Genomic DNA, 57,671 nt, shown 5'->3' with positions numbered 1-57,671 from the left:
CGTTTAGATAGTCCTAGCTTGCTTGCTCTCTCAAACGAGTACCTGGAAGCGACTCTGCTGGCACATTTGGCGATCTTCGTAGCCAACGGCGATGAGTCTCCTAGCGCAGCAGAGCAGCAGTGTTTGCAGAAGCACCTAGCAGATTGGGTGACGCTGGAAGCGCCAGAGCGATCGCGCCTAGATGCCCATGTTCAGGTTTTGCTCAGTGAACAGCCGACTTTGCGAGGCCTCAAGGCAAGAGTGGAGCGCACGGAACCCAAACAGCGGGGAGCGATCGCGCAATTTGCCCTGCGAGTGGCGGCTGCCGACGGACAGCTTAGCCCTAAAGAAGTGCAGCTTTTAGAAAAAGTCTATTTGCTGCTAGAGCTAGATCCACAGACGCTCTATAGCGACATTCATGGATTCAGCACCGCTGTCAAACCTGCGGTGAGCCATGATCCCGTGACTGTGCGGCAGGCGGCTGCAACGGTGGGGCACTCCATTCCACCAAAGCCCAAGAAGGGTGAGCCAGCGGCTTTTGCTTTAGATATGGCGCTGGTGCAGTCGAAGCTGGTGGAGTCTCAGGAAATTTCTGAGCTGCTGGCAGAAATCTTTGTCGATGAAGGAGAGGTTTTATCCAGTGAAGCTGCTGGAAAATCTTCTTCTGGAAAAGTCGCTTCTGGTAAAGCCGCTTCTGGCACCAAGGCACAGAAGAAGCGTAAAGCAGCTCCAGAGATTGCGGGTTTAGATGCCTCCCATTCGGCTCTGCTGATGGCGCTTGCCCAGCAGCCAGTTTGGCAACGAGAACAGCTAGAGTCGATCGCCGCCCAATATCATCTCATGCTGGATGGCGCATTGGAGGTGATTAACGAGGCGGCATTCGATCGCAGTGACGAGCCTGTAACCGAAGGGCATGATTCAATAGAGGTCAATACAGATGTGCTACGGGAGATGCTGTCATGACGAACGGTCTGAAAGCAAAAGATAGAGACACGGTAATTCAGTCGCTACAAGCTGGCGTGGTGCCTCGTCGGGGACAGCAGCTGATTCAGGTGGGGCGAGTCGAAGAAACTAAGGCAATGATCCGCGATCTCGATCGCATGGCAGAAGGCGGGTCGGCGATTCGCTTTGTGATTGGGGAATATGGATCGGGTAAGACTTTCTTTTTGTCGCTGGTGCGATCGATTGCCCTAGAGAAAAAGCTTGTGACCGCCCATGCCGACCTGACCCCCGATCGCCGTTTGCATGCCACCGCAGGACAGGCGCGATCGCTCTATGCCGAGTTAATGCAAAATTTGGCAACGCGCACTAAGCCAGAAGGCGGAGCCTTGCCCAGCATTGTCGAGCGATTTGTGACTTCAGCGGTGAGTGAAGGACGCGATCGAGAGATTGATCCAGAAATCGTCATTCGAGAGCGTCTAGCGCACCTGTCGGAGATGATGGGCGGATATGATTTTGCTGAGGTGATTGCCGCATATTGGAAGGGTCATGATACCGGAGATGAGACGCTGAAGGCGAATGCGATTCGCTGGTTGCGGGGAGAGTTTACCACTAAGACCGATGCACGACAAGCGCTAGGAGTAAGAACGATCGTTGATGATGCGAACGTATATGACCAGCTTAAGCTCATCACTCAGCTTGTGAAACTTGCTGGATACTCTGGTTTTCTCGTTTGCTTGGATGAATTGGTGAATCTCTATAAACTTGCTAACACGCAAGCTCGGAAAAGCAACTATGAACAGATCTTGCGTATCCTCAATGACTGCCTTCAGGGATCGTCGGTGGGGCTAGGCTTTATCATGGGAGGGACGCCAGATTTTCTGATGGATACCCGGCGTGGACTTTACAGCTATGCGGCATTGCAGTCTCGTTTGGCAGAAAACAGCTTTGCGGTGAACGGGCTTGTGGACTATAACAATCCGGTGCTGCGGCTAGGCAACCTGAGTCCCGAAGATCTGTTTGTGCTGCTGAGCAAAATTCGCCATGTGTTTGCCTATGGCGATCCGGCGCAGTATCTCTTGCCCGATGAAGGCATTCAGGCGTTTATGACCCACTGTGCCCAACGCATCGGTGAAGCTTATTTTCGCACGCCTCGCAACACCATTAAAGCCTTTATTGATCTGCTGTCTGTGTTGGAACAAAACAAGCAGGTTTCCTGGAAAGATCTGGTGACTCAAATCAACATTAGCCGTGAAACCAATCCAGATGTCTTGTCTGTACAAATTGCGCGATCGGAACAGACGAACGGCAGCTTAGATTCTGCTGCCACAGTCGATGAAGATGATCTCGCTTCATTCAGGCTTTGATTGGCATGGCGATCGGTTGACGGTAGCAATGCACCCCGAACTATTACATGCCAGATTATTACATGAAAGCCCAATTCCCCAGAGTTGAACGGAATACTGCCAAGAGACAATTAATGAATCTTTGAAGGGTGACAGATCCTTCAAAGATTCATTGAAAAGACACTAGAACCTACACCAGAAAATTTCTGGCGCTGAGGCTAGCAGAACGAATTCCCTCTAGCGAAGTTAGGGCTTGAAAACCACCCACTGCACTGCCATTAAAATCAACTCGGACGATCGTGCTAGCCGCACTGCTCCCTGATGCCAACCTCACATATCTCCTAAAGCGATCGCCCCCATACCCTGGTCTGCCCAAGATGCGAGTCAGATCAATCTGGTCGATTGCCGTATTGCTGCGTCGCCCCAGCTGAAAGTCAGTGATCACGTCTACTCCCCCTCTTTGAGTCGCTCTGTAGACAAAGCGATCGCGTCCTGTGCCGCCCGTGAGGGTGTCAGCCCCGCCACCGCCCACAATGAAATCGCCCTGTGTCCCGCCGCTGATTCGGTCATTTTGAGTTCCACCAACCAGGCGATCGCGTCCACGCCCGCCTTGCAGCACATCTGCGCCGCCGCTGCCCGTAAGAATGTCGCCGCTAATGCCGCCGATCAGAGTGTCTTGACCGCGCCCGCCATTGAGCCGATCGCGCCCGCTGTTGCCACTGAGTCTGTCGTTGTCTCTCTCACCATTCAGGAGATCGTTGCCCTGTCCGCCATTCAGGAGATCATTGCCGTTGCCGCTAAATAGGCGATCGTTGCCTAGCCCACCGTCCAATGTGTCTCGCCCATTGTTGCCCCTCAGAACATCATCACCGCGATCGCCCGTCACCCGGTCATTTCCGGCTGCGCCATTGAGAAAATCTCTCCCCAGACCGCCGCTCACCCGATCGGCTCCAATGCCGCCGTTGGCGCGATCGCCACCAGTGCCGCCCTGTAGCGTATCTGAGCCGCCCTCACCCGATAGACGATCGTTGCCGCGTCCGCCGCTGATGCGATCGTTGCAATTTCTGCCGTTCAAGACATCGTTTCCGGCAAAGCCAATCAGTGTGTCAGCGTTGGCGGTGCCATTGATGCTGTTTCCGCCACTATTTCCCTTAAGCGTTCGTCCCGGTCTGCAAATCGCTGCCGCAGCGGAGGCGTTGAGGGTAATCGTGGAATTGGTACGAGTGCCGCCATTGTCGATCGCCCCATAGGTAAATCTTGTACCCGAAAAACCAGCACCCGCCTGGAAAAAGAGCTGCTCAATTTGAGTGGGGGTTAGCACCTGTCCAACGGTGATGCGAGTACCGCCCTGGTTGGGATTGCCTAGAAACAGCCTGCCTTGAGCCGCAGGAGGCAGACTGGCAATGGTGTAGGACGTGATTGAACCATCTGGATCGCTCCCAGCTAGCCCGGTAAGATTCGTGGTTTCACCCGGATCTATGTCGGGCACTGTTGGAGTCGGCAAAGTTGGCGGGCGATTGGTGCCCGTACGGCTGAGGGTAACGGTTGCTGGAGTGCTGTCGGTTGCCCCCTGGTTGTCGGTAGCGGTGTAGGTAAAGGTTGCTCCCGAAAAGCCGGACGCGGGCTGGAAAAAAAGCTGAGTGATCTGAGCGGGTGTGAGAACCTGTCCGGCGGTGACTGCCGTACCACTGCTACTGGGATTCCCTAGGAACAGAGTGCCTTGAGTGGTGGGTGGCAGGGTGGAAAGGGTGTAGGTGGCGATCGTCCCATCTGGGTCAGTTGCCGATAGTCCGGTGAGATTGGTGGTGGTCGTGCCGATCGCCACTGTGGCATCAGCAACCACAGGCGGATCGGTGAAGGTATTGATCACCAGATTGCGGACTTCATGAATGTTGGTTGCCCCGCCCGTCGAGGAGGCAAAGCCAAACTTAAAGGTCGAGGGCAAAGCGCCATTCACTGCCGCCACGTTGAAATTGGTGATGGCTTGCTCTCCTGCGTCAGCAAAGCTGCCGTTGCCGTTCAGGTCTACTTGGACGCCCAGCACACCTGTTGGAGTCAAATCAATTTTGGCTCGGCGTACAGCCGGATCTCGTGTGGTTGCACTGGGGACATCAATCCCGGCAGCAAGAGTTCCCGTCCCTGTGAGGAAAGCATAGCCAGAGGCTTGACTGCCTCGAACCGATACAGAGTCGCGTACAGGAGTATTGACTCCGGCAGGGGTAGGGCGCTGTGTTCCATCCGGCTCAATGGAGGTTGAGAAGTTGCCAAACTCATCAAAACCTACGCCTAGATAGCCACCCGTGATGCCACTGATGCCTTGAACCTGCTTCTGGGCATAGCCTAAAGAGCCGCCAAAAGCTCCCGCAGTCGTGGGAGCCGCGGTACCGTCAATCAAAAAGAAGCTGATGCCGTCGCCATTGCTGCCGTTAAAAGCAGTGCCGTTGTAGGCGAAGAAATCAAAGGTGATGGAAACCCCGCCGTTGGCAGAGATCGGCGCATTGTAGATGACAAAAGCCGCTTGGTCGGCTGTGGTATCCGTTAGCCGCAATGTGCCGTTGTTGGGAGTATCGATCGCCACTGCTGCACCAGGGATACCATCAGCCGAGGGGGCGGCACCTGTACGAGCCGTTAGGAAAGGGTTGGCAGAGGTTGTTCCTGCCCCGGTGCCAAAAATCCAGGGCTTAGCGGTGACATCTGCCCCCGTAAAGCTCTCGTTGACTAATAATGCTAAGACGGCAGGATAGGTTTCTAAGGTCTGTGGATTGAAGGCAAGGGGCGATCGCCGTCGCCCAGTTCCAGGCTCGGTAGAAAATCCCAAATTCCAGCTACCGCCCAGTTTGGCGCTGCCGACGAGCGTGGTGGCGGCTGCGACATGGGTGCCCACAAGCTGGCTGATCTGTCTCACCAGAGATTTTCCAAGCTCATCCGCAGCGACTTCGCAGCCATAGAGCAGCACTTCTGCGCCCATCAGCGATTTTGCCCACTGCTGCATTTGCAGAGCATACTGCCCTACTGTCGCCAGATTCAGCCGAGTTGAACCGAGTTGCAGTTCGCCCGATCGCCCGTGAGAGATCAGATGCAGACTGGTAAGAGGGGGGCGATCGCTCAAAACTTGGGTAATCTGGCTGATAGCATTTTGAGCAGGATCAAGCAAAAGGACTTCGGTTTCTGCTTGCAGTCCCTCTAGAAGATGCGGGTAATGATCGATCGTCGGGTCAATAATGACCAGAGCGGAGCCTTGGCCTGGGGCAGTTGGAGCAGAAGCTGGAATGATCATGTCGTGAAGGTAGATGCAAAAAAGGGCTTAACCGTGAATCTGCAAGAGATTGTGAAAAATATAGGAGCTGAGAGGTTAGTTGTCAAAAGAAAAGCTCCCCGTTGCAGGATACATCTGATCCCAACCACGAGGAGATATTTGAATATGTTTTCTTAAGGCTCGGTGCTTTCTTACAGCGCTTGGCGCCTGGTTAAGTGTGGGTTATTTTCTAGAAACCTCGCGGAGTGCGGTTTCTAGAAAATAACTGCGGTTTATGCAGTTGAAAGTTGCTGTAAGATCCAAAGCTCTAGAGACCCAGAACTTTAGCCGTGCCGCTTTTGATGCCAGTTCCAGGCATGGGTCAAGATGCTGTTCAGATCCGCATATTGCGAGTGCCAGCCCAAAGTTTCTTGAGCCTTGGCGCTGCTCCCCACTAAAGCAGGCGGATCTCCAGGACGGCGATCGCATTCCACCACCTTGATTTCGCGTCCTGTGACCTGCTGAGCTGCATCAATCACTTCTCTGACGGAGAAGCCATTGCCGTTGCCCAAGTTAAACGCATCGCTCTTGCCGTTTTCCAGCAGGTATTTTACGCCCAGAACATGGGCATTTGCCAGATCGCTAACGTGAATGTAATCTCGAATGCAGGTGCCGTCTGGCGTGGGGTAGTCGGTGCCAAATACCGAGATGGAGTCTCGCTTGCCGAGAGCCGTCAGCAAGACGAGCGGAATCAAGTGAGTTTCTGGGCTATGATCTTCGCCTAGGCGACCTAGCGGATCAGCTCCAGAAGCATTGAAGTAGCGGAAGCAAACTGATTTCAGCCCGTAAGCCACATCAAAATCCGCCAGAATTTGCTCGACCATCAGCTTGCTGGTGCCGTAGGGATTGATGGGAGATTGAGGATGATCTTCGGCAATGGGAACCGCTTGAGGAATGCCGTAGGTGGCGCAGGTCGAGGAGAAAACTAGCTTTTTGACGTTGGCTGCCGTCATGGCTTCTAACAGCGTCAGTGTTCCCAAGACATTGTTGCGGTAGTATTTGCCGGGATCGCTCACCGACTCGCCCACGTTGATAAAAGCGGCAAAGTGCATGACAGCCGCAATGTTGTGGGTGGCAAACAGGCGATCGAGCAAGGGGCGATCGTTTGTATCGCCTACAATTAGCTCAACCTTTAGTTCCTCGTCTAATAGCTCCCGATGCCCATAGGACAAATTATCCAGCACCACGACTCCAAGCCCTGCCCGCTGTAAAGCAAGGACGGCATGGGAGCCAATGTACCCAGCTCCACCCGTGACCAAAATCGTTGGTTTTTGTGAACCGCCTGCCTGTGACACTGAATCGCTTGCCTGTGAATCGCTTGCCTGTGACACGATCGCCATCCTCACCTGCTAATAATCGCTGCTGAACTTGCGCCCCAGTCTGGAGCCGTATTTCTCCTGAGTTATAGCAGTTGTACCCCCTAAACTCCCAGATAGTGCGCCAGATTTTGATTCAACTTTGCTCAAACTTTAATAGAGTTTACGAAGTTTCATCAACAGCCTGATGAGTCCGATCGCGTGCATTGACCGTTGAAATATGATGACTGTTCCTACCGCCAGCTGCTTCGCCTTTCCTGTGCTTACCCCTTTATTCGCTGTCTCCACCGCACTGCCAAGTGCTGCTGCGACTGAGAAAGACATTGCCAGCTTTGTCCCCGATTTGATTGTCTTGCTGCTAGTAGCCACTACAGTAGCATTGCTCTCGCGCCGATTTCGGATTCCTTACGTGACGGGGCTGGTGCTTGCCGGACTGGCGATTTCGGAGCTTTTGCCCGGTCATCGGATTGGTCTGGAATCCTCGCTGATTTTGAATTTGTTTTTGCCGATTCTTTTGTTTGAAGCCGCCATCAACACAGATATCAGCCGTTTGCGCAGCACCCTCAAGCCGATCGCCATGCTCGCTATTCCAGGGGTAATTGTTGCCACAGGGGTGACGGCAGCAGGGCTAAGATTTGCCTTGAATCTAGACTGGATCTCAGCGCTGCTGCTGGGCACCATTTTGGCGATCACAGATACCGTCTCCGTGATTGCCGTATTCAAAGAAGTATCTGTGCCTCCTCGCCTCACCACGATCGTGGAAGGTGAAAGCTTGCTCAATGACGGTGTGGCGCTGGTTTTGTTCAACCTTGTCTTGCAAGTTCACAAGACAGGTTCTATCTCGCCAATTGACGGGCTACAGCAGTTTGTGATTGTGATTGTGGGGGGCAGCTTGGTAGGCTTGGCAATCGGCTATCTCAGTGCTGGGTTGATGGTGCGATCGGACGACAACCTCAGCGGCATTTTGCTGACAGTTGCCGTGGCGCTGGGTGTTTACCAGGTGGGGCACTTTATCGGAGTTTCTGGAGTCGTCGCCGTTGTGGTGGCTGGACTCTGGGTGGGCAATGTGGGGCTATCCCATCGGGTGTCTGCCTCCAACCGAGTAACGCTCTACAGCTTTTGGGACTACGCCGGATTTGGGGTCAATACATTTATCTTTCTGCTGATCGGTGTAGAGGTGGATTTGCCAACCCTGTGGCAAACCTTCCCTGCCGTGCTGGTAGCGATTTTGGCATACCAGGCTGGGCGCGTGTTGAGCGTCTACCCGCTGATGGCGCTAGTCAGCAAGTTCGATCGCCCCATTACGATGCGCTGGCAGCATGTCCTATTTTTAGGCAACATCAAAGGCTCGCTCTCTATGGCGCTGGCGCTGACTTTACCTGCCAGTCTGCTGGAGCGTGGCTATCTGATTGCGATCGTCTTCGGCAGCGTTTTAGTATCTCTAGTGCTGCAAGGGCTGAGCTTGCCTTGGATTGTGCAACGGCTGAACTTGACTGCGGTATCGCCTGTAAAGCAGCATACGGATGAGCTGAGGGCGCAGTTGATCACCGCCAAAGCCGCCCAGGATGAGCTAGACACCATGCTGAAAACAGGCATACTGCCCAAGGCGGTTTACGAAGAGATGCGATCGCTCTACCAGGTGCAAATTGCCAGAGCCGAGAAGGCGCTCCGCGATCTCTATAACCAGTGGACAGTCGATGTGACGATGGGCAAAGAGGATGGTTCGCGGCTAGATGGCGTGCGTCGTCGGCTGCTCCTAGCCGAGAAGGGTGCGTTGACGGATGCCGTACGCAAGCGAATCGTGTCCGACAGCGCTGCTGAGGTGCGACTTCAGCAGATTGATCAAAGCCTGCTGAACCTAGAGGATGACTAGACTCAAGCGATCATGACTCAAGCGATCGTGACTCAAGCGATCGTGGTTAGCCCCTCAAAGTAGTTTTTGAGCTGGCGATCGTTGTCGTGAGACAGATTGCCCTGTGGAATGTCGGTCGGCAGAAACGCCTGCACATCCATCACTTCCAGGGTGTCTTGCGCCTGAAGCTTGCCATCCACATCGGCTTCCACAACCACACAGATCGAGTGAAAGCGCGGATCGCGTGCGGGGTCAGAATAGACTCCAACCAGTCGATTGATCTTGATCAGATCTAGCCCTGTTTCTTCCGCCAGCTCTCGCTGCACAGAGGTCGGAATGTCTTCGCCCCAGTCCACCATGCCTCCTGGCAGGCTCCATTTGCCATTATCCCGCCGCTGAATAAGCACAATCCGTCCATCTGGCAAAATGGGGATAATGCTGGTGCCAGCGATCGGATGGCGAATGATCAGACCCAGAGCTGCCTGTACATAGCGTTTGACTTGAAGCATAGAAAAATTTGTAGTTAGCGAATATTCAGCTCTTTTCTTCCCTGACCTTAGCAAATCATGATGAGCGATCGCCCCTCTCCCCTATGTATAACGCTACGCGCTTAGATCCAATGAGTTATTTTTGAGAGCTGTGCACCGCGCAGCTCTCAGAAAATAACTCGTCCTAAATCCATTACGTAATGGATTTACGTAATGCTATATCAGGCTATGAAGAACTTAAGTCTGCCAAGATTGCTGTAGCATGGTGCTCTGGCTTAACTTTGAGATAGATCTTCTCAATCTTGCCGGATGGATCGATCACAAAAGTATTGCGGCTAATGCCCATGTACTCTTTACCCATAAACTTTTTCAAGCCATAGCTTTCGTAGGCGGTGGAAACTTTTCCCCCCTCGTCTGAAAGCAAGGGAAAAGGCAGATTAAATTTGGTAGAAAACTTACTGTGAGATTTGGCATCGTCGGTGCTGATGCCCAGCACCACGCAGTCATGCGCCTGGTAGCTAGGATAGGCATCGCGAAAGCCACAGGCTTCTTTGGTGCATCCCGGCGTGTTGTCTCGCGGATAAAAATAAAGGATGACCCGTTTGCCCCGAAAATCTGCAAGCTTGACGAGATTTCCCTCACCGTCTGGCAGACTAAAATCGGGGGCAGAATCGCCCGGTTGCAGCGCCATTGATTTCATCCTTTGCTAGCGACACGATCGATCTAGACGGTAGTGTTTCAAATGTGTTGTTGATTTTCTTGAAAGGGGCGCGGAGCGCCCCTTTCAAGAAAATCAACAACATGCGTAGAACATCACCATCTTAGACTTGATTTGCCAAACTGGATTCAGCGCCTTCCAATACATCCTGTGAACTCCGAAGCTCAGTCTCAAAATCAAGTTCAAAAAGCGACTCTGCGCCGATCGCTCCTGCAAACTCGCCTGTCTCTAGCGCAGAAATCCTGGCGTGAGCAGAGCGATCGCCTCTGTGTCCATCTGCAATCGTGCGATCGATTTCTGCAGGCGCGTACTGTTCTATCCTATGTCAGCATTCGTCAAGAGCCAGACCTCAGCCCACTTCTGCATCTTCCTAGACAGGATTTGCAAAAAAAAGATCTGCAAAAGAAGTGGGGTTTGCCGCGCTGCATGGGCAAGTCTCTGTCTTGGCATATCTGGTCGCCTGACCGCCCTTTGGTGGCAGGAGCTTACGGCATTCCAGAACCCGACAGCGATTGTCCTACGGTAGATCCCGAAGGAGTAGATCTGATCTTGGTTCCGGCTGTGGCTTGCGATCGCCGAGGCTATCGTCTGGGCTACGGGGGCGGCTTCTACGATCGGCTACTTAGCTCACCCGCTTGGTCAGCCAAACCAACGATTGGCATTGTATTTGAGTTTGCCAGAGTGCCTGAACTGGCGATCGATCCTTGGGATCTGCCGCTGGATGCCGTTTGCACAGAGGCGGGGCTGTATGAGGCTATTCGCGAACAATAGCTAGCGCATGAACGGAGAGGGAGGGATTCGAACCCTCGGTAGGTCCTAAAACCTACAACAGATTAGCAATCTGCCGCTTTCGACCACTCAGCCACCTCTCCAGGTGATTAAGGCTTACCTATAATAGCAAATCTCATCAAACCTGCCACCTCCTGGTGAATATTCTTTAACAAACCGCTTTGCCGCCAGAGAGCGGCTCCAGCCAAACTATTCTCTCTGATCTTTCTGAAAAATAGGGCGCAGCGAACGCCCCACCGTTACTCGCGGCAGCCGATGCTTGAAGCTGCACAAGATTTCCCAGGAGATTGTATTCAATTTTTCTGCCCAGTCGTCTGCCGTAATTTGGTGCTTGCCGTCCTGCCCCAGCAGCGTCACCACTTCACCTTCCTGCAAGTCGGGAATCGCGCTCACGTCTAGCATCAGCTGATCCATCGTGATCGCGCCAATTTGGGGCACAGGCTGACCTCGCACCAAAACCATCATTTGGTTAGAAAGATTTCGCGGAACTCCGTCGGCGTAGCCAATGCCGACCACCGCCATTAACCTATCTTGATCGGCAATATACCGATAGCCATAGCTAACGCCCGTCCCTGCCTGAATCGGCTTCACCTGCGTTACCCGCGCCTTCACTTGCATGACAGGTCTTAGATCGATCGCCTCTCGCAAATGGGGCGCAGGATACAAACCGTAGGTGGTAAGCCCAGTGCGCACTATGTCGTAGTGCAGGTTGGGATTAACCAAAGCAGCGGCAGAGTTGGCAAGATGCAGACGCGGGGGCGAAATGCCGATCGCCTTGAGTTGAGCGATCGCCGCCTCAAACCGATGATGTTGCAGCCGTAGGATGGTCAGATCTTCGCTATCGGCAGTTGCCAAGTGAGAGTAAATACTGGCAATGTGCAGATACGGCAACCGCTCTACTAATTGGACAAACTCGGCAGCTTCTTGCCAGGGTACGCCCAAGCGCGACATGCCTGTATCAATTTTGAGATGGACGGACAGCGTTTCAGTATCGTCCAGAGACTTCGAGACTAGAGACTCCGAGGCTAGCGACTCCGAGAAGATCAAAGCCTGTTTGGGAGTACAAATTGTCGGCTGAAGCTGCCACTGCGCGATCGCCCGCACCTGTTCGGCGGTGTTGGTGGCACCTAGCAGCAGAATCGGGGCGCTAATGCCTGCTTCCCGTAGCTCAATGCCTTCAGGAATGGTGGCAACACCCAGCCAGCTTGCCCCCTGCTGCAAGACAGTACGGGCGATCGCTACCGCTCCATGCCCATAGGCATCAGCTTTTACAACGGTCATCAGTGCGGTTTGGGGCAACAGCATTTGCTTGATCTGCCGCACATTGTGCGCTAGCGCCTCTAGATCAATCTCGATCCAGGCTCGTTCTCGCTGCATTGAAGACACGCTAGGGGTGACATCCCAACTCAACATCTTCAGTCCACTCCTCACTACGTCATTAATGAATTGGTATAGCAACCGCCAAGGCGGTTAGGACGGGGACATTTAGGATGGGGCGCGAAGCGCCCCATCCTAAATGTCCTAAGCAAACTGGTGACAGCTATATTGCTCAGTCAGGGGATGATTTTTTTGGAAAGAGAGTGACCTCAAAAAAATGCATACCTAAAGCTAGCAACGCCAATCGCGCCATCCGATCGCGCAGCCCCGATCCTCCCAGAGCTAGTGCCAACTATGTTACTATCTGTTAAACCTTTCTTCTATAAACGATCGATGGGTAAGGTTCTGGTTCTCAACGCCTCGTATGAACCGCTCAATATCACAAGCTGGCGACGAGCGGTCGTTTTGCTGATCAAAGGGAAAGCAGAGCAGGTAGAACACAACGGTCGCGTGATCTACTCGGAGATGCCGCTGCCTACAGTAATCCGGCTGCGTCACTATGTTCGGGTGCCCTACAAGGAAATTCCGCTCACCCGTCGAAACATCCTCCACCGAGACAGCCACTCTTGTCAATACTGCGGCTATGCGGGAGACGACCTGACCTTAGACCATGTGATCCCGCGATCGCGGGGTGGAGAAGATACTTGGGAGAACATGGTGACAGCTTGCGTCCGCTGCAACGTCAAAAAAGGCAGCCGAACGCCCAAAGAAGCGACCATGCCTTTACGGATGATTCCTCACAGACCCCATAGTGGACTTTACTTTGAGGTCAAGAAGCATATCAAGAGCGGTGTTCATCAGGAGTGGCAAAAATACGTGATTGGGATCTAGATCCCAACCACATTCTGATGCGTAGGGCTTTTGCTGAAGTCGGTGCTTAGGTTGACAGGTTGACAGGTTCACAGGTTCACAGGTTGCAGGGCGGCAATTTCTACCAGAATCCCTCCTCTGAGGGGGCGTAGGTAACAAATTTTTTGCGAAGATCAAGAGAGTCCGTGTTTTTTGGGATTAATTAGCCAGCCGCAGTTTTCACAAGGCTGGGATTAGATTAACCCGCTGTTCTAAAATTGAGAGATATGGAATCAGAATCGCTTCAAGTTGGGCATGGCTCATTATTAGTATCAGAATTTCCCGCTGCCGAGTCCGATACAAAATCGAGATCTCACCCAAGATCTAGCGCAAAGTCGGGAACAGACACAAAATTAGGGAGTGGAGAGTCGGGCGGTGGAGCAAAAGCTACTGTAGAGAGTTTAATTCACGCTTCATCACAGGTAGAATCGATCGCCCAGTCGGGTGAAGAAGCGCCGATTGCTAACCTGGAAACTCAGGCTGCTATCCAAAACGGACGGCTGACCGATCAAAAGACAGAAGCTTTGCGGCAGATCTTGATTAAACATCAGGGCGATCGCCAAGTGATTCTGCTGCAAGATTTTCCTGATCCCGATGCGCTGTCTTGTGCTTGGGCATACAAGCTGATTGCTCAGCAGTACGATATCTCCTGCGATATTTACTATGCCGGGACTTTGAGCCATCAGGAAAACATTGCCCTGGTGAAGCTAACGGGTTTACCTGCTCAGCGCTGCACTTTGCAGGCTGCCAAAGAGAAAGACTTCAGCATCTATCAAGGCTGCATTCTGGTGGATGGACAGGGCACGACCACTCAGCTTTTGTCTCAGGTGCAGCAGAGCAATCTGCCGATCGTCGCCGTGATCGACCACCATATGGCACAGGGCAACCTCAAAGCCGAGTTCATTGATTTGCGTCCCCAGGCACGGGCAACTGCCACAATCTTCTCGCAGTATTTGCAATCCGGACTGCTGAAGCTAGACAGCAGCAATGGTGAACATGTCAAATGCGCTACGGCTCTGATCCACGGCATCCGATCGGATACCAATCGGCTGATGCAAGCCCAAGAAGAAGACTTCATTGCTGCCGGATATCTCAGCCGCTTCTATGACGCGCAGTTGCTCAACTCGATTCTGCAAGCTTCCCGCTCCAAGCGCGTGATGAATGTGATTGAGCGATCGCTCCGTAACCGGGTTCTGCAAAACAACTTTTCGATCGCGGGTGTGGGCTATTTGCGCTACGACGATCGAGATGCCATTCCTCAGGCGGCGGATTTTTTGGTGACCGAGGAGAACGTCCATACCGCCGTTGTTTATGGCATTGTGCATGACGAAGACGAAGAGTTAGAAGTGGTGATTGGTTCACTGCGAACGAATAAGATTACCCTTGATCCCGATGAGTTTATCAAAGAGGCATTTGGGCAAGATGCCTACGGGCGCTACTTTGGCGGCGGGCGATCGATGGCGGGCGGCTTCGAGATTCCCATGGGCTTCTTGTCGGGCTTTAACGAAAGTGCCGACTATACCCGCATGAAGTGGGAAGTATTTGACGCGCAGATTAAGCAAAAGCTCTATCGATTAGTTAATCCAGAGAACGAAATGATTAGCACTGATTAGAGGCATGAGATTAGAGGCATGAGATTAGGGCTTCTGCCAGACGACTAGAATGACCCCACACACGATCAGCCCCAGACCCACAGCTCGTTCAATTGGGATTGCTTCCTTAAATACAAAGTAGCCAATCAGGGCTGTACAGACATAGCTGAGAGCGATCGATGGGCTAGCAATGCTCAAATTGACACGGGTGAGTAACAGAATATAGGCGATCGCTCCTAGTCCGTAGAGAAACAATCCTGCCACGACTTCCGGTGTTGTCACCATACTGACAATGTGACTGATGACATTGCTTGAGCTAACCTTACCCAGCTTTAAAGCCCCTGCTTTCAGAACAAACTGTCCACTTACACCTGCTATTAAAGATAGAAACAGCAAACCAAACTCTGCTGGGGTCAAAATGAAATCCTCTGTTTGTCTTCAGGTAGTTTACCAAAATAGACGGCAAAGCACTTACCACAGCTCTACAGCCTGCGGCATTCCCGCTTTTCTAAGGCAGCTAGTCATCAGGATCTATGCCCATTTCGCGAAGACGAGCGGCTAGGCGATCGGCACGTTGGCGTTGTTCTTCGGCATACTGACGTTGTTCTTCAGCATACTGGCGCTGCTCCTCAGTGCGTTGGCGCTCTTCCGCGACCTGCTCCTGACCTGTAGGCAACAGCTCACCTGCCAGAGTTGCCCACCTTAACCAGGTTGCGTCTGCCGCCATATATTGTCCCTGCCAGCAGACTAGATTGAGTCCTAGCTGCTGACTGACTAAACGTCGCTGTGAATCAAATGGGATGGGCTGGTAGATCCCGCGCTCTAGACTAAAGCCAGCAAAGTCTTCAGGATTAAAGGGGTCATACCAAAAGTATTCTGGAATGCGTAACTGCTGCTGATAGATCTGCTTCTTAACCGTTTTGTCTTGCTGAGCTGTGCTGGTCGAGAGCAGTTCAATCACCACATCAGGGGCTTTGCCCTCTTCCCAAACTACCCAACTTTTGCGATCGTCCCTCGAAACATCTAGCGCTACAAATACATCAGGTCCTCGGTAATCTTGATTGCGGACTTGAAGCGGACTGAAGTAGACAAACATGTTGCCACCGACAAAGCTCTGCCGCTGGTTAGCAACTAACCAGTTGTGCAAGGGAATCGTCAACAGATCCATCTGTAACTTGTGGCGGTGTGTCTCCATCGGAATGCCGTCATCGCAGAGCAAGTCATCCTGAGTCGGAACGTTATGCCACTCAGTTTCAGAATTTTCTTCAGGCTTTTTCTCTAAAGCTGGCTCTGACATAACGGTTCCCCAGATGTCGCATTTAGCAGTACGCCTATTTTAAAGGGTTCTTGAAGCTCAGCGGCTTGTGTCTTCTGCTAGCCTGCCCAACTTATCACTTCCATGGCTGTCGCCAGTTTGCTTAGGATCGTGGATTAAATAACCTGTATACCCCATCTGCTGTGGGGGCTTAGCATTGCTAAGCTCCTAACCCAAGAATTACATCTTGTTCAATCCATATCCATCCATATCCTAGCCACCTTGGCGGTTACTAATCTTTGGGATGATTTTTTGTGGGAGAGGGGCGCTTTATGACCCTCTCCCACAAAAAATCATCCCCCATTGAGCAGTGCCCTATTTCTTCTTCGATCGATTCTTTCTTCGCGCTTGTTTTTGCTGTTTACGTTTCGCTTTTTTCTGGGCCGCTTGACGGGGAGCAAAGCCGCTGGGTTTGGGGTCAAACTCTCGTGTCACCGATCTTGAATCTGCACCCCAGCTCGGTAAAAACTGCTTGCGAGGTACTTCCTCCCGTGTTTTCAAGCCAAGACGCACTTGCACCTCGCCCCAGTCGCCCATGAAAGCCTCGTCAACTTTGTCGGCATTGAACGCTTGCTCTATCACGGGAGCCGCTTCGACAGCTTTGAGATCGATAGCTAGTGCTGTCACCAAAAAGCCATTGAATTCTGGATCGCGATCGCGATAGGCTTCCAGTTCATGAGTGAGAATCGCGACGTATTGTTCTCGTTGCTCTGGATGCTGTATGCCAACTTGGGCAATGCAGCTAATAGCGGTTTCTAGGCAGTCTTGGGGCTGGGTGGAATCTGACAGGTAATTGGCTAAGGCGGGTAGGGCGGCGGCTCCAATCTGACCAAAGATCAGGGGAATCTCTTCTACGATCCATTCGTCCCAATCTAGATTGTCTCCCCACTGGCGAACTACGTCGATCAATGGCTCGATCGCCGCTTCTGCCTTGAGCTGTCCTAGGGTTCGCCAAGCGTTGATCGGAGCAGCCCAGTAGAGCTGCTCGTCTGTCTCATCTAAGTAGAGAGACCGATCGCCCATCATCTGAATCAGCTCAGGAATATGTTCTGAGGTAATTCCTAAGTTCAGGTAGCCCGACCAGTTATCGGGATTGTGATCGATTTCCTCGTAGGTTAGCAGTTGGCTGACAGGAGGGGAATAATCTGCGATCGCCATTTTGTCTCACAGCGCGGTTTACATTGCGGTTTACAGTGTTCTAGAAAGCATAAACCAAAAACATTGACTACTCTTCATGTCAGCTCCCTGTTTAAACTTGCAAACGATTGCCTCGGATGACCCTGCCTATCCGACGGCACTGAAGACCTGCGCTGTCTTCAAAAGCCCGCCTGCCCTACATGCGATCGGCAACCTTGAATTACTCTCGCAGCCTGCGATTGCCCTTTTTTGCTCTGTCGAATGCCCTGGCAATCTCATCCTCAAAACCTACGAGCTTGCCCAATCCCTGCGCGATCGCGGAATTCTTTCCATTAGCGGGTTCCATAGTCCGATCGAGCAAGATTGTCTCAAAATCCTGCTGCAAGGCACTCAGCCCATTATCCACTGCCCTGCCCGTAGCCTCCACAAAATGCGCCTCTTGCCGGAGCAAAAACGAGCCGTTGAAAGCGATCGCTTGCTCCTCATCTCGCCCTTCAATGCCAGCTATTCTCGCGCTACGGCTGACCTAGCGACAAAACGGAATGAGGTGATTGGCGCGATCGCCTACAGGATTTTGATCGTCTACGCTGCCCCTAACAGCAAAACGCTGGTCTTTGCCCAACGTCTCATTCAGGCAGGTAGATCTGTGGTTACTTTTGACAGCCCTGACACTACAAACCTTCGTGACCAAGGGGTTGCTGAATTAGATATTGATGGGTTGATGTCGTCCTTCTCACACCCTTCCCACAGTAATTTCTGAAAGGGCAAACTTTTTAATGGAAGACTATCCCTAGGTGACAATCCCGACTCAAATTCAAGCCCTAAAATCGGGAGGATTAAGGTTGTCTTAATGAGGCGCTGGAATTGTTGAAGCTCGATCGCTGGGTTCACCCTGCCCTGATGCTGCTATGGATTAGCCTTGGAACTGTGCTGCGGTTCGCGTACCTGGATGCCAAGCCGCTCTGGAATGATGAGCTGGCAACTATGGTTTTTAGCTTGGGGAACAGTCTGCGCACCATACCGCTAGATCAGCCGATCGCGCTAGATACTCTGCTGGCTCCGCTGCAACCCAATCCCATCCATGGTTTGAGTGATGTGGCTGATCGCCTGCTGACGGAAAGCACCCATCCGCCCGTCTACTTTATCTTGACCCACCTGTGGTTGAAGCTCTTTCCGGGCGACCTGGCTTCAGCTTGGGCAGCGCGATCGCTCTCGGCACTGCTGGGCGTGATGGCGATTCCGGCAATGTTTGGGCTGGGGTGGCTAGGGTTTCGATCGCGATGGGCAGGGCAGAGTGCGGCGGCACTCATGGCAGTTTCGCCCTATGGCATTTATTTGGCGCAGGAAGCCCGACACTATACGCTGGCAGTGCTGCTGATTATCGCTTCTCTCAGCTGTCTTATGGTGGCAGTGCGATCGCCTGTCAGCCTGCCGCTGTGGCTTTGTCTGGCGTGGGTCGGCATTAACGGCTTGGGCGTTGCAACCCACTACTTTTTTGTGCTAGTGCTGATGGCTGAGGCAGTTGCGCTAATTGCGCTGTGGGGATATTGGAACAAGCGGCTGTATGGTGTGGCGATCGCCACTGTTCTCAGTATCCTAATCTGGCTTCCGGTCTGGCGTAGTGTGCCTGAGAATGAGCTGACGCAGTGGATCTATGACAAAGATTTCTTGAGTAACGGCATTGCCCCGCTCGGTCGTTTGGCTGCCTGGATGCTGAGCATGGTGGCGATGCTGCCTGTAGAGGGCGTGCCTGTGGGGGTGGCGATCGCCTCTGCGGTCGCTGTAGTGGCTGCGATGCTGGGGCTATGGCCTACGCTGCTGCGAGGGCTAAAGCTGATGCCCGATCGCTCTCGCTCGGCGCTGCTCACGGTATGGCTGGCGGCGATCGCGCTGATGCTTTGCGTCACCTATGGATTTCAGGCTGATCTGACGATCGCTGCCCGCTATCAGTTCATCTATTTTCCGGGGTTGCTTGCCCTGATTGCTGGAGCCTTTGCCCGGACTCCACAGCTCAAAGCGCTGCTTTTTCTGGGACTGCTGGGGAGCCTCACCGTTGTGACCAACTACGGCTATCAGAAATCCGATCGCGCCGATCAGCTCATTCCCATTATTCGCGCTGCTTCGGCCGTGCCTGTCCTAATTGCTACCGCCCACCAAACCCATGAACAAACCCGTGAGCTAATGGGTCTGGCGGTGGAATACCGCCGCCAGTCGCCGCTGTCTGGATCTGAGCCGCCGCAGTTTTTGCTGGCGCACTTGCAGCCTGACTCTAATTCTGCCGTTGAGATGCTGCAAGATGTGGTGGCGCGATCGCCTCGCCCGTTTGATTTGTGGACAGTCAACTTTCTGCCTACCGTCCAGCCTGTTGTCCCGACCTGCCGACTAGATACGGGCGATCGTCCCCTCATGCATGGCTACGACTATCGGTTATACCACTGCTAAAAGTCTTTTTTAAGGGCGCAGTGCGCCCCCAAAAGCTAAAACGTATAGGCGACTTGTAGCGCCCATTTGATTAGGAAGGCGATCGCTCCAATCACGACAACTCCAGAAAGAATAACGGCGATCGGGCTATCGGCACCCTTAAATTTCATGATTCCTCGATTGAAATCTGGCATGACGCATGTTCTCCTATGATTGAGTTTTGAAGCTTAAGACAGATCCGGTTTAAGAGAGATCTGAGATAAAAGCTGATCTGCCGCCTCAATCTTATCCAGGCTTGACGAATATCCTTGGTACACTGGCGAACTTTTAGGGATCTTTTCAGCGAGTTTTTAGCCATGGTAGCTCCGACGAGTGAGACTTGGATCACAGGAATAGTGATACTGGCGGCAGTTGCGGGGGCGATCGCGCTGCTAGAGTTGGGGTTGCGATCGCTGGGGTTTGGCAAACCGCTAACCTATATTACCGATCCGCAGATTGGCTATTTGCTGAGTCCAAACCAAACTACCTGCCGTTTTGGCAACCCGATTGCTATCAATCAATACTCCATGCGAAGTCCAGAGATTTCGCTAACTCGACCCGAAAACACCCTGCGAATTTTGCTGATTGGAGACTCGATCGCCAATGGCGGCTGGTGGACAGACCAACGCCAAACGATCTCAGCGCTTTTGCAGCAGCAGCTTGAGCATGACATCAAGGAGCATGACATCAAAGAGTTTGAACGAGTCGAAGTGTTAAATGCCTCCGCAAACTCCTGGTCGCCACGCAACGAGCTGGCATACCTGCAACGCTTTGGCACCTTTGAGGCTCAGGTGATTGTGCAGCTCATCAACACGGACGATTTGTTTGGCATAGCGCCTTACTCGCTGGTGGTCGGGCACGATCGCAACTATCCCGATCGCCGACCGCCGTTTGCCATTGCCGAAGCCGTCAGCCGCTACTTGATTCCAACCGCCGACATTCCAGAGCTAGATGAGCTGTGGAAACAGGAGGGCGATCGCGTCGGGGAAAACTTGGCAGCGATCGAGCAGGTCAGAGCCATTGCCGTGCAGCACAACGCCCAGCTTTTGTTGGCGATCACGCCGCTTTTGCGCGAAGTGGGTGGCTCTCGTGCTTATGAACAAAAAGCCAGACAGCGATTCACCCGTTTTGTGGAACAGCAGCAGATGCCGTTTATCGACTTTTTACCGCTGTTTCAAGCTTTTGAAGATCCCCAGACGCTTTACCGCGACTCCATTCATCTGAATCAGACTGGAAATTTACAGATTGTGGAGCGACTTCGAGAAAAGATTGAGGAGATCCTTCCATGACTGCCACAGGAATTTTTCTGGGAATCGACTTTGGCACTTCTGGGGCGCGCGCGATCGCCATTACCGCCGATCGCCAAATTCAGGCAACCGCCAGCCTCAAGTTCGATCAATCCCCTGCTTCAGCCTGGGCGGCAATGTGGAAGCAAACCCTCTTTGAGCTGATTCAGCAAATCCCGATCGCCCTGCGGCAAGAGGCTAGCGCGATCGCCATCAACGGCACCTCTTCGACCGTGCTTATTTGCGATGCTCAGGGACACCCCTTGGATGCGCCAATTCTCTACAATGACGCGCGGGGGGCAGCAGTTTTGAGTCAGGTCAGGGCGATCGCCCCTGCCCAGCACACGGTGATTAGCGCCACCTCTAGCCTTGCCAAACTGTTTTGGTGGCAAGAGCAAGTTCCTAGCCCAGTTCCAGCCAGCCCAGTTCCAGCTAGCACAATGCCAGCATATTTTTTGCACCAGGCAGACTGGCTGGCTTTTTGGCTGCATGGCAAACTGGGCGTTAGCGACTATCACAATGCGCTGAAGCTGGGCTACGACGTAGAGGCGCTCTGCTATCCAGATTGGTTGGCTACTCAGAATTTGCCCTTTAGATTGCCAGAGGTGCGGGTGCCTGGAGAGGCGATCGCCCCCATTCTGCCCCAAATTGCGACACAGCTAGCGCTGCCGCCGAGCTGCCTGATCTGTGCAGGCACAACGGACAGCATTGCTGCTTTCTTGGCAAGCGGGGCGCAGTCACCCGGCACAGCCGTTACCTCTCTCGGCTCGACTCTGGTGCTAAAGCTGCTCAGCAAAACCCGCGTAGACGATGCGCGATATGGCATCTATAGCCATCGCTTGGGGGATCTGTGGCTGGTGGGAGGTGCCTCCAATACGGGAGGAGCCGTGCTGCGGCAGTTCTTTAGCGATGCTGATTTAGCCAGCTTGAGTCTGCAAATTGATCCGGCTCAAGAGAGCCAACTAGACTATTACCCGCTGCTCCAGCCCGGAGAGCGATTTCCCATCAACGATCCTCACCTGCTGCCCAGACTCGAACCTCGTCCTGCCAATCCGGCTGAGTTTTTGCAGGGTTTGCTTGCCGGAATGGCGCGCATTGAGGCGGAAGGTTATGAGCTGCTGCAAGCCTTGGGCGCTACGCCCCTTGCCCAGGTCTACACGGCAGGAGGCGGCGCACAGAACGAAGTGTGGAGAGAGATGCGATCGCGCCATCTGCAAGTTCCGGTCACAGCCTCAACTCAGGCTGAAGCGGCATACGGAACAGCTTTACTGGCTTTGCAAGGTTACAGTGCTGCCCTAGTCAAGCTGGGTTGCAGCTCGGTCTTGTGAATAGGTTTCTCCCCAGTGATGCATGGCTTGGAGAACAGGCTGGAGAGTTTCGCCAACCTCAGTCAACGAATATTCCACTTTGGGTGGTACCTGCGAATAAACCTCTCGATGGATAAGTCCATCTTCTTCCAGCTCTCTGAGTTGCTGCGTCAGCATCTTTTGGGTAATCCCTTTGAGCGATCGATGCAGCTGATTAAACCGCTGCACGCCCTGCATCAATTCGCGCAAAATCAGCACTTTCCAACGTCCACCGATGACATCTAGCGTTGTTTCTACGGGACAAGAAAGACGCTCAGCTTCAGCTTTTGGCGGCATCTGGCTTTCAGTGAGTTTCATAATGTCTTCCTACAACAATTTTCAATCGCATAAACCACAGTTATTTTTTAGAAACCGCACTCCGCGCGGCTTCTAAAAAATAACCCACACTTAACCAAGCGCAAAGCGCTGTAAAGGATGTTTGTTGACAGTATCTTTTTAGATAGTACCTTACCAAAAAGTGCATACTTCTCAGTTCGCGTATATCTATTCTAAACTCTATATATCGACGTACGAGATTAACTTTTTTTGATAGTCAGCCAGGAGGTTCATCATGATTACACTTCGCCCCGCAGATGAAAGAGGTCATGCCAATTTTGGCTGGCTCGATAGCCATCACTCTTTTTCCTTCGGCAACTACTACGACCCTAGCCACATGGGGTTTCGTGCCCTACGGGTGATTAATGAAGATCGTGTTCAGCCCAGCAAGGGATTTGGGACGCATCCTCATCGCGATATGGAAATTCTCACCTATGTTTTGTCGGGAGAACTCAGCCACAAAGACAGCATGGGTAACACTTCCACTATTCATACCCATGAACTTCAGCGCATGACAGCTGGCACGGGTGTCACCCATAGCGAATTTAATGCGTCTGCCAGTGACCCGGTTCATTTTCTACAAATCTGGATTTTGCCGGAAGCTGAAGGACTAGCCCCTAGCTATGAAGAAGCCAGTGTGGAACCTAGCGATCTGCAAGGGCAGTGGCGGCTTTTGGCGAGTCGTCAGGGCGGTGAGGAAACGCTGACCGTTCATCAGGATATGAATCTGTACGCAACTCGGTTGGCATCGGGAGAGACGCGATCGCTCACCCTACAGCCCGATCGTCATGCTTGGATTCAGGTGACTCAGGGCAAAATTAGCCTGAACGATGTGTCTATGCAGGCAGGTGATGGTGCTGCTGTCAGCCGTGAAACGCTTCTGGAAGTCCAGGCTCATGCGGATGCCGAAGTCTTGCTGTTTGATCTGGCATGATTTTATTAGAGTCAGGAGTCAGAATTCTGACTCCTGATTTTTAGATTTTTTATAACCGTTCGCAACACTCATTACAATTTCACAGCTTGATTTTTATGTAACTAAAGTTTTATATATGCCCTATCAAATGCACGTTGGGATTTGATGCTACACCATTAGTTTTTACAAATCAATAGGTGTTTTTTGTACTAACTGTACTAACAGCTTGTACTAACAGATGAGCCACAGCAAAGCTGTTTGGGCGTTTAAGCAGATTCTCGGAACTCCGTTTAGTACGGACATATCACTAAGAAGTTAGCGAATCAATTATTAAGAAAATAAGCAGCTAATTTAATCTTCTTAACTTCTGTCAATTTCAAAAAAGACGTGTTATAAGGATGGGGAATGGATAAGCGGTCAGTTCGATGGTGCTTCAAAGCTCTTTCATCGATCGACTGGAGTCTGAATCTTTGCCTGCCTGAACTCCCAGATCATTTAGAAAAATATAAGCTGGGCTGCTTCAAATAGGTAAAGTCAAAGAACTCTAAAGCTGTTGTTTTCTATCAGTTACTCACTGGTTAATTTCTACAGCTACTTGCTTTTCTAAGCCAGCAACATCTTGAATCGAATAGCTGTAAGCTCGATATTCAAGAGGTTCTGAGCTTTCGAGTTGATAGTTAAATGCAACAAGAAAGCGGCTGTTTGATGGCACTGGTTTGATAACAAACAATGCGATCGCCTACGTCAAAATTCCTGGCCAAAGCCCCTACAGGATTGCTCTAGCAGTGGAGAAATATCTCTACTTGCTGGTAGCCATCTTTAGCAGAGCCAGAAGCTTTTGGCGGAGTTCATCTAGCTGAGTTGACCGCTATATTCTGGCGGTCGGGGCGATCGCGCGGTTCCGTTTTTTGGCTTGTAAACCGAACATATTTGAGGAGTTTTTATGCAGTACCTATTAGTTGATACACGCCAAAGACCCTTGGGCACCATGAATAGCGATAAGGTCTATTCAGTCGGCGATACGTTGCACAATCACGATGCTCAGGGATATACCGTGATTGGATTGAATGGCTTTAAGCAGATGTCCCAAACACCATCTTTGACCGTTATTCCTATTAAAGCTGCGATCGCCAGCTAATCGTTTGGATTGAGTTTCTTAGTCAGGCTGCATTAGGCAATTTTTTCAATGATTTAATCCTTGAAAAAACGCTATTAGTGCAGCCTGTTTTAATGTTTAAATACTTAACGCGATGGGCAACTCTTTTTCTAATACCAATTTGAATTGGAACCACGACAGATCCGGTAAGGGCTTGGCACTGCCAAGCCCCTTCTGAGGTTCGATGTGCTCACAAATTTGTTTAAATCGGTATAAAGCTCTTGATCTACGTGGGGCAGGTATCTTGCCTGCCCCACAAAGCTTTTAAATCAAGTCGCACATCGCGTTACCTAATGCTCAAATACATTTTGGTATTGCATTAGATCGAGCGCCACTAAAGTAGGCAGACAGGCAAAGCACTGTTGCGCCAAATCCCATCGTTCTTCGCGTTTCAGCATATCAATCAGCTTTAGCCGAGCGCTGAGTAAATATCGCACGTCATTTGCCGCATAGTGAAGCTGTTCGTCAGACAAATTCGATGCGTTACCCCAATCAGAACTTTGGGCGCTCTTGTCTAGCTCTACCTGCTCTAGCTCCTGCACTAAATCTTTGAGTCCGTGCTTAGGGCTGTAGGTGCGGGCGAGCTTGCTAGCGATCTTTGTACAGAAGACAGGCTGAACCCGAATATTCAAATGGTGCTGAAGAGTTGCCAGATCAAAGCGGGCGAAATGAAAAACCTTGGGCATATTTGCCTCTAGAAGCTGCCGGAGCAGAGGTGCTTCCGATTGCCGTTGAACAATTCGCACAACGGTGACTCTGCCGCGAGGGTCGCAAAGCTGCACTAAGCAGAGGCGATCGCGCTGGGGCAGCAACCCCATCGTTTCTGTGTCTACGGCGATCGCCTCTGTCTGCAAATATTCTTCTAGAATCTCCTGGGAGAGATCGCGATCGCACACCTGAAAATCTTTCAATACTGTCTCCCCGTTCTCAAGAATTCGTCAGCGCTTGATAAAAATTTGGGTGAAATAATATTCTCCTTGAGCATTTTTAACTACGCCAATACCCGTTAAATTGTAGTCGCCTTCGATGTTTTTGAGATGTCCAGGACTCTTGAGCCAACCTTCTACCGCCTGACGGGCAGGGGTACTATACCCCATGTTATAGGCGACATTTTCGGCTGCGCTGCGATAGGAAATAGATTTGCCGATCGTCGAAACTCGATTCTCGAAACCGTCATGGCTGAGGTTGCGGCTGGTTGCCATGCTTTGGCTGTGCTGACGCGATTGCTGCGTAATGGTGGCGTTGGAGCTGAGCTGAGACAGTCCTTTTTTCTTACGATACTGGTTGACCTGCTGCAAGATAGAACTCTCTAGCGCCGTCGTTGAGTTGCCAGAATTTTGTGCCACTAGGTCTGGGTCGGCTGCTGGTGGGTTGGCTGCTGGTGGGTTGGCTGCTGGTTGTTCGGCTGCTGGTTGTTCAACTGCTGGGCTGACGATCGGCTCTTCTGCAACTCCTTCGCTGGATACCGTTTGCACGGAGCAGCTCAGCAAAAGCGCTGAAGTCGATGCTGCTAGCCAATAACCTATTTTCATAAAAGCAACTCCCTTATCTAAACTTGACGCGCTGTAGGGTTGACCTAGCGATCGATCCCCTACAGCTTAGTCAAGATTGCCCAAAGTCGTGTGTACCTCGCTCGGCATTGCCTTAACCTGGGTATGAATTTTTTGGGGAAAGGAATGCAGAGCGTCCCTTTCCCCAAAAAATTACGCGTGAAATCAGCAGCGCCTTTTGATCTCTGAAGCCCTCTTTTTAAGGAGGTTGAGGGATCAAGTATGAGCTTTGCGATCTACTGAGTCTTGAGAAACAGCCTCAAGATTCCATGCCCTCTCAAGATTCCATACCGAGCGATTTGATCACGGTCTGCACATCTTTGTCGCCTCGCCCGGAGCAGTTGATCACGATGCGAGGGCTGCCCTCAAGCTGAGGACAGAGAACTTCTAGATAGGCGATCGCATGAGCGGTTTCTAATGCCGGAATGATGCCCTCTAGGCGGGAAAGCTGCTGTAGTCCTTCTAGGGCAAGGCGATCGGTGATGCTATAGTATTCGGCGCGACCGGAATCCTTCAAGAAGCTGTGTTCTGGCCCTACGCCGGGGTAGTCTAGTCCGGCGCTAATCGAGTAGGGTTCGATCACCTGTCCGTCTTCGTCTTGCAGCAGATAGCTCATTGCGCCATGCAAAACGCCGACCCGTCCTCTTGTCAGGGTGGCGGCATGTTTGTCGGTATCTTCGCCTTCACCCGCCGCCTCAACGCCGATTAGCCGGACGCTGGGTTCGTTAATAAATTCGTGGAATAGCCCCATGGCGTTGGAGCCGCCGCCGACGCAGGCGAGCAAAATATCGGGTAAGCCGCCCCATTTTTCTTGGCACTGCGATCGCGTTTCTTGCCCAATCACCGCCTGAAAGTCTCGCACGATCATCGGGTAGGGGTGGGGGCCTGCGACGGAACCGAGAATGTAGTGGGTTGTCTCCACGTTAGTTACCCAATCTCGAATGGCTTCTGAGGTGGCATCTTTGAGGGTGCCTGTTCCGGCAGAGACGGGGCGCACCTCAGCTCCCATTAGCCGCATCCGAAACACGTTGAGCGCCTGACGCTCCATGTCATGTACGCCCATGTAGATGATGCAGTCTAGCCCAAATCTTGCGCAAACCGTTGCGGTTGCCACCCCATGCTGCCCTGCACCCGTTTCTGCAATAATTCGCTGTTTGCCCATGCGTTTTGCCAGCAAAACCTGCCCCAGAGCATTGTTGATTTTGTGCGCTCCGGTGTGGTTGAGATCTTCGCGCTTGAGATAAATCTGTGCGCCTGTGCCGTCGGGACGAGCAAAGTGCTGAGTCAAGCGCTCGGCAAAATAAAGCGGCGTAGCTCTGCCCACATAGTCTTTGAGCAAGCCTTGCAGCTCTTGTTGAAAGTCTGGATCGTTGCGATATTGGTAGAAAGCGGCTTCCAATTCGCTCAAAGCAGGCATCAGGGTTTCAGGGACATACTTGCCGCCAAATTTGCCAAAGCGACCGAGCGCATCGGGGCGTTGAGCGGCTCGATCGAATGAGGAAGTGAGGGAGATGGGGGTGAGGGTCACAGCAACGCAGATGGGATAATGGAATAGCATCCATTATAAAGACTTAGAAAGCCTAAAGACTCAAAAGCTTCCTCTCCGCAAGGCATACTTCATGATTGAAAGGCATCAATAGCGCCCCTCTTGTCACCCTATGGCTACTTCTAACCGCAACAATAGCTCCAATCGCAACTCGAATTCTAAAGCAACCGATCGCGTCGTCTATTCTGAATTTGGCAGTGCTGCCACCAATGCCGATGCATTAGAGCGATCGATTCAAGAATTGCCGCCCAATCAGCAGAATCTGCGGGTGCAGGCTTCGCGCAAGGGACGCAAAGGCAAAACCGTGACGGTGATTACGGGTTTTCAGGCAAAACCCGAAACGTTAGCAGACTTACTCAAACAGCTCAAGGCGCAGTGTGGGGCAGGTGGCGCGCTGAAAGACAATGAGATTGAAATTCAGGGCGATCATGGTCAAAAGTTGGTGCAGATCCTGGTGCAGATGGGCTACAAGGCAAAAGTCAGCGGCGGTTAGAGGATCTTTTGTGAGCGCCTGTGAATGCGATCGCTCGTTGGGTGATTACACAAGCAACAGCGGCGGCTGCAATAGCAATGTGACCTAATGCAATAACAATGTGACTCGCTGCAATAGCAATGTAAGTCGATGCAATGCCATTGCGACCCTCTGCAATAGGATTGTGACTTAATGCAATGCCAATGTAAGACGCTGCAATGCCATTGCGATCCTCTGCAATAAGATTGCGACCTGATGCAATAGCAATGTAAGGCTCGATCGTTGTGAAGTTGGAGGAGAAGGAGCGATCGCCCCCTCTCCTAATACTGACTAGCGCACCAACACCGTCATATATTTACCGCTAGCAAATGGGGACGGAATAATCGGCATGAACTTTGCCCGGTCATCCGTCAATCCCTTGACGTAGCACTCGTTGATCAAGTGATTCACCTGATCGCGCGTACCAATGATCCACACCTGCGGGCGATCGGCAGGATGTGTCAGCAGTTCATTGAACTCTGTGGTCATGATTTATTGCCTCGCTAATGAGTTGTTTTGTAGGGAAGAAAAGCTTAAGGCGTGGTTCACCAACCACTCGTTTTACATTAGCGAAGCATTCGATGATTTAAGATCAACTTCAGCCGTGCCTCTGCTTACCCAGAGAATCGGTTAGCGGTTGAGGGGGAGCTTCCTACACGCCCTCTCTTCCGCGTCCAGACCTTAAGCTTGTCCGCTGGCAGTTGCACCAGTGCGGGAAAGCATAAAATAAAAGCGCGATCAATGCAAGCGTACTGAGAGATTTTTACGGCGTTTGTCAGGATTTTTTGATGTTGGGGAGGAAGGGGCGATCGGGTGGTTTTTGTTGGAGTGATGCCCAGTAACACATAGGGAAGCATTCTGAAAATAGTTGGAAAGATTCTGCCTATCTCGCTAAATCGGCGTACTATACGGAAAGATTCTGCCTATCTACCCAAATTGGGGTGTTATACGGAAACTTTCGGTACATCTACCTTCTCTGGGATCTTAGGCAGAGCCTTTCAGCCTACCAATAGTTAGCCCTCCAAGTTATCGGTGGAGATACTGGTATAAACCTCATTTTTGGAATTGATGCTTCAGGTGATAATTGGCAAGACAGTGGTTCCACTAGCATAGATGAAATAAGTTTGATGTGGAGATACATTTCCTTCGCTCTTAGGCACTTCTTATCCACCGGTTTATCAGTTGCTGCTGTTTTTGCATCAGGACTAGCTTGTATATTGACTCGTCATGCTTTGTATGGCAGAAATTATTCTGATGTGGGAGTACCAATGTATGAAAATGCTTTTATAGCAACTATGCTTGGTATTTTAGTTTTCTTTGTGCTTTTATTTGGCTCTCTGTACATTCTTCAACGCACCCTTAGCCGCAATCTACAATGGTTGCCTTATCTTGTTGCTGTAGCTACATTTGCGGCTGCTTGTCTATATTCCGGTTCTAGTAACATTATTATTGCTGTGTTCCTTTGGTAATGAAAAGGCATTTATAGATGTAGGAACGCTAACCCTTCATTGCACCGGACTGTTGAAAGCGCTCGGTTAGGATTGAGAGGTTGCTGGCAGCCGGTGAATGTCGCCGTTATGCCGCTCAATCTTTGGTGGGGGAGTAGTCAAAAGCTCATCTATTAGTTTTCAAGGTTGGGGTAGTATGAGGCTATCAGTAAGAAGATGCAGTTAAACAAGAGCCAATTGAGTCTGAAGCATGATTGAGATTCGTTTCAGCAATAGTCCTCATGGGGGAGAAATTGAGCTTTCAGGTTTGCCTAAAGATCTGCGAAATGTTCAGCAATCAATCCTCAATCTTGTGCAGAATAAGAATCAGCAATTTTGCGCTATTGAGGCTGTAATGGTTGAACCATCCCCTTACAACGTCTGCTTAAGTTCCTTACATATCTACAAACGTGATGGTTTCATCAGGGTTTGGGTATCTGAAAATTCTTTGCAGATCGAAGGGGAGTCAGAGAAGTTAAAAATCTTTGCAACTTGGTTTGAGTTTGATGACACTGTGTCTGGCCACCATCATCACTTTGATTACTATGGAAATGAGTGGTGGGTTAGTGCTAATTCAAGCCCTTTAGTAATTTCAGCTAGAGATCCTGCACAATGTTCAGATACAAAATAACAAGCGCCATACAACGGACGAGTAATGATTGTTGGTGTAGATGCAAAGATGTAGGTTGCCGCTGATGAAGATCGTTGGTCTGCTCCATATCTTGGTGGGGGCAGTAGCCGAAAGCCCATCTGTGAACACCCAGGGCTGAATTACAGCAAGGCTATCTATGAGACAGTATTTTGAGGTTATTTCGTTCAGTCGTCATAATTGATCAGTACAATTCAAGACAATCTAACGAATCATTGCTCATAAATTCTTGAATTGTTTCAACGCCAGACCGAAAAATTGCTTCAATGCTACTTGTTGGTGCATTGCCACAGCGTAACCAAATCACTTTTGGAGGTGATCCATAAAGGCGACTCCGTTCAGCAAAGTCAGCATCTTGCGTCACAATACAAAAATCTTGAGTCTTTGCAAACTCCCAAATCTCACTGTCCTCCGATTCAGTCAAAGCATGGAACTGAACATGACTGGAGTTTGGGAAAATATCTGAAAGCCGAGTTATTAGTTTCCGGCTCAGGTTTTGATCAAACAGCAGTTTCAAATACCACCTACCACAGCGATCAGGCGGCGTTCTCTATCAGCAGCAAATTCCAAGCAGGCTCTAATATCTTCTTCTGTCAACTCTGGAAAATCATCTAAAATTTCTACATGAGACATTCCTGCTGCCAGCCAGCCAAGCACGTCATACACGGTAATCCGCATTCGCCTAATACAAGGCTTTCCACCCCGTTTTCCTGGTTCAATCGTAATAATATTTCGATAGCTCATAACAAGATTAAATCTGGCACATTTTTTCTTCAGTTTAGCCCAGTATCAAGGAGGTGTCTCATCAGTCCATGTAGCCCCAGCAGCCCAACACTGCGTTGGTGCGGACGGAACGGGGATTGTCGGTGGGAGTTCTAGATTACTTGCTGCCGCACAACTTCGACGTTATGCCGCTAGTCTTTAGCTGGGACGCAGCCGAAAGCTTATCTGCGGACGTTCAAAATTGGACAGAACCTCTTGACCAGAAGTACTTCCAGATAGTAAGAGTAGCAGCAATTTATAAGAGATAACAGTTGCTGGGGAAGAGCTGATGACATTACAGGAGCTACAAAATTAGGGTTGCCAACTGGCGATCGCTGGCGGTATGTTGTGGCAAAGCTCAATGCGCCACAGGGTCTGGGCTTGGTGCCTCACACCGAGCGATGACGCACCCTACGACAATTAAGGCTGGGGAATGGAAGATAGGCTTGTGTTTAGGAAAGATATTGGATCCGAATCGTCAAACGTTTAGAAAGGTTGGGTTTCCTTGCATCAACCTAGCCTACATGGGCGATCGCACTAGGTGTGGGTATCAGATGGTCGGAATCGTCCCCCCATCAATGACATATTCAGTCCCTGTGATGTACGAGGCGCGGTCAGACGCTAGGAAAGCAACAAGTTCCGCGACCTCTTCTGGACGACCAGTTCGTTCCATTGGAATACCCCCTAGTAAATCCATCAAACCCTGTCGAGCCACATCAAGGGCTGTTCCCGCACTTGCCGCTAATTCCTCAATTAGCCTCTTCGCTGACTCAGTCTCGATGAAACCCGGAGCAACAGCAATGACCCGTACTCCTTTGGAAGCAACTTCGTTTGAAAGTCCCTTACTGTAGTTCGTGAGTGCAGCCTTCGCGGCAGCATAGGCTAGGGTTGAATCATACAGCGGCAGAGTTCGCTGGATTGACGAAATGTGGATGATGACACCCGACTGCTGTTCCAGCATCTTGGGCAAAAACGCCCGATCTAGTCGAACAGCAGCAAATAAGTTCTGGTTAAATGCTTGCTGCCATTCATCGTCATTGAGGGCAAGCACACCTCCACTGGGGGCAGATGAGCCGCCAGCATTGTTAATGAGGATATCGATAGCGCCAACACGGTGGGATACTTCCTTTACAATTTTCTCCACACCATCCCGTGTGGAAATATCAGACTGAATAAACCATTCACTCGATTGGAGGTCGCTGGGAACGGTACGAGCCGTTGTCAACACGGTTGCGCCTACTTTTCTCAATCGCTTGGCAATCGCTTCCCCAATGCCTTTTGTTCCACCTGTCACCAACACTCTCTTGCTGGAGAATTCATTAGAATGAATAGGGTCGATTGTGAGAGCATTCATAGTTTTTAAATTGTTATCAGAAGCGGTGGTATGAGTCCTTTCTCCATTTATTGTCCACAAAGGGAAGCCAGCGTACAATCCGGAAAATTAAGTCTAAAGGGGATAAATTTATCCCTACTGAGTGAGCTGTTCCAATTAATTTTTTCTATTTCAAAGGGCTTATGTACAAAAGGAAGATTCCGATAGAGCTGGATTGCGGGCTTGATTTAGCGAGGGAAGCTTTATTCGGCAAATGGAAAATCCACCTGATCTACTTTATTTCGCAGGGCATAAAACGCCCTGGTGAACTCCAAAGGAAGATTCCAGGAGCGACACGCAGAGTTTTGAATGTGCAACTGAATCAACTCGAAGCTCACGGAATCATTTCAAAAAAAATCTACCCAGAGTTACCGCCCAAAGCTGAGTACTCGTTAACCGATTTAGGATGCACAGTACTGCCGATTGTGACAGCACTGGGGCAGTGGGGCGACGATCATCAAGAGTATTTACGTCGTGCGATCGCTGAAATGCAGGTAGGCTCAGTAGATCAAAAATTTCTAATCGAAGAGTAAAGGAAAAGGGTGGGGTTAGGTTAATCCTGAATTTCTATTACGGTTAGGTGAACCTGACATTAATAACCCACAAAATAACCCACAAAAGTCTCTCAGGGACTCTAACCGAGTAAAATAGCATCGGCGATCGACTCTACTTAACCCACTCCAACTAGGACGCACCCGTGGATTTTCAGCAGCTTGTCAACTCTCGACTGGTCAAACAGGAAGCCAATGCACTGTATAAGTCTTTGGCTCCTCTGGTGGAACTTGATCCCAAGTTTGCCGACCTAATTCTGATGGATTTGGCAAAAATTGTCCGGATCTGCGGACGCAGCGATCGCGAACTTACCGCCAACGAGCTGCTTGCCTATCTGGTCATCTATGCTCTAATCAAAAAGGATTCTGAAAAGCTGACGGTGGCGCTGAACAACTGGGAGTTTTCAGAAGAGACTCGGCTGAAATACCAAAAGCAAACACTGCAAATTCTCCTAGAAATGACAGGCGGAGAATCTCAGGACGAGAGATTGATGCTGCCTTCAGTTCTGAGCCAGTACGATCAGGAGAAACACACAAGTTACCTAAACGACGCTGTTAATGCTACCTATAGATTCGCTCAAGTGATCGTCAAAGCAGACGGCAATATTTCCATGCAGGAGATGGATGCGTTGTCTCAGATCTGGCAACTTTTGCACGACTATAGGAAGCTGAGTCGCTATCAAGAAGGATTTGCCACGCCTGCGGGCACTATCAGCCAGCCTTCTAGCGATCGATTGCCCACTGAGCCAAAACCTGCTGAAGCCCCTACTCCCCCAACCGATGTTAAAACGCCAGAGGAACTCGCGCAAATCTTGGAGAAGGCGTTGGCGGAGCTGCATGAATTGGTGGGGCTAGAAAATATTAAGGAAGAAGTAACGACGCTAGCAAACTTGCTGAAGGTGCAAAAGATTCGAGTCGATCGCGGCTTAGCCAAAACGCCTGTTTCTCTGCACTCGGTTTTTGGAGGTCCTCCCGGTACCGGAAAAACGACGGTAGCAAGGTTAACGAGCCGGATTTTTGAGGGCTTGGGCTTTTTGTCTAAAGGTCATCTGGTGGAAACCGATCGCTCTGGCATGGTAGCGGGCTACATTGGGCAGACAGCGAAAAAAGTCGATGAGCTAGTGACTTCAGCGCTGGATGGCGTACTGTTTATTGATGAAGCTTATGCCTTAGTTCCAGCAGAGGGTGGACGTGATTTTGGACAAGAGGCGATCGATATACTGCTCAAACGCATGGAAGATTATCGCGATCGCTTAGTCGTCATTGTTGCCGGATACACCGATGAAATGGGTAACTTTATTGAGTCCAATCCTGGCTTAAAGTCGCGTTTCAATCGCTACTTTTATTTTAACGACTATGAGCCAAGCGAATTGGTCGCTATTTTTGAAAGCATGGCACGCAAAAGCCACTTTAACTTGACCCTTGAAGCACAAGATAGATTGCGTCAGCTCCTAGAGACGCTCTATGCCAACCGAGATAAAAACTTCGGCAATGCCCGCCTCGTGCGCAACCTATTTGAAAAGAGTGTAGAGCGGCAAGCCAATCGCCTTGCCGTCCTGTCTGACTTTACCGACGAGCTGCTGACAACGCTAATTCCAGAGGATATTCCCATGACGTTTTCGAGCGATCGCCTGGGGGATGCAAAACGGGAAGCTCAAAGCTAGCGATCGTCTGTAGCGAAGAACCACCGAGCTTTATTTCGAATGAGGTTTAGTCTGACCACCTGCATCGATCGCTATATTCGCAAATGTATCTCCCCAAAACCTATCTCTAACTTTTGATGGACTCAATTTCACTCTTCAGGCTAGTGCTAGACTTTTCCAATTCATGCGAGGTTATTGACAGCCCGTAGTTACCTAGATATTTTCAACTTATCAAGTTTGAGAGCAAGGATCTAGAGAAAACTATGGCTCATATGAAAAATATAGGAAAGAATACATGCCTGACGAAATTTACGACAACGCTGTCCCAGAGGTTGATTCAACTGAAGTTGGAAACTCACGAACGGTTACAGCTGATGAACATAACTCATTTCTAGAAAAGGTAATGGTTCAAGCTGGGCTGGCAGATCTCTACGATGCTAGAGACATTACAGAAGTCGTCTTCCGCACGATGCGGGACATGATGACGAATGAAGCAGTTGATCATGTGGCTGAAGACCTGCACGCGCCGATCATGGAAGATAACAAAGATAAAACCCTCTACACAGCCACGCCGCTTGCAACAGAAGTAACAGATCTCTGGCAAGACACCAATCCGATCGTTCATTTTCTTAGCCGCGTTCGTCCAACATTGAATATCCGCGATACCACTTTTCTGTTTCGGGTCAAGCAGGAAGCATCCTTGCCCTCTACATCTCAACCTGAGCAGGTCGTCAAGGCAGTTTTCTCAGCAACCAAAGATGAGCTATCGTCCGATCGCATTCAGGAAATCGCAGAATTTCTTCCGGGTACCGTTCGTCAGCTTTGGCAAGAGGCTTAGACTTATAGGCTCAAAATTATTTGTCTCATAATAGATGACTAGAGTAAGAAATTGCCCGATGCCTGTTGAGCATCGGGCAATTTCTTATTAAGAGGAGGTTTGAAAAGTCCAACTATTGGTAGCGAAACGTTTCAGATCCCGCTAAATTCCCGCGCTATCGCGCCGCTGCGCTAGAAAAAAGGGGGACTTTGAATTCATTTCCCTCTTTTTAAGGGGGGCAAGGAGAATTTATAGGTGCTTAAAATCATAGCCGACCACTTTTCAAACATCCTCTAAAGCTCTGAAAGATTAGTGAATGGCGCGATCGCAGCTATATCGATCGTCAATATGTCCAAACTGAGACAAGGGATATGTGACTAAAGATGGAAGGTGCCCTTGCTACTTTATCGATAGCATACGGTTAAACGATAGGATAACTGCTGTATGGCTACAGTCACTTCTTTAACTACCCAGACGCTTATCCCTTCTAGTATTCTCGATGACAATTCCGATAACTCATCAGGTTCTAGTAGCTTGTTAGGAAATAGTTCATCAAGTATCTTGAATAGTGGTAACGCAGACGATAGATTTAGTACCCCTTTTAGTACTCTGGGAAATAGCTCTTCCAGCAGTACCTCTGGACTAATCAACGGCTCAAGCCTGAGCAATACGAGTCGGTACACCATTTACAGCGTGGATGACAACAATGGCAGCAATACTGGCTCAACATCAGTCGGCAGTTTGAATAGTGGCTTAGCCCAGCCCAACTTTAATAGTTCCAGTAACGCCAACAATGCATTCCTCACGAGTAGCTTTAATGCCTTTGGTACCAATAGTTCAAGTCAATTCAGCTCCAGCAGTTTATCCTTCTCAAATAGTAGACCGGGCGGAATAGGCTTTGGTAGCACAGGGTTTGTTGGATCAAGTCCTAGCAGGGCAAACTTTAGCAACACAGGATTCACTGGCTCTAGATCAGACGATATCTCTGGCATCAATACGCTCAATGGTTCCAATACTCAATTTAGTATCACTGGACAGGCTCCGCTCCAGATTAGGGGAAATAGCGGCAGCGATCGCCTAAACGGAAAACGGGCTAACGATGTTCTGAGGGGATTCCAGGGCAACGATACGCTCAAGGGCAATCAGGGCAACGATATCCTGATCGGGGGTGGCGGAAATGACCTTGTTCAGGGGGGCGTTGGTCAAGATCAGCTACTGGGCGGCGGCGGCAATGATCAGCTCTGTGGCAACCGCGGCAATGACAGGCTAGAGGGTGGAAACGGAGATGATGTTCTAATTGCAAGCTCAGGCAATGATATTTTGTCTGGAGGAAACAACCGAGACATTTTCGTTTTGCAAATTGGGGGAAGAGTAACGATCACAGACTTCCAAGTAGCCAGGGATCAGCTTTCGCTACCTACAAGCATTGGCGTAGCCGATCTTAGGATCAGCCAGCAGGGTCGAGATGCGATCGTCAGGCTCGATGGGAACATCCTGGCAACCCTAACTAACACTCGAAACTCTAGTCTAACTAACGACAGTTTTACGACAGGCACCGTCATCTAATCTGACAATAAGAACTGATCCAGCCAGAACATTCACTTAATTTTGTGTATAATCTGACCAAAATCTTGAGTGAAAATGGCGCGATCGCTAAAAGTTAGACAGGACTGCATTGGAACAGTTAAGTTAGCACTTAAGCAAAGAGGGTTTGTTAGCCAAAGAGCACTATCAGAAGACATAGAAACAGCCTTATCGACTGTCAGCAACTTTTTTAACGGAAAACCTGTCGATCGCGCCATTTTTGAAGAGATTTGTCTAAAGCTAGGGCTAGACTGGCAGGAAATCGCTGCTTCTGTTGCGGAAGAACCTCCTCAATTGAACGAGAGTCTTTCTTCTGAAAAGAAAGTAACTGAGTGCTACCAGGATTGGGGGGAAGCGCCTGACTGCTCCACTTTTTACGGACGTACAGAAGAACTGGCACAGTTAGAACAATGGGTAGTTCAAGATCAGTGCCGCTTGGTTTTGATGCTGGGCATGGGTGGTGCCGGAAAAACGGCTTTGTCTGTAAAGCTGGCGGAGCGGATTGGCGATCGCTTCGAGGTTTTGATTTGGCGCAGTCTGCGAAATGCACCTCCCCTCCAGATGCTGCTGAGTGACTTAATCTTGAGTCTTGCTCAGCAGCAGGCAGTACTGCCTAACCAGCTAGAAGCACAGTTCGCACAGCTCATAACGCTTCTCCGCCAGAAGCGCTGCCTGCTGGTGCTAGACAATGGGGAATCTATCCTACAGGGCAACGCTGGACAATACCGGGAAGGCTACGAAGCTTACGAAGAGCTTTTTAGCAAAATCGCGGATGGGCGGCATCAAAGCAGTGTGGTGTTGACCAGTCGAGAGCAGCCTAGAAGTCTGGCAGTTCAGATTGGCAGCACAGTGCGATCGCTTTCTCTCAACGGACTACCTTCTGCCGAGGCAAGGCAGCTTCTGGCGGCAAAAGGCTTGGTTGATACCGAACAGTCATCTCAGCAGCTCATTCAAACCTACGGCGGCAACCCCTTAGCGCTCAAGATTGCTGCCGCGACCATTTGCTCTACTTTTAGCGGCAGCATTAGCCAATTCTTGCAGCAGCAAATTGCCGCCTATGGAGGCATCTGGGATCTGCTGAGTCAACAGTTCGATCGCCTCTCTCCCCTCGAACAGCAAATTATGTATTGGTTGGCAATTGAGCGAGAATGGGTCACTTTTGCAGAGTTGTCCGCAAATTGTATCCTCCCGATCGCCCAACGGCAGATGATTGAGGCGATGGAATCCTTGCAGGGGCGATCGCTGATTGAGGTCAGCAAAGCAGGATTTACGCAGCAGCCTGTGGTCATGGAATATATGACGCAAAAGCTAATTGACTGCTGCTACCAGGAAATTATATCGCAAACGCTAAATTTATTTAGAAGTCATGCGCTGCTGAAAACGCAAGTTCAAGATTACATTCGGGAAACGCAGGTTCGCCTAATTTTACAGCCCCTAGCCCAAAGATTACTGGCTGAGCTAAACGGGAAAGAGACTGTAGAATTTTTGCTGACTCAGCTAGTGAATACATTGCGAGGAAAGCTCCTGTCTTACACAGGATATGCAGCAGGGAATGTCATTAACTTACTCAATGTCTTAGAGTCTGACTTGAGCGATCGCGATTTTTCTGAACTGGCGATCGCTCAAGCCTACCTCACTGAAACAACCCTCCATCGCACCAACTTTGCAGATGCCACCCTGCATCAGTCTACCTTTGCCGAAACTTTGGGAGGCATTGTTTCCGTTGCATTTAGCCCTAATGGACAAATGCTTGCAGCTAGCGATACCCGTGCTGAAATTCATGTCTGGAACATCCACAGCAACCAGAAACTGCTGACTTTAAGCGGTCATCATAGCTGGGTGTTTTCATTTGTTTTTAGCCCCAATGGCATCACGCTGGCAAGTGCCAGCGATGACTTTGTGGTGAAGCTGTGGGAAGTTTCTACTGGAGACTGTTTGCAAACACTACGAGGTCCTGCAAATTTGATCAATGCAGTTACTTTTAGCCCAGACGAACGCAGCATTATTAACGATGACAAAAATGCGGCGATTCAGCTATGGAATACCGAGCGCCCTGAATCCCAAGTTTCTGCTTTGCAAGGATATCCGCATCTGGCGCGATCGACTGCGTTTAGCCCGGACGGCAAAACCTTTGCTAACAGCACTCAAACCCAAACAGTTAACCTATGGAATGTCCGAACTGGAGAATCTGAAAAAGTCTTGCAGACACACAATCTCACCGTTCGCTTGGTTGCCTTTAGTGCCAACGGTCAACAGTTAGTCAGCACTAGCCTGACTGCTTCAGTGCAACTACAATCCAGCCCTACTCTGGCTCCAGAAATTCAAGTCTGGGATCTTCAGTGCAATCGATGTCTACATATCCTGACCGGACATACAAATGGCATCAGCGAAATTATCTTTAGTCCAGACGATCGCTATTTAGCCAGCAGTAGTTTTGATCAAACTGTAAAGATTTGGAATATCGATATGGGGCAATGCTGGAGAACATTGCAGGGACACAACGAAAAAATTAACGGCGTTGCTTTTAGTCCGGACGGAAAGCTGGTAGCTAGTGGTGCAGACGATCATACCGTTAAGCTATGGGATTGGAACACTGGGCAATGCCTAAAAACCTTCCAAGGATATACCGATGCCATCAAGTCTATTGCACTTAATTTAAGCGGGCAGATACTAGCTAGCGCCCACGAAGATAAAACAATCAAATTGTGGGATCTGAAAACAGGGCAAGTGCTCAAAACATTGCAAGCCCATAGTGATCTAATCTGGGCAGTTAATTTTTCTCCGGATGGTACACTGCTAGCCAGCGCCAGCGCCGATCTCACAGTCAAATTATGGAACTGGGATACTGAACAGTGCATCACTTGTTCGGGACATAAAAACTGGGTGTGGTCAGTGGATTTTCATCCGCAAGGTCAATATTTTGCGACTGGAAGCTATGATAAAACAATTAAAATATGGGATACCCGAACTGGGATTTGTGTAAAAACTTTCTCAGAACACAATAGCGCAGGATTATGCGTTCATTTCAGCCCAGATGGTAAATATCTGATTAGCAGCAGTTTCGATCAAAGAATTCGAGTGTGGAATGTAGAGACTGGGATTTGTTTGCGTGTATTGGAGGGGCATCGCGATCGCATCTGGCAAGTAGTATTTAGTGGTGATGGACAGACGCTTGCGAGCTGTGGTCACGACCAATCAATTAAGCTATGGAATATTCAAACAGGGGAATGTCTCAACACCTTAACTGGACATCAAGGAGCGGTCACGACGGTGAGCTTCAGCCCCAACTCGAAAACATTGGTCAGCGGCAGTTTTGATCACACTCTAAAGATCTGGAATTCTAATACAGGAGAATGCCTCCAAACGTTTCGAGGACATACAAGCGGCATACTTTCTGTTCTGTGGCAATCGCTTGCTGTCGAAGGCGTTCCTCGCATCATCAGTAGTAGCTTAGACGGCACCATCAAGATTTGGCATCCTGAAACCGGAGTCTGTCTGCAAACGCTGAGAGCACCCCGTCCCTACGAAGGCATGAATGTCACTCGACTCTCAGGATTGACAGAGGCACAGCAGGAGACGCTGAGGGAGTTGGGAGCAATTACTGCGACTTAAGCTTGGCTAATATGCTAGCTTAAAAACATTCCCTATTGTCAGCGGAACAACAAGATGGTCTCCCAATTGCAAACCGCAGATGTTTTCTACCCCGACAGCGACGGTCAGCCGATGGCAGATAACACGGAGCAGTTTCGGTGGATTGTCGTGATTCAGCAGAATCTAGAGTGGATCTTTACTGACAGTACCGTATTTGTTGCGGGAGACTTGCTTTGGTACCCCGTGCAGGGCAACCGAGAGATTTGCACGGCTCCAGATGTGTTAATAGCATTCGATCGACCCAAAGGAAAACGCGGCTCTTACAAGCAGTGGGAAGAGAATAATATTGCCCCTCAAGTAGTGTTTGAGATCTTATCGCCCAGCAACACCAAAGCAGAAATGAACCGTAAGCTGCTGTTCTACCATACCTACGGGGTTGAAGAATATTATCTGTACGATCCAGAAACAAATGCCCTAAGCGGCTGGCTGCGATCGGATGGTTTTCTAGATGTGATTGAGCCGATCGCCCATTGGGTCAGTCCGCGACTGGGAGTTCGATTTGATTGCGAGACATCCTTCAAACTCTATCGTCCGGATGGCAAGCCATTCCTGAGCTACAGCGAGATCGCCCAGCAGGTAGCTCACTTGGAGGAGCAGCTAGAGCAAGAGCGTCAAAGAACTGAACGACTGGCGGAATACTTGCGATCGCAGGGCATTGATCCTGATCAAGTTCCCTGAACAGAGAGCTAAGAGCATATTGTCTTTTGGGCACTTCAACATGAAGTTTGGGATTTTAGACGCAGTATTTGACTACCTCAACACGGTATTCGAGATCTCAAACACAACATTTGTGTACCTCGACACAACAATACAGAATTTGGTTAGCCCTAATCAGTGAAGAGATCCACTTGTCAAGGCTAACCACACCTCAGACTTTATTTAGATAGAAGTGAAATCCCACCGGGAGAGGGTATTCGCCTGTATTCCAACTAAAGAAGCCAAAAGTTCACCATTTACTTTAGAGGTAATCAAGGTGTCGTTGACGTTCACTGAAACTCCTTGAGCAATCGTGACTTTTTCAAACGTCAAACCACCCTTTAAGCCCAGGTAGTCTCGACCCACTGCAAAGTCAAAGATTAGGTCGCTTCCAGCATCCTCTGCAAGAACAAACTGATTGCGACCAATCCCGCCATACAGCTTATCTTGACCAATGCCCCCTTCTAGCAAGTTGTCACCTGTCCCAGCGTAGAGAGAGTCATTGCCAGCGCCGCCGAAGAGGAGATCATTGCCCTCACCGCCGAAGAGTTGATCATCACCCGCATCGCCAGAGAGGCTGTCATCTCCAAATTCTCCTAGGAGAATATCCGCACCCTCGCCGCCTTTGAGAGCGTCGTTGCCATCACCACCCTCTAAGCGATCGCTACCTGCTTGACCCAAGAGTTGATCATCGTTGTCTCCCCCTGTGATTTGGTCATCGCCTGATCCACCATCCAGATAGTCGTTGTCGGCACCACCATCCAGACTGTCATTCCCATCATTTCCGTAAATCTGGTCATTGCCTAATCCACCGATGAGCTGATCATTGCCTAGCCCACCCTCTAGGTTGTCATCTCCCGCGCCTGCATTGAGAACATCGTTGCCTTCTTGACCCGAAAGCAGGTCGCGCCCCTCACCTCCGATTAACTGATCGGTACCAGACCCGCCGTACAGGTTATCGTTACCTGTTCCACCATCGAGGGTATCATCGCCCTCTTGTCCGTAGAGGAAGTCATTGCCTTCGGCTGAAGTGAGCTGGTCATTGCCCAAACCGCCGTCCAGATAATCATTTCCAGCTTCACCAAGGAGTTGGTCATTGCCACCCTGTCCATAGAGTTGGTCATTGCCGTCGCCTCCGAGGAGTTGGTCGTTATCCGTTCCGCCCTCTAAATAGTCATTTCCTGTTTGTCCCAGGAGCCGATCGGCATCATCACCGCCAAAGAGGAAGTCTTCTCCTGCTCCGCCATCCAGGTAGTCCTGACCCTGCTGACCATAGAGCTGATCATCGCCTGCCTCCCCTTCCAGTCGATCGTCATTCAAACCGCCATCTAGGTAATCATTGCCAGTGTTTCCATAGAGGCGATCGCTGCCATCCCTGCCGTATAAAAAGTCGTCATCTGCGCCACCATCGAGGAAGTCACTTCCTGCACCCCCATCGAGAACATCAAAGCCAGCTTGACCGTAAAGGCGATCGCTGCCCTCATTTCCTGCAAGCTCATCATCCCCAATGCCGCCATCCAGATAATCATCTCCTGCATTTCCTGCAAGGGAGTCATCATCTTGCTGCCCGTAGAGGCGATCGTTGCCATCACCTCCTGCCAGCGTATCTTTACCTGCTCCGCCATCCAGGTAGTCATCGCCTGCCTGTCCGAGCAAGGTATCGGCTCCGTCACCTCCGTAGAGGAAGTCGTCTCCAGCTTCGCCTTGAAGCAGATCCTGCCCTAGCTGACCATAAAGCTGATCGTTGCCCTCTCCGCCCAAGAGTTGGTCATTGCCATCGCCACCATCGAGCAAGTCGTTGCCATCAGAGCCATTGAGAGTATCTTCGCCAACTTGTCCGTAGAGGCGATCGTTACCCTCGTTACCCGTCAGAGCGTCGTTGCCGTCTCCGCCCTCAAGCAGGTCATTGTTGGCACCGCCCTCAAGCGTGTCGTTGCCTGCACCACCGTAGAGTTGATCGTCGCCGTCTCCTCCAGCTAGCTGATCTGCCTCTGCGCCACCGTCTAGGAGATCGTCGCCTATTCCACCACTCAGATTATCGCTGCCATCCTGACCGTAAAGCTGGTCATTACCTTCTCCACCCAGTAGCTGGTCTTTTCCTATTCCACCCTCTAGGTAGTCATTGTCAGCTTCTCCGTTCAGAGTATCGTCACCCTCATCACCATAAAGCTGGTCGTTGCCGTCTCCACCGTAGAGGTTGTCATTGCCGATTTCACCTCTGAGCAGATCTACATCAGCCTGACCATAAATTTGGTCGTTGCCGTCTCCACCGTAGAGGCGATCGTTGCCATTGCCACCATCGAGCCAATCGTTGCCAGCTTCACCGTAAATTAGGTCGTTACCGCCTAAGCCACTGGTGATGTTGTTACCTTGATCGCCCGTTAGCAGATCCTCAAACTCTGAACCTTCTAGATTTTCAATTCCTTCAAGACGATCGCCTTCTGCATCTCCAAATCGTCCTGCTCCGGTTTTCAGGCTAACGGCTACACGCGCAGATGAGTTGAAGTAGGAAGCTGTATCGATGCCGTAATCGCCATCAAGAATATCGGCATCCGCGCCGCCAACCAGGAAATCATCATCTATTCCACCTTGAAGTGTGTCTCTGCCTGCTTCGCCAAAGAGGATATCGTCGCCGCTCAACCCAGCAACAACATCATTTCCGGCTCCAGCGAAGATGATGTTGGCAACCCCACTCCCTGTAATTGTGTCATTGAAGTTAGAACCTACTACGTTCTCAATGCTGATCAGCTTATCGGTATTTCTAAAGCCATCTGTGGCTGTTTCAAACGCTAAATTAACAATGACTGAGCCTGGATCAAATTGATAGCTAACTCCATCAATTCCAGCACCGCCATCAAGGCTGTCATTTCCAGCATTACCAATCAGTAAATCGTTGCCGCCTAGCCCCTCAATTTGGTTGTCGAGTCCGTTGCCAATGAGAACATCATTTTGCTGGGAGCCGACAATATTTTCTAGGTTTTTCAGGGTATCTGTAGTGCCAAACCCGTCAAGGGCAGTCCCTGCGGCGATTGAGAAACCAGATTCGGGCGCGGTAGGAACGAGGGTAGTAGTGACGATTGTAGCTCGGGAACTGCTGCCGGAGTTGTAGTAGGCTTTGGTTTCGTCAATATTAACTACGACACCACCGGGAGAGTTGTCGTAACTGACAGTATCAATGTCATTATCACCATCTAGGAAATCATTACCAGATCCACCACTCAATTGGTCATTTCCACCTAAGCCGCTCAAAGCGTTGTTACTAGTATCTCCAATGAGCGTATCAGCAAACTCAGAACCTACAACATTCTCAATTTGCTCAAGTATGTCCCCTTCAGCTTCTCCACCAAAACCGCGACCTGTTGAGAGGTTGACCGTAACGCCCTCCAAAGAGTTGAGATAAAAAGCTGTATCAATGTCAGCACCACCAATCAATGTATCAGCACCTAAACCACCAATTAGAAGGTCATCACCACCTCGCCCATCAAGGAGATTATTGTTACTATCTCCAGCAAGCAAATCACTATACTGTGACCCAATAATGTTCTCAACCTCTTGTAGTTCGTCTCCTTCCGCATCGCCACCAAAACCTAGACCGGATGCTAAATCAACAGTAACTCCTGCATTTGAGCTAATGTATAGGGCCGTATCAATGCCATCTTGACCGAAGAGATAATCAGAACCAGTACCTCCAGTTAAGCTATCGTTGCCATCTCCCCCATACAAGTAATCAATTCCAGCATCTCCGTACAGTTCATCGTCGCCATTGTTTCCACGCAATTTATCATTATCAGCCCCTCCAAACAGAGTATCTTTTACAGAGCCTCCATTAATTTCATCATCTCCATTACCGCCACTGATGAATGTTGGAACAGCAGCATTCAAGAAAATACGATCGTTCTTCTCTCCACCATCCGCACGAATTTCAGAATAAGAGTTTGGATAATTTACCGTAAATCCAAAAGCTGAAACATTAGTTGAAGAAGGGCTTTGACGAACCGAGAAGGTTTCCGCAACGTCCTGAACTTTGAATGTTGGTGTCTGTCTTAAAGTCCAACGAGGACCCATGTTGAGCCACAAGGTGTCACCTTCAAGCGAAGCTAGTTTTGGTGGGATAACTAGATCTCGATCGCTGGTATCGACTAAACCTAATCGGGTTGCCTCAGCAGCAGCAATAAAATCTTGTTTTTGCCACAAGAAAAACGAGGAAATTTCGTTAAACGGAATTGGGATTTTAGGTAGAAGCCCATTTAGCTCTTCAAGAGTATATTCCACAAAGCTCGTTACAATCCTTGTCACAGTCTCAGTAGCTTTCTTCGAGAGTCCAGTGGGATCGTATTTTGCAAGCGTCTGTGCGCCCTTGATTGCTGGTTCTGTTACATAATTTTCAACCTTTCTACTGAATTTAAGTGCTTTCCCCACACCACTGACATTAATATCAACTCCAACTCTTTTACCAGCATCCTGTACAGCCTTGAGTAAATAATTCTCTAAAGCCTCATCAATGATATCCTGAGTAGCAGTCATCGCTTGAAGAATGTCTAGAATTTGACTAACTGTCAGATCCAGATTCGTACTTATCTTAGATTCAGTCTCTAATTTTTCAAGTTCAATATCAAAGTATGGTGCGATAAATTCATCAAGATGCACTTTGCCATCTTCGGGTGTCGGATCCAGTAAGTCCAACCTCAGTGTTTGCTTAATACCAGCTTGGGCAGTGATTGCAGCAAAGGTCGCAACGCCAGGTGCTCCAATAGCTAGTCCTCCATAAAAGCTACCTGTTGCTGTTGCTTCAGGTGTAGCCGGATTGCTGATGTAAAAGCTTTGTATGAAAGCATCAAAAAGATCTCCACTTTTACCCGGCTCAAACCCTCTTGTGTCAAAGCCGAATTTTGGAGAAGCACTTAAATCTAATCCACCTCCAAAAGCTAAGTTAAGGGGGCCATAAATAGGAACTTTTATCGCGTCAAGAAGCTTATAACTGATGCTGAGTTTTGGGAAATCGTACTTAAATAAGTCAGCATTTTCTCCCATGAGCAAAGCTGCTGCTGCCGAAAGATTAGTCAAAATAGGGAACTCAATCTTTGCTTCAATCCCTTCAAGTGTTTTTGTGTTAGATATATCTTTAACGCTTGTGAATGCTTTAAGCGATTCTGCTATATCTAATTCCAAATCAGTACTCAAACCAGGATCTGGCTTTCTTGGGTTGTCAAGATTGAAACTGAAGCCATCTTTGGAAAGGATTATGGTTTCTCCACCCAGATTTTTTGTTTGCTCGACCGCCTCAGAAAAGTTTTTGACTAATTTAATAAAAGGAATACTTTTCTTTAATGACTCGACTCCAATCGATGTGCTTTCCACCTTTTCATAGATTGAGCCAGCAACGTAGAACAAGTCAATTACAGAAAGCTTGTTTGGATCGAAGAACGGGAATCCTGTAAGGTCAACCAATTTGTTATTGCCCGAAGCTTTCTGCAACTTCTCAATGAAGTCCTGAGGATCAATCGCTAGGCCATTTGGATATTCATCTGTGATGAAATCGACATTCTTTGTCAAGGCATTAACAAGAGGACGAACTTGATTTAGATTTATATTGACTTGCTCTAAAACCTCAGTAGCAAAACCATTCGATCCAAAAACAGAGCTAAGATTTACGCCAACATTTTGAAAAGAAGCTGACGACGACTGAATGCTGGCAGGATTAAAGATATCGCCTGTTTTTACAGTTAAATCTGATACGAGAGATGGCAGTAAACTCAGACCTGAAGGAGCTTTGACACTGGTAACAAGCCCAAGTTTCAGCTCCATGTCTCCTGATAGGCGACCAGTACTCTCACCTGCATCGGCTAAATCACCATCACCATTGCTGTCATTCCAATCTACAGAGAATTTCCCTTGTAATCGAGTCCCTTGATCTGTTGCATCAACGTTTAGAAAGCCTAATTTTCCGCTTATCTTTTCTGGGAGAGACACTCTGAGCGTAACCGCTAGATCTTCTGGAGCAGACGTGTCAAGAAAGAATTTATTTTGCTTGATCCCGAAACCAAGTTTGAAATCAAAAGCAACGTCTGTGGAAGCATTACCTTCAAGATTTAGCTTTAATCCTGGCAAACCCGATTCAGGTGTTAAAGAAGAATCTAGTTGAGACTGTCTCCTAAACTGTAAGCTGAACTCAGCATCCGTCTCTGAAGAGGATGTGAGCTTGACGCTAGCACCGTATGAATTTAATGCTTGATTCAGGTTACTTGCAATCTGTTGAGCGGCTAGGCTGTTGCCAGAACTCTGTAAATTTTTTATAGCCTGATCGAGTCCTTGTTGAAGATCAGCCAGGAATTGAGCATCTCTGTTTCCCTGTATTTGCTTACCAATTAAAGGAAGATTCGCTCCAAAAAGATCTTTGTTTACATCTGCTTGAACTTTGTCTAAGGTCAGCTTGAGATTTTCTAAACCTTGAACAATAGCGGTTGAGTTGATCATGCGTATTTACCTCTGTTTTGGTTGTTTTCTGGTTTTGACAGCAATTTAAAGTTGTTCGTACACTAGTCCCTTTATACAGTTGGCGAACACTCTACCTCAGCAAAAAGTCGCTCTCATTACCGAGCGTTTTGATAAGTTTGCACAGCAGCAGTTTCGCCGATTTCAGTTCTTACGGTATGGAGTTGCCAACCGTTAAAACCATCTTTTCGACTTAGTTAGCTGCAATGACTTTGAGTGCAAATCAGTTTTTTTCACATATCAGTTTTTTCATACAATTTACGATCGCCCACACAGAACATCCAATAGTACTGATCTGAACCATCACCCTTCATATCCTGATCAAACTACCCTGCTAACTGAGTTCATGTATGAGAACGACTGACTTATCTGAGCAGATATGCTGCTCCAGCTCCGCTACGCCCTAGAATATTTGAACTCTCCGATCGCCGCAGTGAGAAAAGGTAATCAAAGGTGATAGCTTTTCAGTGGAAATCCGTAAGTTTTGTGTAAAGTTTTTAGCAAAAATCTATAAATTTTGCGTGAAGTGCTTTTAGCGGCACAAGCGACCTATTGATATTTGAGGGAGCCTAGACATACAAGCCCCCATACCGACTGACCATGACCGCAGATGAAGCGATCGCCCTCTTACATCAAATCCTCGACGCTGCTGAGCAAAAGCCCCAACTGAGCGACACTCAGCTCAAGGTATTCCACCTGATTTGGCTGGGAGAGCGCTATGACGCGATCGCTGACACAATGGACTATCAACCTGACTACATCAAGCAGGTAAGCTCCAAGCTGTGGAAGTTACTCTCTAAAGCGCTGAATCAGCCAGTCTCCAGACGCAATCTGCAAACCGTCTTTCAGCAGTATGATCAAGCTTTACGATCTGCGGAACCTCAATCCTCTCCTGTTCACAATCTTCCGGTCGTCAACTACAGCGCCTTAATTGGGCGAGAGGCGGAAACCGATCGCCTGCTCAATTTCCTTTCCTTTGAGCATCCGGCTCACTGCATCAGCATTGAAGGATTGGGCGGCATGGGCAAAACGACGCTAGCACTCTCGATCGCCCATCGTTTGCTCCAGTCGGGAGAATTTAAGGCGATCGTCTTTACTTCTGCCAAACCCGATCGCCTCACCGCCGCTGGGGTGTTGCCGCGCCTACAGTCCGATCGCAGCCTACAAGATATCTTCCGGGCGATCGCCCAGATATTGCAGTGTCCAGCCCTACTGCTACAGCCGTTTGATGAGCAGCTTGCACAAATTCAAGTTCAGCTTTCACGTCAGCGCACTTTGTTGGTTATCGATAATTTGGAAACCGTTGAAGATTGGCAGTCCATCCTGGCATTTCTCTACGACTTACCGATCGCGGTAAAAGTTTTGCTGACCAGTCGGCAACAGACTCCGTTTCCTGCCGTTGCCCTAGCGCCTTTGCTAGAGTTTGAAAGCATCAACTTAATTCAGAATCAGATTTACGGTAAGGGACTTAACCTCAATGCAACGGTGATTCGGCAACTGTATCATCAGACTTGCGGTATTCCTGCCGCCATCGTTTACGCCGTCGGTCTAATCGCCAGCGGTTATCCGATCGTGTCATCTGCTGTTGCCACAGGGGATTATGCTCACTTTTATTTTGAAAGTTCGATCGTGTTGATGAGAAATAGCGCCGTTCACAACCTGTTTATGGCGTTAGCTTTGTTTCCCGGCTCTGCGGTGAGGGAGGCGATCGCCTATGTAGCTGATGTAATCGATGGGCAGACCGTCACTCAAGGCTTGGCAAAACTACAGCAGCTCTCGCTGATTAACCAGCAGGACGGGCGGTACGATATGCTGCCTCTGACGCGAGAATATGCGATTGCTGAGCTGAAGCCTGACTTTGAAGCAGGAGCTTACGATCGTCGCGTTGAATGGTATCTTACCTTTGCAGAAACCCACGGCGGTAAAGATTGGAGAGACTGGCAGAACTACAGTCCTTTGGAGCAAGAATGGAATAATCTGCAAGAGGTGATCGAGTGGTGCATTGCGAGCGATCGCTATGTAGAAGTCTGTCAATTTTGGCAGAAAGTCCGGTGCTATAGCCATGCTCAAGGCTACCGCAGCAATCGGCTCACCTGCTGGGCAACGCGTCTAGACTGGACGGATTGGTTGATTCAGGCAGCAGAACAGCGGCAAGATAGGGCGATGGCGGCAGATGTGTTATTTGACAGAGCTTGGACGCTGACTTTGATGGGGCAATCTCATCATCTGCAAGCCGCAGAATCCCTCTTTGCTAAAGCTTGGGAATATCGTAATCACACGGATGTATCCTTTCAGATTGATCTAGCGATTCACGTTGCGGTCTGGCAAATTGAGCAGCAGCAGTTTTTAGTAGCCTCTCAGTGGCTCCAGGACGCAGAGACTCTTCTGAGTGCCAGCTCTGACGCTGCGGTTTATCAGCGTCTTTGGACGCAGTGGCATTATTATCAAGGCGAGATTGCTTACAAAACACAAGGTTATCCGCAAGCTCAGGTTCATTTTCAGCAGGCATTGTGTCAGGCTGAGGCGATCGACTGGCGACGAGTTATCTTTTTGACGAAAGACTGGTTGGCGGATGTGGCGCTGAAGCAGGGTAATTTCTCTGAGGCGCGTCTGCTCATGGAGGCTGGGTTACAGGTGGCTCAGGAAAATGATGACGACTGTCGGTCTGCTTTTTGTATGCGATCGCTAGCCTGTCTCGAACAAACTCAAGGCGATCGATCTGTGGCTCACCGTTGGGCAGAAGAGGCAAGGCAGTTATTTGAACAATTGGGAATGCAGGTAGAGGCGGAGGAGACGAGCGAGTTACTGCAAAAGTTGATTTAGCATTGGGTAAAGTTGATTATTCTTAGACCCAAATTCGGTATAAGAATGGGAACATGACTCCATTAGCCTGTGACCTCCTCTGCCAGACCAAAAGATAGAGTCATACCAGCCCCTCCGGGCGCATTGACGATCGTCACGCCTGGTTCTGGATGAGCAATCCATTCAGTTCGCTGCGGAATCTTAGCGTAGATGCCATGCCAGGTTTGAGCCATTTCTAGGGAGGGCGGCTGAGCAAAAGTTTTGAAATAATCAAGGATGTATTGATTTAAGTCGGCGCGATCGAACGGATCTAAATTCAAGCCGTACTCATGCGAGTCGCCAATGGTCAGTTCGCCCAGAGCGTTTTGGGAAACCATGACATGGATGCCCCACTCGACAAAGTAGGGAGTTTCTGCCTGAACTCTGGCTTTTAGGCGTGCCAGAGATGAGCAGTGAGCAAAAGCCGTATAGTGGGTGAGCGTTAGCCCAGCGCAAAGAGATGCCCCTAATCGCCAGTTGTTTGGCTGAGGCACAGTTCGCATCATTTGCAGTTTGACTTTGGTAATGCCACTTTGTCGATAGACCTCTGGATAAAGCGTTTCAAAGTCAGTACCGCTGCACACATAGATGCGATCGCATTTCCACTCTTCCCCACCTGCGACCAACTTTGGATAGGAAATATCAGTGACAACGGCATTGAACTTGAATTCTACTCCGTAGGCTGCCGCGAGAAAATCAGGAATTTTGGCGATCGCCTCGCGGGGATCAACGATTACCTCCGTCCCGCTCCACAGTCCGCCCAGCAAGCCGTCTATGACTGCCCCAGGACTTTTCTCCGCGATCTGTTCGGGGGTGAGTAGGGCGATCGAGTATTTGTCATCTCGCCGGGTATCTACAAACTCTTGCAGAACATCCAGTTCGTCCTGTCGGTATGCCAGGTGCAAGGAGCCGCTCTGCTCGGCAGGAAACCCAGCTTTCGAGGCGACTTCTATCCAAATCTGGCGCGATCGTAAGGCTCTATCCAGCAGCTCTGTCGGCTGACCGATCGGCCAGACCATGCCAAAGTTGCGGATAGATGCCCCGACTGCTACCGGATGGCGATCGAAGACAACAACTTTCAAGCCCTTTTTTGCCGCTGCCAAAGCATGAGCTAATCCCACAATTCCAGCTCCAACTATGGCAACGTCTGTGTGATGTATTTGACTCATAGGGGTTCAAGACAACAAACCTGCTAACTTCTCTTGAAATTCTGATAATGAGTCAAACAGTCCATCATTAGGATGAGCTGCAAGCTGCTCTCTCGTATGCGTTCCATTCGTGACGCCAAAGGAGTAAAGACAATTCGCATGGATTCCAGATTCCAGATCAGAGGGGGTATCCCCAATATTCACGACTGTCTTGGAATCAACAACGCCTAGCTTATACATTGCTTTTTGAATCATGTAGGGTGCAGGGCGACCTTCGGTATTAAAGATTTCTGAGGGCGTGACGGAAACCTGAATCAGCGATGAGCCTGAACCGATGTACTCAATACTCAGTCCCTGGTTCCAGCCCAAGCGACCCAAGATAATATCTGTGACTTCTCGATAAAATCCTGTTGTCAGGGCAATTTGAATCCCCTGGGATTTTAGCCAAGCGAATAGCTCTAGACAGCCGATCGTCGGTGCAACGGGCTGAGTCTGATAATGGGTTTCTAGAATATGCTTGAACGCTGTAAAAGAAGTCTCCACATTCGCACAGTAGTCTGGATGATCTCTACCGATTTGGTCGTGCCAAAGCGTTTGAAAGACCAGCTTTTTGGGTAGACCCATCATAGCAACAACCTTTTCGGAACTTGCGCTCAAACCCGTTTGTTCAGCAGCCTCAGAAAAACACTGCTCTACCTCTCTGTCATCTTTAACGGTCGTGCCTGCCATATCGCAGACTACCAGTTGAATAGCCGCCATAAACACTCCTTGCGTCTACAGATCCTTCATCGATTTAGCCATGCCTGAGTGCGCTGTTGCAATCTTCGACTTAGGAACAGTAGATATTTAGGCACAACAATATAGCAAATACTTTATGGGGTGAGTTAACGGGAGATTAATTTTGACTGAACGTTTATCCAAGCGTAGTTAACCTTACTGTAGGTCAGCAGAATGTAGACTGAAGTGTGAGAAGCGATCGAGCTACTGCGAAAGTTAATCTAGCGTTTGATAAAGTCGGACATTCTCAGTCATGAACTCAGTCGGTATAGGAATGTAATAGAGGCATAGCGTCACATAGTCAGCCCATTCCTAATTGCCCCCTAGGAGTTTATCATGGTTGCCCTTAATCAAGTCCCATCTCAATCTTTTGAAATTTTCTTACAGAAAGCCCGTCAGCTTGATCTAGATCCGATTGCTTATCAGCTCATGCAGTCGCCAACAGACTTGTACTGGACAAAGCCACAGGTCGTAAAGGCGATCGCCCAATACTTGGCTTTTCTGTATCTCTACGATCGGTATCCTCATCTACAGTTAGCGCCATCTTTAGAAATTGATCAGATATGGCATTGTCACATTCTGGATACGCAAAAATATGCAGAAGACTGTCAGCTTTTATTTGGCTATATGATTCATCACTTTCCCTATTTAGGACTTAGGGGTGTGCAGGATCGGCGTAATCAAAGAGAGGCTTATCTCCTGACAAAAAGACTGTTTGCTAAGCACTTTAAGACCGACTCAATGGCACAAAATTCGCTGCCTGGAGATTGTGAGCCAATTCGATTGGCACAGTTGCGATCGCGACCTAGATCTACCGTAAATACAGAAGAAGTACTTGCGAATCTCCCCTGTTCGTAGCGTCGCTTTAAAGTCTAAACAAGGCAGATATTTTTGAGAGCCGCGTTTCGTGCATCTCTCAAAAAATATCTGCCTCATAGCCAGTTTAAATCGGTAGTGCAGTTGTAGATAATAGCTGTCGCCAGTTTGCTTAGGACATTTAGGGTGCTGCCCCACCCTAAATGTCCCCGCCCTAACCGCCTTGGCAGTTGCCGTAACACTTGTGTAGGTCATGAGCTGTTCAAATCAACCTGAAACTACTTGATCATTTTTGTGGCTTAAGATGCTTTAAGATTTTGAAGTGCTCGTATGTTCTAAAGCCCTATCTTATGTCGTCGATTGGTTGGCTGATGGTTTTGCTCTTCTTTCCCGCTAGCCTTGGTTTAGGAAGACAGATAATTGGTGGCACTGGACTGGCTTTTCAACTGCTGGCACTCGCATTTCTGCTGTTTTCCGTCGAGCAAACCCGGATGGCAATTGTTGACCTAGAACAGATTGCGGCGGTTCGGCAACAGGTTCAGGATAGACAAGCCCAGGACGATCGCCTGAATCATTTCTACAGAATTACGGTTAGTACGATCGTTTTAGAACTCATAGGCTTCTATACTGCTGCAATTTGGTTAGGGTGGGGTGCGGTTATAGTATTGCTGAGCCAGGTTGGGTTTAATTGCTTTTCTAATATCCGCCTCTATCCCTCAGGCGTATCTCCGATTCAACCTTGGGATACTTCTCAGCGTATTCTAGTATTAGCCGCAGACGGTGCTGCACTAATTCTAGTCAGCTTATGGATGGCAAAAATTGCACCGCTCTGGATGGCTGCGGGAATATTGGGTTTGGCGATCGCTTTTGGAATTATTAAATATATTGTTCCCTCAAAAAAACTGTTCTAACCTCCTCAATTAGTAAATAGTTGTAATGGTATTTAGGTAAGGATTTTTAGTGGCGTGGGCAAAGCCACGCCACTAAAAATCCTTACCTCTTAAGGACTACCAACAGTTTGTATCCATTCAAATTTAGTATTACCACGGAAGTCAACTAGCCCTAGTGAAGCTAACAATGGAGATTCCACAGCCAAAGTTTAGCGAAGCTTTCTAGCTGTCAAGTCCTGGTAGATCAAAAAGTAAATAGCTTATTAGGGAAGATTTAAACCTTCTCTCAATACCGTTTGCCTAACCCAAATACTAAGCCCCGATAGGTCACTTTAGCTGTACCAATCGGGGAAATTTTAGAGTGGAAACTAATGTGATCTTTTATAGAGAAGCAAAGAAAAATGTTTATAGAGGTCTAAGACACTCTCTTAAGGACAATAAAATTACACGTTTAGAAAAAAAGACGGTTGCTGCCCTACTCAGAACCTACAACCTCGAATATCTTAGCGGAATTACTAACGAAGTACTTGCCGCAGGTCGTGAAGCAAAAGCTAAGCTAAACTCTAATTTTAGAGGTGTAAATAGCTCTGGCTATTTTAGCTTTCCTACTAAAGTTTATGACATTCAAGATGTTCCTGTTGGGCAACCGATAACTATTAGTAATTCAGACTTTGGCTACGGTAAGGGTCAAAAGAATCAAGGTACCTGCGCTATTCTTGCTGCCGCTATTGATAACTTGCGCTATGTAAACAATGGCGATGGTACGTTTACTTTCAAATTTTATAACTCGACTCTGAAGCCTGATTATGTGACTATAACCTCCGATGCTGACCCTTTTGAAACCTCTGGAGATATTTTAGGTTTAGCAGAGAAAGCTTTTGCAGTGTGGACTCATGAAATAAAGACAGGTTTTAGCAACCGCGACTTAATTACTGCTTGGAAAGACGTCACAACTGGAAACACTTTGGAGATTCCACTCAAGGCGATGACAGGCCGGGAGGTGACTATCAACCAATCTACTCCTGACTATTCTTTCAAAGTTGATGAGAAAAGTATTTCTCAAGCCTTAGCTGAAGGCAAATCTGTTTTGCTGGCAAACATCTGGGCACAGCAGCCTCAGTCAGTTATATCTAATGACCATGCTTATAAGGTTGTAGCCGCTGGAGATTGGGGTATCGAGTTGGTCAATCCTTGGGGTTATAATAATGCCGCTGTCGATAAAAATAACAGCGATGGTAAGTTGAGGTTAAGCCTAGAACAGGTAGATGCCTTCTTCCTAGCTCCTTATCTAGTCATTAGCTAATAAAAGCATCTCATAATTCAGATGAGTTTACTATGGTAAATTAGCCTTTGAAAAAATTGGATTTAAGCTCAGCAAAGTTTTTTCAATCTAACTTGTACGTTCGTCGAGGTTTGCCTTCTCACTCAATGCCGCAAACTGCTGCCAGCAGAGATACAGCGATCGCGGCACATGAAAACAGCCTTTCCATTTACCACCCTTGAGATTAAGCAATACTTGACCTCGGCGATCGAGATAGCCAAACCACTCGCCATATTCTGGGTCGGCAAAGTGTGACCAGGTGTAATCATGCAGCTTTTGATACCAGTTCCAACACTCCTCTCGTCCGGTGAGGCGATAGCCCATTGATAGTGCTACCAATGATTCCAGATGCACCCACCACAGCTTTTGATCCCATTCTAATTGCTGTGGTGGATACCCTTTTGCATCCATGAAATAGTACAGACCGCCATACTCAGAATCCCAGGAAAAGTTCAGAATGCTCAGCACGATATCTACAGCTTTATGAATCATTTGAGTATCGTTGCGGCGATTAGCAATATCCATAATGAACCACATTGCTTCGATACCGTGACCGGGATTAATCAGCCGTCCTTCAAAGCAATCGAGGTGTGAACCGTCCGGGGAAACGTTTTCATACATTAAGCCATCATCCCAAAAATCGGTCATCACCTCTTTAACGGTGTCAGCCAGAATTTGCTCAAGCTGTTCGCTGGGCAGCAACCAATCCATCTCTAGCGAGAGATTCGCTAAAATCATCGGCACCGCTAGAAATTTCATGGGACGTGTGCCAGGATAAGCTTTAGTGTAGGTGCCTTTAGGATTATCCTTGCGGCGCAGCACATTGCCATAGGCCTGTAACGCCACGTCTTTTGCCCACTCTGCATCTGCCGCCAGCGCATATTTACTAAACGCCATTGCTGCAAAGCAGTCGGAGAAAATATTGTAGGGCTGTACCAGCGGATTGCCTCCGCGATCGATGGCAAAGTACCAGTTGCCTTCTGCATCTCTTCCATGATTTGCCAGGAAGTTAGCGCCATGGGTGGCAGCCTTGAGCCAGTCTTGTCTCTGTTCTAACTGAGCAGCCTGTTCTAACTGGTCAGCCCGCTCTAACTGACTGTATAGCATTGAGAACGTCCACACTTGGCGATTTTGCAGCCAGATAAACTTGTCGGTGTCGTAGACTTTACCTGTGCGATCGAGACAGGTGAAATAGCCGCCCTGCTGCCAGTCGATCGAGTGCTGCATCCAAAAAGGCAGGACATCATTGAGCAGCGCCCCTCTATAAAGTTCAGCTAAGGCTGTGAAATTCTGCGTCACGGAATCTGCACTCATAAAATCTGCACCTATAAAATAAGTCACTCCAATAAGATAAGCCGTTGTGGATCGAGACGAATATTCCAGGGGAACGGCTGATTTTTGAGAACTTGCCATTTTTCTTTGAAGACTTCCGCCTGAAGATGATAGTCGTTGGGGCTTGTGGGCGGACAGTGCAGCTTCAGAAATAGTGTTATGCGATGGGGTGTTTCACTCGTTGCAGCCAGCCAGCAGGAGAAAGCATTGTCTGGAATAGGCTCATCCAATTCTGATAAAAACACAATTTGGTGAGCGCGAATCCCAACCTGAACGAGCTGTGGTGGAATTAAATGAGTACAGGTAAGGATACAGTTCCAGTCGATCGCTTGTACCTGGTTTACGCCATTTCGATCCACTTGAATAGGCACAGCGCGAGAGAAGTTTTTGCAGCCTGTGAGTTGAGCAACGCTAACGGTCTGGGGCTGCTCGAAGATATGGTGTTTAGAATCAGCCGCGATCGCCTCACCTCGCTCCAGCACCAGCAAATTTTGGCAGACTCGGTATGCTTCCTCCAAGTTATGCGTTACAAATAGACTCACACCCGCGTACTGCTCTAGAGTGGCGATCGTGATCTGCTCCATTTGGCTCCGCAGGTGAGTATCCAACGCCGAAAAAGGTTCATCTAACAGCAGCGCCTGGGGACGGTTAATCAAGGCTCTTGCTAGGGCAACCCGCTGCTGTTGTCCCCCAGAAAGCTGACGAGGATAGCAATCGCCCCATTCCTGGAGCTGCACAGATACAAG

Annotated in this window: 48 protein-coding genes and 1 tRNA gene (2 of these 49 running past the window's edge); 26 read left to right on the top strand and 23 right to left on the bottom strand. The window is 49.4% G+C overall.

Annotation, left to right across the window (positions count from 1 at the left end):
- On the top strand, nt 1-942 hold the final stretch of the coding sequence (locus AC5JMP_RS21350) for a tellurite resistance TerB family protein (protein ID WP_495853510.1). It extends 1,491 nt beyond the left edge of the window; only the last 942 of its 2,433 coding nucleotides appear in the window; the start codon falls outside the window, past its left edge; it ends in the stop codon at nt 940-942.
- Nucleotides 939-2,285 carry an ATP-binding protein gene (locus AC5JMP_RS21345; protein ID WP_495853509.1) on the top strand — a complete coding sequence of 449 codons (1,347 nt, stop codon included), beginning with the start codon at nt 939-941 and terminating at the stop codon, nt 2,283-2,285. Before AC5JMP_RS21350 ends, AC5JMP_RS21345 begins: the two co-directional genes overlap by 4 nt.
- A 169-nt stretch (nt 2,286-2,454) precedes the next feature.
- Here the strand turns inward: AC5JMP_RS21345 and AC5JMP_RS21340 are convergent, their stop codons facing one another.
- Entirely contained in the window at nt 2,455-5,541 is a 3,087-nt protein-coding gene (locus tag AC5JMP_RS21340; protein WP_495853508.1) for a DUF4347 domain-containing protein, read from the bottom strand.
- 302 nt (nt 5,542-5,843) lie between these two features.
- On the bottom strand, nt 5,844-6,899 hold the full coding sequence (gene galE, locus AC5JMP_RS21335; RefSeq protein WP_495853507.1) for a UDP-glucose 4-epimerase GalE: 1,056 nt from the start codon (nt 6,897-6,899) through the stop codon (nt 5,844-5,846).
- Nucleotides 6,900-7,095: 196 nt separating this feature from the next.
- On the opposite strand from galE, the gene AC5JMP_RS21330 reads away from it, so the two are divergent.
- Nucleotides 7,096-8,748 carry a cation:proton antiporter gene (locus AC5JMP_RS21330; RefSeq protein ID WP_495853506.1) on the top strand — a complete coding sequence of 551 codons (1,653 nt, stop codon included), beginning with the start codon at nt 7,096-7,098 and terminating at the stop codon, nt 8,746-8,748.
- Nucleotides 8,749-8,780: 32 nt separating this feature from the next.
- Here AC5JMP_RS21330 and AC5JMP_RS21325 read toward each other — a convergent pair whose 3' ends face one another.
- Together AC5JMP_RS21325 and bcp are read right to left on the bottom strand one after the other, a co-directional pair.
- Nucleotides 8,781-9,236, bottom strand: coding sequence for an NUDIX hydrolase (locus AC5JMP_RS21325; RefSeq protein WP_495853505.1), 456 nt, complete (start codon nt 9,234-9,236; stop codon nt 8,781-8,783).
- A gap of 205 nt (nt 9,237-9,441) precedes the next feature.
- A complete protein-coding gene (gene bcp, locus AC5JMP_RS21320) occupies nt 9,442-9,906 on the bottom strand; it encodes a thioredoxin-dependent thiol peroxidase (protein WP_495853504.1) in 465 nt (154 codons plus the stop codon).
- Nucleotides 9,907-10,083: 177 nt separating this feature from the next.
- Here bcp and AC5JMP_RS21315 point away from each other — a divergent pair, with 177 nt between their 5' ends.
- On the top strand, nt 10,084-10,704 hold the full coding sequence (locus AC5JMP_RS21315; protein ID WP_495853503.1) for a 5-formyltetrahydrofolate cyclo-ligase: 621 nt from the start codon (nt 10,084-10,086) through the stop codon (nt 10,702-10,704).
- 12 nt (nt 10,705-10,716) lie between these two features.
- On the opposite strand, the gene AC5JMP_RS21310 is transcribed toward AC5JMP_RS21315, so the two are convergent.
- Together AC5JMP_RS21310 and alr are read right to left on the bottom strand one after the other, a co-directional pair.
- A tRNA-Ser gene (locus tag AC5JMP_RS21310) sits at nt 10,717-10,805 on the bottom strand.
- Between the two features lie 106 nt (nt 10,806-10,911).
- A complete protein-coding gene (alr, locus tag AC5JMP_RS21305; RefSeq protein ID WP_495853502.1) occupies nt 10,912-12,135 on the bottom strand; it encodes an alanine racemase in 1,224 nt (407 codons plus the stop codon).
- A 297-nt stretch (nt 12,136-12,432) separates the two neighbouring features.
- On the opposite strand from alr, the gene AC5JMP_RS21300 reads away from it, so the two are divergent.
- A complete protein-coding gene (locus AC5JMP_RS21300; protein WP_495853564.1) occupies nt 12,433-12,930 on the top strand; it encodes an HNH endonuclease in 498 nt (165 codons plus the stop codon).
- A gap of 245 nt (nt 12,931-13,175) precedes the next feature.
- A complete protein-coding gene (locus AC5JMP_RS21295; protein ID WP_495853501.1) occupies nt 13,176-14,561 on the top strand; it encodes a DHH family phosphoesterase in 1,386 nt (461 codons plus the stop codon).
- Between the two features lie 24 nt (nt 14,562-14,585).
- Here AC5JMP_RS21295 and AC5JMP_RS21290 read toward each other — a convergent pair whose 3' ends face one another.
- The 3 genes from AC5JMP_RS21290 to AC5JMP_RS21280 form a co-directional block, all read right to left on the bottom strand.
- The gene (locus tag AC5JMP_RS21290) at nt 14,586-14,957 is read right to left on the bottom strand and encodes an EamA family transporter (protein WP_495853500.1); all 372 of its coding nucleotides are present in this window, start codon (nt 14,955-14,957) and stop codon (nt 14,586-14,588) included.
- Between the two features lie 100 nt (nt 14,958-15,057).
- Complete coding sequence (locus AC5JMP_RS21285; protein ID WP_495853499.1) at nt 15,058-15,837, bottom strand: Uma2 family endonuclease; 780 nt, start codon at nt 15,835-15,837, stop codon at nt 15,058-15,060.
- A 333-nt stretch (nt 15,838-16,170) separates the two neighbouring features.
- On the bottom strand, nt 16,171-17,013 hold the full coding sequence (locus AC5JMP_RS21280) for a HEAT repeat domain-containing protein (RefSeq protein ID WP_495853498.1): 843 nt from the start codon (nt 17,011-17,013) through the stop codon (nt 16,171-16,173).
- Nucleotides 17,014-17,089: 76 nt separating this feature from the next.
- Here AC5JMP_RS21280 and AC5JMP_RS21275 point away from each other — a divergent pair, with 76 nt between their 5' ends.
- Both AC5JMP_RS21275 and AC5JMP_RS21270 read left to right on the top strand, forming a co-directional pair.
- On the top strand, nt 17,090-17,752 hold the full coding sequence (locus AC5JMP_RS21275; RefSeq protein ID WP_495853497.1) for a DNA-processing protein DprA: 663 nt from the start codon (nt 17,090-17,092) through the stop codon (nt 17,750-17,752).
- A 104-nt stretch (nt 17,753-17,856) separates the two neighbouring features.
- Complete coding sequence (locus AC5JMP_RS21270) at nt 17,857-19,434, top strand: glycosyltransferase family 39 protein (RefSeq protein WP_495853496.1); 1,578 nt, start codon at nt 17,857-17,859, stop codon at nt 19,432-19,434.
- Nucleotides 19,435-19,469: 35 nt separating this feature from the next.
- Here the strand turns inward: AC5JMP_RS21270 and AC5JMP_RS21265 are convergent, their stop codons facing one another.
- Complete coding sequence (locus AC5JMP_RS21265; protein ID WP_495853495.1) at nt 19,470-19,607, bottom strand: hypothetical protein; 138 nt, start codon at nt 19,605-19,607, stop codon at nt 19,470-19,472.
- A 162-nt stretch (nt 19,608-19,769) separates the two neighbouring features.
- Here AC5JMP_RS21265 and AC5JMP_RS21260 point away from each other — a divergent pair, with 162 nt between their 5' ends.
- Both AC5JMP_RS21260 and AC5JMP_RS21255 read left to right on the top strand, forming a co-directional pair.
- Nucleotides 19,770-20,741, top strand: a complete 972-nt coding sequence (locus AC5JMP_RS21260) for an SGNH/GDSL hydrolase family protein (RefSeq protein ID WP_495853494.1) — start codon at nt 19,770-19,772, stop codon at nt 20,739-20,741.
- A complete protein-coding gene (locus AC5JMP_RS21255; RefSeq protein ID WP_495853493.1) occupies nt 20,738-22,066 on the top strand; it encodes an FGGY-family carbohydrate kinase in 1,329 nt (442 codons plus the stop codon). Before AC5JMP_RS21260 ends, AC5JMP_RS21255 begins: the two co-directional genes overlap by 4 nt.
- Here AC5JMP_RS21255 and AC5JMP_RS21250 read toward each other — a convergent pair.
- Nucleotides 22,034-22,402 (bottom strand): winged helix-turn-helix transcriptional regulator, encoded by a 369-nt coding sequence (locus AC5JMP_RS21250; RefSeq protein WP_495853492.1) that lies wholly within the window; start codon nt 22,400-22,402, stop codon nt 22,034-22,036. The two genes, AC5JMP_RS21255 and AC5JMP_RS21250, sit on opposite strands and share 33 nt — an antisense overlap.
- 253 nt (nt 22,403-22,655) lie before the next feature.
- Between AC5JMP_RS21250 and AC5JMP_RS21245 the strand changes: the two genes are divergently transcribed.
- Both AC5JMP_RS21245 and AC5JMP_RS21240 read left to right on the top strand, forming a co-directional pair.
- Nucleotides 22,656-23,354: a pirin family protein gene (locus tag AC5JMP_RS21245; RefSeq protein ID WP_495853491.1), complete on the top strand. Its 699-nt coding sequence runs from the start codon at nt 22,656-22,658 to the stop codon at nt 23,352-23,354.
- Nucleotides 23,355-24,276: 922 nt separating this feature from the next.
- The gene (locus AC5JMP_RS21240) at nt 24,277-24,471 is read left to right on the top strand and encodes a hypothetical protein (protein ID WP_495853490.1); all 195 of its coding nucleotides are present in this window, start codon (nt 24,277-24,279) and stop codon (nt 24,469-24,471) included.
- Between the two features lie 308 nt (nt 24,472-24,779).
- On the opposite strand, the gene AC5JMP_RS21235 is transcribed toward AC5JMP_RS21240, so the two are convergent.
- The 3 genes from AC5JMP_RS21235 to trpB all read right to left on the bottom strand — a co-directional run bounded on the left by AC5JMP_RS21235 (nt 24,780) and on the right by trpB (nt 27,567).
- Nucleotides 24,780-25,400, bottom strand: coding sequence for a ribonuclease D (locus AC5JMP_RS21235; RefSeq protein ID WP_495853489.1), 621 nt, complete (start codon nt 25,398-25,400; stop codon nt 24,780-24,782).
- 27 nt (nt 25,401-25,427) lie between these two features.
- Nucleotides 25,428-26,021 carry a CAP domain-containing protein gene (locus tag AC5JMP_RS21230; RefSeq protein WP_495853488.1) on the bottom strand — a complete coding sequence of 198 codons (594 nt, stop codon included), beginning with the start codon at nt 26,019-26,021 and terminating at the stop codon, nt 25,428-25,430.
- 295 nt (nt 26,022-26,316) lie between these two features.
- The gene (gene trpB, locus AC5JMP_RS21225; RefSeq protein ID WP_495853487.1) at nt 26,317-27,567 is read right to left on the bottom strand and encodes a tryptophan synthase subunit beta; all 1,251 of its coding nucleotides are present in this window, start codon (nt 27,565-27,567) and stop codon (nt 26,317-26,319) included.
- A 130-nt stretch (nt 27,568-27,697) separates the two neighbouring features.
- On the opposite strand from trpB, the gene AC5JMP_RS21220 reads away from it, so the two are divergent.
- Nucleotides 27,698-28,078, top strand: a complete 381-nt coding sequence (locus tag AC5JMP_RS21220) for a translation initiation factor (protein ID WP_495853486.1) — start codon at nt 27,698-27,700, stop codon at nt 28,076-28,078.
- Between the two features lie 309 nt (nt 28,079-28,387).
- Here AC5JMP_RS21220 and AC5JMP_RS21215 read toward each other — a convergent pair whose 3' ends face one another.
- On the bottom strand, nt 28,388-28,585 hold the full coding sequence (locus AC5JMP_RS21215; RefSeq protein WP_495853485.1) for a hypothetical protein: 198 nt from the start codon (nt 28,583-28,585) through the stop codon (nt 28,388-28,390).
- A 638-nt stretch (nt 28,586-29,223) separates the two neighbouring features.
- Between AC5JMP_RS21215 and AC5JMP_RS21210 the strand changes: the two genes are divergently transcribed.
- A complete protein-coding gene (locus AC5JMP_RS21210; RefSeq protein WP_495853484.1) occupies nt 29,224-29,565 on the top strand; it encodes a hypothetical protein in 342 nt (113 codons plus the stop codon).
- Between the two features lie 229 nt (nt 29,566-29,794).
- A complete protein-coding gene (locus AC5JMP_RS21205) occupies nt 29,795-30,214 on the top strand; it encodes a hypothetical protein (RefSeq protein ID WP_495853483.1) in 420 nt (139 codons plus the stop codon).
- 202 nt (nt 30,215-30,416) lie between these two features.
- On the opposite strand, the gene AC5JMP_RS21200 is transcribed toward AC5JMP_RS21205, so the two are convergent.
- The 3 genes from AC5JMP_RS21200 to AC5JMP_RS21190 all read right to left on the bottom strand — a co-directional run bounded on the left by AC5JMP_RS21200 (nt 30,417) and on the right by AC5JMP_RS21190 (nt 32,348).
- A complete protein-coding gene (locus AC5JMP_RS21200; RefSeq protein ID WP_495853482.1) occupies nt 30,417-30,749 on the bottom strand; it encodes a DUF5615 family PIN-like protein in 333 nt (110 codons plus the stop codon).
- Nucleotides 30,746-30,976 carry a DUF433 domain-containing protein gene (locus AC5JMP_RS21195; protein WP_495853481.1) on the bottom strand — a complete coding sequence of 77 codons (231 nt, stop codon included), beginning with the start codon at nt 30,974-30,976 and terminating at the stop codon, nt 30,746-30,748. Before AC5JMP_RS21195 ends, AC5JMP_RS21200 begins: the two co-directional genes overlap by 4 nt.
- Before the next feature lie 568 nt (nt 30,977-31,544).
- Nucleotides 31,545-32,348: an SDR family oxidoreductase gene (locus AC5JMP_RS21190; RefSeq protein WP_495853480.1), complete on the bottom strand. Its 804-nt coding sequence runs from the start codon at nt 32,346-32,348 to the stop codon at nt 31,545-31,547.
- Between the two features lie 161 nt (nt 32,349-32,509).
- Between AC5JMP_RS21190 and AC5JMP_RS21185 the strand changes: the two genes are divergently transcribed.
- The 6 genes from AC5JMP_RS21185 (at nt 32,510) to AC5JMP_RS21160 (ending at nt 41,290) form a co-directional block, all read left to right on the top strand.
- Entirely contained in the window at nt 32,510-32,899 is a 390-nt protein-coding gene (locus AC5JMP_RS21185) for a winged helix-turn-helix transcriptional regulator (RefSeq protein ID WP_495853479.1), read from the top strand.
- A 164-nt stretch (nt 32,900-33,063) separates the two neighbouring features.
- Nucleotides 33,064-34,581: an AAA family ATPase gene (locus AC5JMP_RS21180; protein WP_495853478.1), complete on the top strand. Its 1,518-nt coding sequence runs from the start codon at nt 33,064-33,066 to the stop codon at nt 34,579-34,581.
- Between the two features lie 274 nt (nt 34,582-34,855).
- Nucleotides 34,856-35,398: a DUF2267 domain-containing protein gene (locus AC5JMP_RS21175; RefSeq protein ID WP_495853477.1), complete on the top strand. Its 543-nt coding sequence runs from the start codon at nt 34,856-34,858 to the stop codon at nt 35,396-35,398.
- A gap of 540 nt (nt 35,399-35,938) precedes the next feature.
- Complete coding sequence (locus AC5JMP_RS21170) at nt 35,939-36,943, top strand: calcium-binding protein (RefSeq protein ID WP_495853476.1); 1,005 nt, start codon at nt 35,939-35,941, stop codon at nt 36,941-36,943.
- A gap of 75 nt (nt 36,944-37,018) precedes the next feature.
- Nucleotides 37,019-40,573 carry a WD40 domain-containing protein gene (locus tag AC5JMP_RS21165; protein ID WP_495853475.1) on the top strand — a complete coding sequence of 1,185 codons (3,555 nt, stop codon included), beginning with the start codon at nt 37,019-37,021 and terminating at the stop codon, nt 40,571-40,573.
- A gap of 54 nt (nt 40,574-40,627) precedes the next feature.
- Nucleotides 40,628-41,290, top strand: a complete 663-nt coding sequence (locus tag AC5JMP_RS21160) for a Uma2 family endonuclease (RefSeq protein ID WP_495853474.1) — start codon at nt 40,628-40,630, stop codon at nt 41,288-41,290.
- Nucleotides 41,291-41,491: 201 nt separating this feature from the next.
- Here AC5JMP_RS21160 and AC5JMP_RS21155 read toward each other — a convergent pair whose 3' ends face one another.
- Nucleotides 41,492-45,580 (bottom strand): hypothetical protein, encoded by a 4,089-nt coding sequence (locus AC5JMP_RS21155; RefSeq protein ID WP_495853473.1) that lies wholly within the window; start codon nt 45,578-45,580, stop codon nt 41,492-41,494.
- A 757-nt stretch (nt 45,581-46,337) separates the two neighbouring features.
- Between AC5JMP_RS21155 and AC5JMP_RS21150 the strand changes: the two genes are divergently transcribed.
- Entirely contained in the window at nt 46,338-46,676 is a 339-nt protein-coding gene (locus tag AC5JMP_RS21150) for a hypothetical protein (protein WP_495853472.1), read from the top strand.
- Nucleotides 46,677-48,400: 1,724 nt separating this feature from the next.
- The gene (locus tag AC5JMP_RS21145; protein WP_495853471.1) at nt 48,401-50,623 is read left to right on the top strand and encodes a helix-turn-helix domain-containing protein; all 2,223 of its coding nucleotides are present in this window, start codon (nt 48,401-48,403) and stop codon (nt 50,621-50,623) included.
- Nucleotides 50,624-50,685: 62 nt separating this feature from the next.
- Here AC5JMP_RS21145 and AC5JMP_RS21140 read toward each other — a convergent pair whose 3' ends face one another.
- Nucleotides 50,686-51,810 (bottom strand): TIGR03364 family FAD-dependent oxidoreductase, encoded by a 1,125-nt coding sequence (locus AC5JMP_RS21140; RefSeq protein WP_495853470.1) that lies wholly within the window; start codon nt 51,808-51,810, stop codon nt 50,686-50,688.
- Between the two features lie 6 nt (nt 51,811-51,816).
- Nucleotides 51,817-52,548 (bottom strand): HAD hydrolase-like protein, encoded by a 732-nt coding sequence (locus AC5JMP_RS21135; protein WP_495853469.1) that lies wholly within the window; start codon nt 52,546-52,548, stop codon nt 51,817-51,819.
- 354 nt (nt 52,549-52,902) lie between these two features.
- Between AC5JMP_RS21135 and AC5JMP_RS21130 the strand changes: the two genes are divergently transcribed.
- From AC5JMP_RS21130 to AC5JMP_RS21120, 3 genes are all read left to right on the top strand, one after another.
- The gene (locus tag AC5JMP_RS21130) at nt 52,903-53,424 is read left to right on the top strand and encodes a glycine-rich domain-containing protein (protein ID WP_495853468.1); all 522 of its coding nucleotides are present in this window, start codon (nt 52,903-52,905) and stop codon (nt 53,422-53,424) included.
- Between the two features lie 308 nt (nt 53,425-53,732).
- Nucleotides 53,733-54,293, top strand: coding sequence for a hypothetical protein (locus AC5JMP_RS21125; protein WP_495853467.1), 561 nt, complete (start codon nt 53,733-53,735; stop codon nt 54,291-54,293).
- 340 nt (nt 54,294-54,633) lie between these two features.
- Nucleotides 54,634-55,575: a hypothetical protein gene (locus AC5JMP_RS21120; protein WP_495853466.1), complete on the top strand. Its 942-nt coding sequence runs from the start codon at nt 54,634-54,636 to the stop codon at nt 55,573-55,575.
- A gap of 87 nt (nt 55,576-55,662) precedes the next feature.
- On the opposite strand, the gene AC5JMP_RS21115 is transcribed toward AC5JMP_RS21120, so the two are convergent.
- Nucleotides 55,663-56,907 carry a n-acyl-d-glucosamine 2-epimerase gene (locus tag AC5JMP_RS21115; RefSeq protein WP_495853465.1) on the bottom strand — a complete coding sequence of 415 codons (1,245 nt, stop codon included), beginning with the start codon at nt 56,905-56,907 and terminating at the stop codon, nt 55,663-55,665.
- 23 nt (nt 56,908-56,930) lie between these two features.
- Nucleotides 56,931-57,671: the final stretch of a molybdate ABC transporter permease subunit gene (modB, locus tag AC5JMP_RS21110; protein WP_495853464.1), read on the bottom strand. The gene runs 1,092 nt beyond the window's last position; the window shows 741 of its 1,833 coding nt (coding positions 1,093-1,833); its start codon lies beyond the right edge, outside the window — the gene reads right to left on this strand; the stop codon is at nt 56,931-56,933.

The sequence above is a fragment of the Drouetiella sp. genome (genome assembly GCF_059504425.1).
This window is presented reverse-complemented; position numbering and strand designations above follow the sequence as displayed.

Excerpts from the sequence above, each read along its gene's own strand:
- AC5JMP_RS21175 (WP_495853477.1), top strand. The coding sequence starts at position 34,856 with ATGCCTGACGAAATTTACGACAACGCTGTCCCAGAGGTTGATTCAACT.
- AC5JMP_RS21345 (WP_495853509.1), top strand. The coding sequence starts at position 939 with ATGACGAACGGTCTGAAAGCAAAAGATAGAGACACGGTAATTCAGTCG.
- AC5JMP_RS21115 (WP_495853465.1), bottom strand. The coding sequence starts at position 56,907 with ATGAGTGCAGATTCCGTGACGCAGAATTTCACAGCCTTAGCTGAACTT.
- AC5JMP_RS21340 (WP_495853508.1), bottom strand. The coding sequence starts at position 5,541 with ATGATCATTCCAGCTTCTGCTCCAACTGCCCCAGGCCAAGGCTCCGCT.
- AC5JMP_RS21250 (WP_495853492.1), bottom strand. The coding sequence starts at position 22,402 with ATGAAACTCACTGAAAGCCAGATGCCGCCAAAAGCTGAAGCTGAGCGT.
- bcp (WP_495853504.1), bottom strand. The coding sequence starts at position 9,906 with ATGGCGCTGCAACCGGGCGATTCTGCCCCCGATTTTAGTCTGCCAGAC.
- AC5JMP_RS21185 (WP_495853479.1), top strand. The coding sequence starts at position 32,510 with ATGTACAAAAGGAAGATTCCGATAGAGCTGGATTGCGGGCTTGATTTA.
- AC5JMP_RS21160 (WP_495853474.1), top strand. The coding sequence starts at position 40,628 with ATGGTCTCCCAATTGCAAACCGCAGATGTTTTCTACCCCGACAGCGAC.
- AC5JMP_RS21280 (WP_495853498.1), bottom strand. The coding sequence starts at position 17,013 with ATGGCGATCGCAGATTATTCCCCTCCTGTCAGCCAACTGCTAACCTAC.
- AC5JMP_RS21245 (WP_495853491.1), top strand. The coding sequence starts at position 22,656 with ATGATTACACTTCGCCCCGCAGATGAAAGAGGTCATGCCAATTTTGGC.
- AC5JMP_RS21240 (WP_495853490.1), top strand. The coding sequence starts at position 24,277 with ATGCAGTACCTATTAGTTGATACACGCCAAAGACCCTTGGGCACCATG.
- AC5JMP_RS21205 (WP_495853483.1), top strand. The coding sequence starts at position 29,795 with ATGATTGAGATTCGTTTCAGCAATAGTCCTCATGGGGGAGAAATTGAG.
- alr (WP_495853502.1), bottom strand. The coding sequence starts at position 12,135 with ATGTTGAGTTGGGATGTCACCCCTAGCGTGTCTTCAATGCAGCGAGAA.
- AC5JMP_RS21150 (WP_495853472.1), top strand. The coding sequence starts at position 46,338 with ATGAGCAAAGCTGCTGCTGCCGAAAGATTAGTCAAAATAGGGAACTCA.
- AC5JMP_RS21330 (WP_495853506.1), top strand. The coding sequence starts at position 7,096 with ATGATGACTGTTCCTACCGCCAGCTGCTTCGCCTTTCCTGTGCTTACC.
- galE (WP_495853507.1), bottom strand. The coding sequence starts at position 6,899 with ATGGCGATCGTGTCACAGGCAAGCGATTCACAGGCAAGCGATTCAGTG.
- AC5JMP_RS21195 (WP_495853481.1), bottom strand. The coding sequence starts at position 30,976 with ATGAGCTATCGAAATATTATTACGATTGAACCAGGAAAACGGGGTGGA.
- AC5JMP_RS21255 (WP_495853493.1), top strand. The coding sequence starts at position 20,738 with ATGACTGCCACAGGAATTTTTCTGGGAATCGACTTTGGCACTTCTGGG.
- AC5JMP_RS21130 (WP_495853468.1), top strand. The coding sequence starts at position 52,903 with ATGGTTGCCCTTAATCAAGTCCCATCTCAATCTTTTGAAATTTTCTTA.
- AC5JMP_RS21285 (WP_495853499.1), bottom strand. The coding sequence starts at position 15,837 with ATGTCAGAGCCAGCTTTAGAGAAAAAGCCTGAAGAAAATTCTGAAACT.
- AC5JMP_RS21210 (WP_495853484.1), top strand. The coding sequence starts at position 29,224 with ATGTGGAGATACATTTCCTTCGCTCTTAGGCACTTCTTATCCACCGGT.
- AC5JMP_RS21220 (WP_495853486.1), top strand. The coding sequence starts at position 27,698 with ATGGCTACTTCTAACCGCAACAATAGCTCCAATCGCAACTCGAATTCT.
- AC5JMP_RS21230 (WP_495853488.1), bottom strand. The coding sequence starts at position 26,021 with ATGAAAATAGGTTATTGGCTAGCAGCATCGACTTCAGCGCTTTTGCTG.
- AC5JMP_RS21300 (WP_495853564.1), top strand. The coding sequence starts at position 12,433 with ATGGGTAAGGTTCTGGTTCTCAACGCCTCGTATGAACCGCTCAATATC.
- AC5JMP_RS21275 (WP_495853497.1), top strand. The coding sequence starts at position 17,090 with ATGTCAGCTCCCTGTTTAAACTTGCAAACGATTGCCTCGGATGACCCT.
- AC5JMP_RS21215 (WP_495853485.1), bottom strand. The coding sequence starts at position 28,585 with ATGACCACAGAGTTCAATGAACTGCTGACACATCCTGCCGATCGCCCG.
- AC5JMP_RS21140 (WP_495853470.1), bottom strand. The coding sequence starts at position 51,810 with ATGAGTCAAATACATCACACAGACGTTGCCATAGTTGGAGCTGGAATT.
- AC5JMP_RS21125 (WP_495853467.1), top strand. The coding sequence starts at position 53,733 with ATGTCGTCGATTGGTTGGCTGATGGTTTTGCTCTTCTTTCCCGCTAGC.
- AC5JMP_RS21135 (WP_495853469.1), bottom strand. The coding sequence starts at position 52,548 with ATGGCGGCTATTCAACTGGTAGTCTGCGATATGGCAGGCACGACCGTT.
- AC5JMP_RS21295 (WP_495853501.1), top strand. The coding sequence starts at position 13,176 with ATGGAATCAGAATCGCTTCAAGTTGGGCATGGCTCATTATTAGTATCA.
- AC5JMP_RS21165 (WP_495853475.1), top strand. The coding sequence starts at position 37,019 with ATGGCGCGATCGCTAAAAGTTAGACAGGACTGCATTGGAACAGTTAAG.
- AC5JMP_RS21190 (WP_495853480.1), bottom strand. The coding sequence starts at position 32,348 with ATGAATGCTCTCACAATCGACCCTATTCATTCTAATGAATTCTCCAGC.
- AC5JMP_RS21265 (WP_495853495.1), bottom strand. The coding sequence starts at position 19,607 with ATGCCAGATTTCAATCGAGGAATCATGAAATTTAAGGGTGCCGATAGC.
- AC5JMP_RS21260 (WP_495853494.1), top strand. The coding sequence starts at position 19,770 with ATGGTAGCTCCGACGAGTGAGACTTGGATCACAGGAATAGTGATACTG.
- AC5JMP_RS21325 (WP_495853505.1), bottom strand. The coding sequence starts at position 9,236 with ATGCTTCAAGTCAAACGCTATGTACAGGCAGCTCTGGGTCTGATCATT.
- AC5JMP_RS21145 (WP_495853471.1), top strand. The coding sequence starts at position 48,401 with ATGACCGCAGATGAAGCGATCGCCCTCTTACATCAAATCCTCGACGCT.